Origin of the sequence: Chlorobium sp. (genome assembly GCF_021740465.1) — a bacterium.
Taxonomy (GTDB): Bacteria; Bacteroidota; Chlorobiia; order Chlorobiales; family Chlorobiaceae; genus Chlorobium.
In genome coordinates, this window is the sequence record NZ_JAIOZR010000002.1 from 1 (window position 1) to 56973 (window position 56973).

Consider the following 56973-nt stretch of genomic DNA (forward strand, 5'->3'; position numbering starts at 1 on the left):
GAACCTGCGGCCAGAATTCCGCAAGAACGGTAGAAGGGACAAGAAATTCTGCCGCTATGAGGTTGCAGGCCCGTTCGTTATCATTGTCTGCAGGCTGCAAATCCCGCAAATCGAAGGCTGCACTGACGCCAATCCAAATGTGGGCAAGCTCATGCGCAAGAGTGAACATTCGCGCAGCTTTTCCATCCACACCATTGAGGAACACAAGTGGAGCATAATCGTCAACGAGCACAAAACCGCGGAATTCCTGCGGATCGAGTTTCCGATGCGTGTTGTTCTCGACGATCCCGTTGGACATGACCAGGATACCGGCATTTTCGACTTTTCCAATCAACGCTCTCAAAGCCTCACCCCAGTTTGGCTGATTCGCTGCCCAGCTTTCGTCGATACCAAGAACAGCCCTGATATTTCGGGCAATTTCGGCAGGCTCAGTGTCAATCCGGCGGGAACCCACAAATGGCAGACGGTCATGCCCTTCAGCGATAAGATACTCTCTCATCCAGACCTGCCTGCGTTGCATTGCCTGGATGGTATCGATCAGTTCGGGACTTAACCCGGATCCGGATTCAGCCGAAACTGTCCGGAAATTGGCGACAGGCAGTTGCTCGACAGGAGGCTTCTGTAAAAGGAGATAGCCAAAAGGCACGGCAGCCGCTTTCGCAAAATCCTGCAATTGCCGGAAAGTCGGCAATGCATCCCCGTCCCGCCAGCCGGAAAGCTTCGGAAATTTCCGTTCCAGGCTTTCTCTTCGCCGGGAACGGTCTAACGCCCATTCAAGGACTTGTGCGTTAACAGCGACTTTCATTGTTCATTCATAGTGTGGTCGTCTTTATAATAACCGATTTAATGAACCAATGATATGAAGCGGAAAAAAGAAATCTCAGTCTGGCTGAACTTGCTGTAAAAATACAAAAATCCATACACAAAAAGCTATTTCATAGTTTATCGGCAGCCAACATCCGGGTAAAGATCGATGCTGTGACCACAGCATCAAAAAGCCTCAGTGATGATCAGCACTGATAAAAAAAGCCGGAGTTGCAGGGCATTCCGGCTTGAGAGAACTATGGGTGCCCGGAGCAGCTTCGTTTTCATCACGGACAATCCCTTGACCTTTCCTCCTTAATTCCCTGCAGAAGCTTTTTCAGGAGTTGCAGGGCAGCCTGAATGTTGTCACTCCGGAATGATACTCCCCTGACCATATCTGCGAGCATTCTCAAACTCCGGTCTTCGTCAGTTTCGCGTTCAAGAATCTCCTCGATCGTCCTTACGGTTTCCACTCTGCCCAACAGTGCAATCTCCCGACCGAGCAGCCGAACGGAAGCAAACCGTGGGTCAAACTCTTCCTCGGTAAGCAAGGGTATATGAAATTCGTACAATTTCGACAGAACATCCGTCGAACCATAGCTTTCAAGTATAAAGAGCAGATCGCTGGCATCCCGGTCGCGGCTCGGGTATGCATCGTTCCAGGATATGATCTTCATGATCGCCAGAGCCGGCACTGATGGCACAAGTATCCCCAGAGGCGGTTCCGTACTGAACTGCACCCTCAATGCTGATTGACAGGCCTCTTCAAACCCGAGCAAGCTCATGACCCGCTGGTGGTCAGGAGGCCAACTGATGCTCTTCGTCTGGCCGCTTATCACCCCGTATGGCACAATGTCTACAACTGCGGGAAACCTCCGTGCACTGAAGCGGTACGGTAATGTCGTCGGGTCCAGAAGATCTCGTTCGCTCATGGTGCCAGTCAGACGATGGAATTCTTCCCAGCTTGCCACCTCAACGCCGATATCGATATCTTCAGTTATTCGGGGAGCTGGAATCCTGTGGATATGTTCAAAAATCACGTCTCGAGCAAAAGCCCCAACCACAAAGAAACGTATGCCGAGTTCGTCGGCAACATCCTTGATACCCCTGAGAACAGCTATCCTTTCGGGGTCAATCCTGCCTGAAATATCGATCGAGATACTGTTCATAAATCAATGTTGCGGTTTCCATGGTTCGCTGATCGCCTGTCGCTGCAAGGTCGGCATAGATGATGACCGGATGCGCGACATCAGCTTCACCGAATCCATTCTCCGGAGGCCAGAACCGTTCGAGTATCTCTACGTTGCCATGAGGATCTTTTTTCAGCCTGTTGGCGACCACCAGCTCTGCCATGCGCATTCTGTCCGCATACAGCGTGAGCGTCCCCGGCTTAAGGTATCCGGTCAGTTTCGCTGCTGCAACCTCTCCTCCCCACTGGGCAAGGTCGGGATCAAGCCGGGCATCCTTCCACCACTCTCCATCACCCCTGAAGCGCCCGAGCAACAGTTTTGGCTTCAGGTAGTCGGGATACGCCGCGACCCAACGCTCAAAAAGCGTCTTCCTTTCCAGAAGCCGCTTCCCCTTTTTCCCCAAGTCGAGAACAAAGCCTCTCCGGATCATTTCGGTCATGGTGCCGTTTACCGTCCCCAGGGCGACGCCCGTCATCCCTGCAATCTTTCGATACGGCCAGTCAACCAGTTCCGGTCTGCACAGAAGAAGATAGACGATCTTCAGGCCGACCCCTTTGAAAAGACGAGCTGCGGTTGGTGCCGGTTCATCCTTTTCGGGCCTGTTGCCTTTGACGAAGATCAACAACGGAGGCTGATCGATGAATGCATTTCCGACCGTATCGATGAACTGAATGCCGACTTCGCGCAATCTTGCGGCTGCTTCGAAGGGGACATACCCTGTCGCCAGCAGGTGCGGATGCGGCATCTTGCCCTTTTTCATCAGAACCTGCGGCTCCTCCGCTTTGGCAAGCCGCTTCCTGACCTCGACACACCAGACGAACTCCTTTCCGTATATCTTTGCCTGAACAATGAAGTCGTATCCCCGGTCATATGGATCGTCTGCCTGTTCAAGCGCATATTCCACAGGAACAAGCGCCTGCAGGGCATCCATCGCCTTCCGCAGGACTTCAGTCTGGTTCACGGCAACCCGGTTATGTTCATTATTTTTTTTGTTCATTATTATTGAACATAAAGAATATATGAACAATAATCAACAGAAAATGCGGACAGACAGGCATCGCGAAACAGCAATAAAAAAAGCCGGAGATGCAGGGCATTCCGGCTTGAGAGAACTATGGGTGCCTGGAGCAGTTACTTCTTCATCACCGCCGCATCATCCATGAACTTTTTCAGCCCCGCGTCGGTGAGCGGGTGGTTGGCGAGCTGTTTGATGACGCTGTAGGGAAGGGTGACGATGTCGGCGCCCATCATGGCGGCGGTGACCACATGCTGCGGATGGCGCACGCTGGCCACGATCACCTCGGTCGGGTAGCCGTAGTTGTCGAATATGGTGACGATCTGCTCGACAAGCTCCATGCCGTCGGTGCTGATGTCGTCGAGCCGGCCCACGAAGGGGCTCACGTAGTCCGCGCCGGCCTTGGCGGCAAGCAGCGCCTGGTTCGGCGAGAATACCAGCGTGGCGTTGGTGCGGATGCCACAGGCGGAGAGGTGTTTGATGGCCTTCAGGCCGTCGATGGTGAGCGGGCATTTGACCACCACGTTCTCGTGGATCGCCGAGAGGTCCTCTCCCTGGGCGATCATCTCCTCGGCCTTGAGGCAGGTGACCTCGGCGCTGACCGGACCGTCGACGATGTCGCAGATGCGCCGGATGTGCGCCTTGAAGTCGCTGTAGGTGAAGTTCGACGGGTCGCCGACTATCTTCGCAATAAGCGACGGGTTGGTGGTGACGCCGTCCAGCACACCGAGTTCGGCGGCTGAACGGATTTCGTCGAGATTGGCGGTATCGATGAAGAATTTCATCAGGGCCCCCTTTACTTCGTTATGAGCGGTTATGCGCCGACGCTCTCTTTGTCGAGCATGGCGTTGAAGTTCTTTGCCGCACGCCCTTCCCAGTTGCGTTTGTGATAGGCGTAGCCTGCGATGAGCGGCATGGCGACGGTGGCTTCGGCAAACACCATCTGCTCGTAGACGGTATCGACCTTGCCCCATGAGCTGGCCTCTTTGAGGGTTGAGCCGGAAAGTGCGCCGTCGCGCTCGTCGGCAACGGTGATCTGCACGGCGTAGGTGTGCATGGAGACATCCTCGTAGCCCAGCACTTCGGCCGCCACCACGATGTCCTGCGTGAAGTTCTTCGGCACGCCGCCGCCGATCATGAATATGCCGGTCCTGTCGTTCTCGATCTTGACCTTTGTGAGTTCGCGGAAATCCTTCACGGAGTCGATGGCCACATGGTTATCGGGGTTGTGCCATTGGTGGTGCACCAGACCGAAGCCTGCCGAACAGTCGCTGAATGCCGGGCAGAAAATCGGTACGCCCTTTTCGTACGCTTTATAGACGATGGAGTTTTTGTCGAGGTTGTTCCGCTCGATATATTTTGCCATTTCGATGATGAACTCGCGCGAGGAGTATGCTCCGGGCTGCATGGAGTCGGCGATTTTGCCCGTGGTTTCGTCGCAGACGCGCAGATCGTCCTCGTCAATATAGGTGTCGTAGATGCGGTCCACGTGCAGGTCGCGCAGGATGGCGTCGTCGATGAACGGGGTGCCTTTGTAGTGTTTGAAGCCGAGCGCTTCGAAAAAGTCCTGATCGACGATGTTGGCGCCGGTGGAGACGATGGCGTCAACCATGTGGTTGTCGAGCATGTCGATGATGACCTGCTTCAGTCCGGCGCTGATGAGCGAACCGGCAAGCGTGAGAATGACGGCGCACTCCCTGTCCTGCTGCATGAGGTCGAGGATGGAGGCGGCACGGGCAAGGTTGCGGGCCTGAAAGGCGGTATCGGCCATCTGGTCTATAAGCGGTACTATATTGAGACTCTTGATATCGATATGCCTGACCGGCGCGTTGAGCAGTTCCTCTTTTCTGATCCCCGATTCCATAGTTGCCTTCCGTAGAGTTATAATTGTTCAAAAAAAAAGAGAGTAAGCTTACTATATCACACATTCGAATTGCCGGATGCTGCTTCCTTCCGGATCTGACATGGTTGGGCAACCGAATGTTGTATAGGACTTACTCTCTAAATATAGCTGTTTCAGAACTCTTTTTGTGTCAAGAAAACGAAACAAGTGGCTCAATATAGTGTAATGAAAACAAAAAACAAACAAAGGTCTTTTATCTTTCTTGCAACTGTTATAACTTCATAGGCACCCGGGCACCGTTGCAGTTCAAAGCGGTACCGGTTCACGATAACGGCAAACTACTGCGACAGCGCCGCAAGGGGCAGTTTTTTATCTACCAATACCGGCGGCGGACATCTTTTTTATGGGTACTCTTCGCATTTTAAGCGGGATGCGGCCAACCGGCAAACTGCACCTCGGACACTTCACCGGCGCACTTGAAAACTGGATTCACTACCAGAACCTGCTCGCAGAGGACGGTTCAAGAGTCTACGAAACCTGGTTTCTCATAGCGGATTACCACATCCTGACCACGTCGCTTGAAACTTCCGACGCATACCTGAACACCATCGAAATGCTGCTCGACTGGCTTGCCGCCGGCATCGATCCCGATAAAAGTCCCGTTTTCCGCCAGTCGCAGGTGAAGGAGCACGCCGAACTGTTCCTGCTTTTCGCCATGCTGATCACCTCCGCCCGGCTCGAACGCAATCCGACGCTGAAGGAGCAGGTGCGCGACCTGAACATGGAATCGCTGACCTACGGCCATCTCGGCTATCCGGTGCTGCAGGCGGCCGACATCCTGCTCTACAAGGGCAACGTGGTACCGGTAGGCGAAGACCAGATTCCTCACGTGGAAATAACCCGCGAGATCGCACGAAAATTCAACTTCCACTACCCGCATCCCGAACTCGGAGAGGTGTTCCCTGAACCGGAACCGAAAATCACCAAATTTTCGCGACTGGTGGGGCTCGACGGCAAGGCGAAGATGTCGAAGTCGCTCGGCAACACGATACTGCTGTCCGACCCGCCCGAAGAGGTCTTCAAAAAGGTCCGCAACGCGGTGACCGATACCCTGAAAGTCCGGAGAAACGATCCGGGACGTCCGGAAGTGTGCACCGTGTTCAGCTATCACCAGCGCTTCACCCCCGCGCCGGAGCTTGCGGAAATCGAAGCCGGCTGCCGTTCCGGCGCTCTGGGCTGTGTCGACTGCAAGAAACTCTGCGCAAGCGCCATATCGGCGGAGCTGGAGCCGCTGCTTGAGAAACGCCGCTACTATGAGGCCCACATAGATCTGGTAAAGGATATCCTGCTCGAAGGGGAGAAAAAAGCCAGAACCCGGGCATCGCAAACCATGCAGGAAGTCCGTGCCGCCATGGAGCTCGGCTGAACGAGACCCCCGCTTCCGGCATCAGCTAACAATCCGATCAAGAGACCCGATGACACTACCAGCAAGGAGACAGGCATTTATTTTCGACATGGACGGCGTTCTGACCGACAACATGCGCTTTCACGCCGAGTCATGGGTCGAACTGTTCCGTGACTTCGGTCTTGAAGGCCTCGACCCCGAGCGCTATCTCGTCGAAACCGCAGGCATGAAAGGAGCTGACGTACTCCGCTATTTTCTTGACCCCGACATAAGCGCTTCCGAGGCCGAGCGCCTGACGGAGCTGAAGGACTTTCTCTACCGGGTCAACTCCCGCGGCCGCATCGCGCCGGCGCCGGGACTGCTTCCGTTTCTTGAAAAAGCCAGTCAGGCGGGAATACGGCTCGGCGTGGGAACCGGCTCGGGAGCCAAAAACACGGCCTATGTGCTCGATCTTCTCGAGGCCTCACACTTTTTTCAGGCCGTGGTCGGTTCCCATCAGGTCAAAAACGGAAAACCCGCTCCCGACATCTTTCTCAGGGCAGCCGAACTGCTCGGAGCTGAACCGGCCGACTGCATCGTTTTCGAGGATGCCATGCCGGGCATAGAGGCCGCGGCAAGGGCCGGAATGAACTGCGTGGCCGTTACCACGACGAACGGCGCGGAGGCCTTCGCGCCCTGCAGCAACATAATTGCCGTCATCGACGATTTCCTGCAGGTGAATCCCGTCGCCCTGTTTGACCGGCTTCACGAATCCCGTACTGCAACCCTATAACCTATTGAGATGCAAGAGTTCCTTCTTCCTGCCATCAAGACCGCCATGCAGGCTGCAGCGATAACGACGGAAAAACCCGTTCAGCTTGAAAAGCCGGCCGATAAAAAAAACGGCGACTACTCCACCAACATTGCGCTCCTGCTCTCGAAGGAGTGCCGCAGAAATCCGAAAGATCTTGCTGCGGAGCTGATCGAACGCATGACCTTTCCGGAGGGTACCGTCGAAAAAATAACCGTTGCCGGCCCTGGATTCATCAACTTCTATCTGGAGCCCTCCTTCATCATGCAGTCGGTAGAGCATGTTCTCGTCGAAGGAAAGGGATACGGATCCTCATGCACCGGAAAGGGGCGGAACGCTATTGTCGAATATGTCAGCGCAAACCCGACCGGACCGCTCACCATCGGGAGGGGAAGAGGCGGAGTGCTGGGCGACTGCATAGCGAACCTGCTTGAAACCCAGGGGTATGCCGTTACCAGGGAGTACTATTTCAACGACGCCGGCCGTCAGATGCAGATTCTGGGCGAATCGGTACGATACCGCTATCTCGAACGGTGCGGAAAGGGCGGGAAGTTCCCCGATACGCACTACCAGGGTGACTATATCCGCGATATTGCTGAAACGCTCTTCGCAGAACACGGCTCCGCCCTCGTCGACAGCACTGATCTGGGGGTTTTCAAGGACAGCGCGGAAGCTATCATTTTCAGTTCGATCAGAAAAACCCTCGAACGGATCGATATCCGCCACGACTCGTTTTTCAACGAGCACACCCTCTACACCGTGAGGGAAAACGGAAAATCTGCCAATGACGAGGTGCTTGAGCTGCTCAACTCGAAAGGGTTCATAGGACGGTACGACGGGGCGACCTGGTTTCTTACGACAAAACTCGGACAGGAAAAAGACAAGGTTCTGGTAAAATCCTCAGGAGAACCAAGCTACCGCCTGCCGGATATCGCCTACCATCTCGACAAGTACCGCAGGAAATTCGATCTGATCGTCAACGTATTCGGCGCTGACCACATCGACGAGTATCCTGACGTTGTGGAGGCATTGCGCATCCTCGGTCACGATACCTCGAAAATGCGGGTCGCCATCAACCAGTTCGTCACCACCACGGTGAACGGCGAAACCGTGAAAATGTCCACCCGCAAAGGCAACGCCGACCTGCTCGACGAGCTGATCGACGATGTGGGCGCCGACGCCACGCGTCTGTTCTTCATCATGCGCGGCAAGGATTCCCATCTGAACTTCGACATCGAACTGGCCAAGAAACAGTCGAAGGACAACCCGGTATTCTACCTGCAGTACGCCCATGCGCGCATCTGCAGCCTCTTGAGGATGGCCGCCGAAGAAACCGGATTCAAGCCGGACGGAACCGGTCGGCACCTGATGCAGGAACTCACCTCGGAGCCTGAAGTCCAGCTCGGATTCGCTCTGCTCGATTACCCGGAAATGATCCGCTCTGCCGTCCGGCTTCTGGAACCTCAGAAAATGGTGGAATACCTGCACTCCATCGCGGAGCTCTACCATAAATTCTACCAGGAGTGTCCGATTCTGAAGGCGGAGCCTGAAATTTGCACAGCAAGGCTCTTCCTGTCGCTTGCAACCCGTCAGGTTCTGCAGAACGGCTTCAGGATTCTGGGTATATCGGCCCCGGAATCGATGTAATGATACCTGACTACGCGGTGCGGTAAAGACCGTGTTCTGCGATGTAATGCCTGATCGATGAGGGGAGGAGACCTGCGACCGGAAGACCTGCGACAACAGCCTGGCGGACTATGGTGGACGAAATCGGACAGTCGAAATCGATGAAGCGGATAGAATCCGGTGGGAAAACCTCCGGAGGAAGGGGCTCCTGTGCTGAACTTCTTCTGAATACTGCTACCCGGCAGAGCGAAAAGAGAGTCTGCCATGACTTCCATGAGGTGATTTCACGGAAGCTGTCTTCTCCGATCAGGAGAGTCAGCGAATCGAGCGGGTAAACCGAGCGAACATATCGGATAAGATCGATCGTAAATGAAGGCTGCCTTTTCTCCAGCTCCCAGCCGCTTACCTCTGCGGAAATACCCACACGACTCAGCTCGCCGGCGAGCAGCTGTGCCATTCCTTTCCGGTGCACGTCGGCGGCCAGGTATCGTCCCTTGAAGGGATTGTTGGAAACTGAAATAATCAGACGATCCACCCTGAGCAGCTCCGAGGCAAAAAGGCAGAGCGCCAGATGTCCGTTATGCGGAGGGTCAAACGAGCCTCCGTAGAGAGCCAGGTGCACCCTGAAAGTCTCAGCTGTTGCTGAAATTCTTCATGATCTCGTCGCGGGTCCCCTGCATCTGGTCGGCTTTATCCGGATAGAGCTGCAGATAGCGGTCGAGCGCCTGACCGGCATCAAACCATTTCTTTCTTTTGACCAGTACATCGATTCTGCCTTTCCACGCCTGTTCGAGGTAGATGGTATCGGGATAGCGCCTGATGACTTCGTCAAAATAAATACCTGCAGCCTTGTACTTCTTCAGCTGGATATACTGCCTGCCAATGTAGTAGGAATTTTTGGCAAGTTTTTCACGAAGAGTGGCAATGGTTTTTTCTGCATAGGCCTGCGACTGTCCGCTTTCGAGTTCAGCCTGCGCCACAGCGTACCGTTCACGGTAGGCCTCGTTGGAAGGGTTGACTTTCACCATCTCCCGATACATATCGACATCGGCAGCAATCTGTGCGGAATCCCTTCCCGGATAGAGATCCAGATAAATGGCAAACTGTTGAATGGCTTTCAGGGTATGCTCGTGATCGAGCTCAAAATGAGTGGAGAGTTGTTCATGCGATTGCGCAAGCTGAAACTGCGCCTGGCGGGCATACGCCGAAGAGGGCACCTGCTGCAGGAGACGGGTGAACATATCGACGGCAAGCAGATACTGCTTTGATTTATAATAGGACTGTCCGAGCAGAAACAGGATATCGTCTTCGAGTGCCGTTGCGCGGGAGGTGAAAATTACCGGTTCGAGCGCCAGAGCGGCATCTTCGTAATCTTCCTTGCCGTAGTAGCCGAGGGCCTTTTCATAACTGCCTTCAACGGCAGCGGACGAATCGAGCGACACCTTCGAAGAAGAGCAGGCAGAGAACAGAAGTGCAGAGACCGGAACTATCATCAGGGCTGAACGCAGGGTCAATCTGGGACGAAACATAGTTACTCCGTTAGGCCATAGGGTTTGAATTAAACAGCATAATACAAAATAAACAGAAAACAGGAAGTGCCTGTACAGGAAAGTACCCGAACATGAATTTACAACCTGCCTGCCTGATTATCAATCCGCAGCATCATTTTTCGGTAATTCCTTCAAATGCAGCACCTTGCAGATACCTGGGCGCACAGAAAATCCCGATAGTCCCTGCCTCGTGAAAATCGTAAATCGCCCGGCAATACCCCATAACAGGAGATGCGGAAAAAAGGAAAAACAAAGCGGAGTGGTGAATGCCGGGGAAGCTGGAATTGCACAGAAAAAAACGGCTATCTGCAGGAGCCGCGATAGTCGCGGCGCCTGCAGACAGAAAAACAGCTGTCAGAAGGTAAAAAGCTTGATGCCTTCAGCTCGAAGTTTCTGGGCGACAACCGGAGGTTTGGCAACACTCACTCCCTTGACGAGATCCGCTTCCGTTTTACCCTTGTTCGGCAGATAGAGCGGGCAGACTTCGACCGGTACTCCTTTGGCCATAAGATCGCCAAGCAGCATTTGAGGGGATTTGTTCTGCGGCTTCATCATAACCTCCCGGCTTTTCTGCAGCGCCAGGTCACCGGCAGGGCCGCACAGCAGAATCTGAACGCTTTTCCCCTGAAGTACGGTTTGAGTTGAAAGCACCAGCGCCATCATCTGGGTCATCGGATCGGAATCCGTGATTACAACGAAAAGGCCTTTCGTATTATCTACGACGGCCCCGGACTTTGAGTCTTTTGTGGCAGCAGGCTCCATGGCGCCCAGAGAAAGAGGGAAAAGAAATGCCGCAAGCAGTGCTAAGGCGGTAAGGTTTTTTTTCATGTGTTTCATAGAATCATCTCCTGAACGTTTTTTCTTGATCGTATTATAAAAATCCGGCATCTTGCCGGATGCGGTATAGCATTATTGCATACATGCCGTTGAATATAGCTCCGAATTACCGGGCAGGCAATGCTTAACAATTATTACGCGAATTTTTCCACAAAAAAAACCCGCAGAGGGGACAAACAGAGCCCTGCGACTCACGCTTGCGTTGTAAGATAGAAAAGGGCAGAGTGAAGGCGATACCGGGAAGAGGGGCGGACTTCGGAGAGACAAAACCCAATCGGGAGGAGGAAAACTTCGGGAACAACCGCTGTGGAGCTTAGGGGAGTCGAACCCCTGACCTTCTCATTGCGAACGAGACGCTCTACCAACTGAGCTAAAGCCCCTTTCCGGAAGCATGCAGGGAACTCCCTGCAGCTGAAAGGAATATCAAAAAAAAATACGGACAAAAAAATAGCCTGCAGTGCGTACAGGCTATTTTTCATGTTTTGGTGCAGTACACCTCTCCGGCTGGCTTACATTTTGCCGGACATCAGTGACTGTTTCATCATCTGAAGCTGATGACTGACGCTGCCGTCAACGATAGTGTCCCCGATCTTTACCGTAACGCCGCCGAGAAGGTTCTCCTGAAGCGACATTTTCGCCCGGACTTTTTTGCCGGTATAGGAGGCAAGCTTGTTTACCAGCTCTTTGGCCTGATCATCGCTCAGCTTCACGGCGCTTTTGACATCGACGTTTATGACCCCGTTTCGCTCGTCAAGCAACTTGTGAAATTCGTTGACGATCTCGGGAATCTGACCGGCTCTTTTCTTCTGAGCAAGAAGCATGAGAAAAATCATCACTTTTTCACCGGCGCTTTCACTGAAAATCGCCTCGAGAATATGCTTTTTCTTGTCTGCGTTGATCAGTGGGCTTCGAAGGGCATGAGCCAGATCACGGGAGTGATCGAGCGTTTCCTTTATGTTGTTGAGTGCCTCGGTTGCCTCTTCAAGAAACTGACCCTCTTCTGCTGCGGAAAGGAGCGCTGATGCATACCGCCTGCTTGCAATTACACTTGACATTTCGTGCGGAATTTTCAGTTACGTTTTGAGGAAAGATCCTGAATCATGCTGTCAACAATTTTTTTCTGCATGTCTGCATCGAGGCTGGATTTGATGATTTTCTCCGCACCCATGACCGCAAGATCTGCAACCTCGTTTCTCAGAACGTCAAGAGCACGAAGCTTCTCCTGCTCGATCTCCTCTTTGGCAGAGGTAATCATTTTTTTCGCTTCCTCGTGCGCTTTTTCCGTCATTTCGGAGCGAAGCTTTTCTCCGTATTCCTTGCCTTCACGAATGATCCGCTCGGCTTCGGCATCGGCTTTTGCCAGCGTCTCCCTGTTTTTGCGAAGTATCGATTCAGCTTCATCCTTTGCATTGTGAGCACGGTCGATTGCCGACTGAATTCCTTTCTCCCTCTCTTCCAGCGCAGTGATGATTGGCCCCCATGCAAGCTTTTTCAGAATAAGCAGGACGAGAACGAAGGTTACCGCAGTCCAGAAAATAAGTCCGGGGTTCGGGCTTAAAAGACCGCCGCTGAGAAGTATGATTCCCGACGTAAGCATGAACACTGTTCCTTTAACGGGTTGAATTAAATATCCGACTGCGGCCCGCCCGGAAAGAAGCAGCCGCAATCGGGATATGTTCTGATTAAAGCCTAAGACATGAATTCCCGCTTACTTGAGAGCAAGCAGAACGCAGATAACCTCACCGAACAGAGCAACACCTTCGATAAGGGCCGCCGCGATAATCATTGTTGTACGGATCTCTGAAGTTGCTTCCGGCTGACGGGCAGTACCCTCTGCAGCTGAAGCGGCAATGTTACCGATACCAAGACCTGCACCGATGACAGCAAGACCTGCGCCGATACCGGCACCTAAGAATCCCAAACCTTCCATCTTGTAATTACCTCCGTTTATTTGTTGTATGTTTTGCGAGTAAATTATGAGCAGTGTAAAAAATTTCCAATCTGCCGGAGAGTTCCCTTCAAAACAGTATCCCCGACCTGTTTCCGGTCAGTGATGCGCTACTCCCGCTTCATGCTCGTCATGTCCATCGTGTGCCGTGGCAAGGCCTATGAACAGGGCAGAAAGCATGGTAAAAATGAACGCCTGAAGAAATGCGACAAAGATTTCCAGCAGGTAGATGAATATAGAAAACGGAACCGATACGGCAACAGCCACAATATAGCTTTTCAGGATGAAGCTGATGAAAATAAGGCTGAGGATGACGATATGACCGGCGGTCATGTTTGCGAACAGTCGAACGGTAAGAGCAAACGGCTTGGTGAAAAGTCCGATAATTTCGATAGGAATCATGATAATCCAGAGCGACCAGTGCGTTCCTGCGGTAAGATGGGCGGCGTAGCCCTTAAGGCCGTGCGCCTTGAGTGATGCCACCTGGGTAATGAAGAAGGTGAAGACCGCAAGCGTAAGCGTAACGTTGACATTTCCTGTCGCTGTGGCTCCATAAGGCACCAGACCGAGAACGTTGCAGAGCAGAATGAAGAAAAATACGGTAAGCAGATAGGGCAGATGTTTTTCGTAGCCGGGGCCGATGTTCGACTTCGCCACATCGAGGCGGATGAAATCAACAAGCGCTTCCATGGCATTGGCCAGACCTTTCGGAGCATCCTTCGAGGTCATCTTTGCATACTGGCTTCCGACAGCGCCGAAGACGATCAGGACGAGAGCGGCAGCCAGCCACATCATGACGACATGCTTGGTGATCGAAATATCGAAACCTCCGACAACGATTTTCGGCAGCTCCACCTCTCCGAACGGCTCGAAAGCGAATACGTTGCTGTCGAGAATATGATGCATGATCACATCGCCCGGCTTCTCACTGTGGCCAGCCTCGGCTCCGTGAGCGGCAGCTTCGGTGTGCGCACCGGCTGCTTCAGCGGTCACCGCCGCACTGTCGTGCATAGCGGAACCGACCTCTGCAGGAGCGGCTGACGAGGGTACGCCGGCACTCATCAGAAGCGGTACGGCAAGTGCGAGAACTTTAAGAAACGCTTTGGCCTGTTTAACGATTACCGGTTTCATGCAACGTTCTTTTTCTGTTTGTTTTTCTTTTGATAGCCGAGAATTTCAACAATGACATAGATGCAGTAAAAAGCAAAAAACGACAGCACAAAATCATAGACCGCCACGAAATCTCTCGCTATGATCAGCGCAACCAGAACCATGAGCAGAAGGAGGCGGATTGCCAACCCTCCGAAAACGACCTTGGTGAATACAATCGATTCTCTGTCAAACGCATAGTCGAAAAGCACATAACCGGCAAGGGCATTGGCTGCCACCATGACCCAAGCAAGAAAGACTGCATGCAGATCGATACTTCCCGGTTCGATGCCCCAGTAGATAACCGCCCATAAAATGACGGACAAGATACATAACTTTATAAGAAAATCAAATAATGGTTTCATCCTCTTCTATCGCTTCTTTGGTTTAAAAAATACCCTCTATCCCTTTTTTTTCCTGTTCGCTATCCGAAGCGTTTTCATGAGAACGAGCACCATGCCCGCCATCCCCATAAAGACCCCGGCAAGCAGCAGCAGGGGAGATGTCCCCAGCTTTTCATCTGCCCAGTAACCGGCAAGCACAAAAAAAACAAAACTTGCGGCAATCTGAACGCCAAGTCCCATATACTCGGAGAGCGCCCTGAGCGATCGCCCGAAAGAGTCCTGGTAGCGCTCATCCTCCGGCTGTTGTTTCATAACCCCCCTCTTTCCGTTATGTTCGGACTGCAAAGACTCATGACTCATGAAGCGGTTTTGGAAAAAACGCTTCACGAAAAGCTCCTGCTTTCGAAAAAGCTGTTATTTTGACTTTGGCCGGGAGCGGACGGGCACCACGGCATAATAACGTTTTATCGGTATTCATGAAAAATAACCGGCCATGCAACCCGAATACATTGTCCCCGGAATATTCAGCGGCATCGACGATCTTGTCGCCCTGCAGACAACAAGGAAAGGCGGCGTCAGTCCGCCCCCTTTCGGAAGCCTCAATCTCGGAAGAAACACCGAAGACAGCATGGAGAACGTCAGGGAAAACACTGCCGCTTTATGCCGGGCGCTGCAGATAGCGCCTGAACGGCTTGCCGGTTCCGATCAGGTTCACGGCACCGGGGTGCTTCACGCACGGCGCCCCGGCTGCTACCGGGGCTACGATGCCCTTGTCACCGCAAGCCGCGACGTCTATCTCTGCATTTTCACCGCCGACTGCTTCCCGGTGCTGCTCTGCGATCCGGAAAACCGGGCAGTGGCGGCTATCCATGCCGGATGGAAAGGCACTGCGGGAGCGATTGTCGCGAAAACCATCGAACTCATGCAGCAGCAGTTCCATTCGAATCCAGGAAATCTCTTTGCATGGATAGGCACCGGAATTTCACAGCCCTCCTATGAGGTCGATATGGCCGTTGCCGCACAATTCCCTTCCGCTCACCACATTCCGGCTGCGCATGAGAAAAAAAAGGCGCTTCTCGATCTCGGCGGAGCCAACAGGACCCAACTGCTCGGTGCCGGAGTGCCGGAGCGGCAGATAGAGTCCTCGCCATTCTGCGCATCAGGCGACAGCGAGCTGTTTTATTCCTACCGCCGCGACGCAGGCAGGACAGGACGCATGGCAAGCATTATCGGGCTCAGGCCCCGCTGATGGACTTCGGGTCAAGCGCGATCAGCACCGTTCCGATTTTTTTCTCGAGTTCACGTACCCTGGAAAGCTCAGCTTCGGAAAGGTTTGCGGCGACTACGTCGTAACGGGAAAAAGAGAGCAGCGTTTTGCCCAGGTCAGCTTCAAGCTTGCGTACTTCGGCAATCTGGGCGTCAGTGAGTTTTGAAAGACTTGAAAGCATCTGAAACCTCCTTTGTTTTACGGTAACAGCATGGCCTTGCCAGAAACGCCTCACCTTTCAATTATAACATAATGAGATGATTCCTTTGAGTTGTTTCGTAAGTCAATTTGGGGTAAATTAAAGTTTAAGGTAAAATAATACCTGCCTTTCCGTGCCTCTCAATTTCTTAAACTCTTTAGCCTCACCTGTACCATGAACGACAATGAGTTACTGAAGCAAAACCACAGGGCAAACGAACTTATTTTCAAAGGGCTTGTGGAATTCGGCTGTTTCAAGGCAGCTCTTGAACTTGACCTCTTTACGCAACTCGGCGATGAGGCAAAAGATACCGGAACTCTTGCCGCTGCTACAGGCACCGTTCCTCCCAGGCTCGGCATGCTGCTCGAAGCTCTCCGCCAGATGGGCGTGACAAACGAGGAAAACGGAAAATGGAGCCTTACGGCGTTCGCACGGGCCATGTTTGTTCCTGATGCTTCTCAGCCGAACCTGTATATGGTTCCGGTGGCAAAAGCCATGGCTCACCTTTCCGACACCTTCTATCTGAAACTGGCCGATGCAGTGAAAGGGCAGCTCAACTTCAAGGGAGAAGTGCCCTATCCGCCGGTTACCCGCGAAGACAACTGGTATTTCGAAGATATCCACCGCAGCAATGCGCACTTCGCAATCAAGCTGCTGCTCGAAGAAGCCGACCTGTCGGCGGCAAAGACCCTGGTCGATGTGGGTGGCGGTATCGGAGACATTTCCGCAGCACTGCTGAAAAAATTCACCCAGCTGCAGTCGACGATTCTCAACCTCCCCGGCGCCATAGAGCTGGTCAATGAAAATGCCGCCGAAAAAGGTGTCGATGGCCGCCTCAGAGGTGCCGCTGTCGATATCTACAAGGACACTTATCCGGAGGCCGACGCAGTCATGTTCTGCAGGATACTCTACTCGGCCAACGAACAGCTGACCGACATGATGTGCAGAAAAGCCTATGCGGCACTTCCAGCAGGCGGCAAGCTGCTTGTTCTCGACATGATTATCGACGACAAGGAAAATCCGAACTTCGATTATCTGAGCCACTACATACTTGGCGCCGGGATGCCGTTCTCGGTTCTGGGATTCAAACCGCAGGACGCCTACAAGGAGATACTTGAAAACATCGGATTCAGCGACGTGAGAATCGTCAGAAGATACGACCACCTGCTTTGCGAAGCGGTAAAGCCGGCCTGAGAAGCTCCCGACACAGGGAGCGATAACAATAAAAAAGGGTTCGTCGTCGAAAGACGGCGAACCCTTTTTTGTTTCAGATACAACGAGGAATCTCTCAGCAGAAGCTTTTCGGACCATAAAGATCACGTGCACTGCGGCATATATCCTCGCGGAAATCCGGATGCGCTATGCTTGCCAGTGCTTCCGCCCTCTGGCGAAGATTCTTGCCGTGCAGGTTGACAATGCCGAACTCGGTGACCACATAGTGAACGTGCGCCCTCGTGGTGACGACGCCGGCCCCCGGCTTGAGATGCGCAACGATCCTGGAGCTTCCGTTTCTTGTGGTCGAAGGAATTGCAATAATCGGCTTGCCCCCTTCCGAAAGGGCCGCTCCCCTGATGAAATCCATCTGTCCGCCAACTCCTGAAAAGTATTTCTGCCCGATCGAATCGGCGCAGACCTGCCCGCTCATGTCGATTTCGATGGCGCTGTTGATAGCCGTCACTTTGGGGTTCTTGCGGATCTCCCGGGTATCGTTGACATAATCGGAAGGCAGCATCTCCACAAGAGGATTGTCGTCGACAAAATCGAACAGACGGCGGGTACCCACCAGAAAACTGGCTACGACAATCTCCTTGTGCGTTCTTTTTTTCCTTCCGGTAATGACCCCTTTTTCTATGAGCTCGACAACGCCGTCGGAGAACATTTCGGTATGAATTCCAAGATCACGGTGAGAGCCCAGCGCGGCGAGCGTCGCGTCGGGAATAGCGCCGATACCCATCTGAAGGGTTGCCCCGTCTTCCACAATAGAGGCAATATTGCGACCGATGCACTGCTCGACAACCGTCAGCTCGTGCCGCGGAGTTTCGGGAAGCGGATCGTCGACTGCGACCATGGCGTGAATCTTGCTGACGTGGAGCATCCCCTCTCCATGCGTCCGCGGCATCGCGGGGTTGACCTGGGCGATGACATGACGGGCGGTATGAACCGCGGCAAGCGAAGCGTCGACGGAAACGCCGAGCGAACAGTAGCCGTGCCTGTCGGGAGGGGAGACATGAACCAGGGCCACATCGAGGGGAAGAATCCTGTTATGGAACATCGAAGGGACATCGCTGAGAAAAATCGGCATGGCGTCACCGAGTCCCTCCTGCACGGCATGACGCACATTTTTTCCGACGAAAAAGGCATTGAGCCTGAAACTGTCCTGATACTCCGGTCTTGCATAGAGAGCATCGCCCTCGGTATGAAGGCTCACAATCTCAACGGCTCTCAACTCCTCTGCCCGCGCCACCATTGCCTCTATCAGCCGCTGCGGAGTTGCTGCCGCTGTATGAAGAAAAACCCTGTCTCCTGAACGTATAATTGCAACCGCATCTTCCGCTGAAAGCATCCGAAAACCCATCTTTCTCCTTTTTTTAATAATGTAATACTGGTCTGATGAACCATCAGACCCCGTTGTTTTTGCGGCGAAGATAGGCAGGCAGATCGGGAAGCCCTTTCTGTATCTGATCCTCCGCTTCATCCGCAACGCCCTGAGCGTGGCTGCCGCTCTCGGAGTCAGGTGCAGGGCGATTTTTCATGCCGATCTCGAGAGGATCATGTATGGAAATCTGGCGCCGGATATAGGTGGGGATTTTCAAATCCTCCTCCTGCCGCTCAGGAAGTCCCGTAACAACCGATCGAAGTGCGGGGGAAACAGGCCCCTGACGATGGTCCCTGATTCTCGATACAGGAGGCAGCCCCTTCCCGGACTCCCCGGCTCCGGCGGCGTCCTTTCGTTTGAAACCGGTAACAATGACCGTCACCCTTATCTCACCCGAAATCTGGGGCTCATCGACATAACCGTTGATGATTTTCGCTTCGCTGCCGACCTGCTCCTCGATATAGTTCATGGCGTCGGTCATATCCCGCATGGTGACTTCTCCGGTAATATTGACCAGAACCCCTTTGGCTCCCCTGACCGAAACCCCGTCGAGCAGCGGACTGTTGAGCGCATCGGAAGCAGCCTTCAGGGCCCGCCGCTCGCCGGCAGCCGCAGCCGAACCCATTACGGCATCTCCGGCTCCCGACATGATACTCTTGACATCGGCAAAGTCCACATTGACATGGCCGTGACGGGTAATGATATCTGCAATTCCCTTTGCTGCACGATAGAGCACGTCATTTGCCATGTTGAAGGCTTCCGTCGCGCTTACCCCCTCTTCAGCAATACTGAGAATGGTTTCGTTTTCGACGACAATAAGAGTGTCGATGAATTTGCGAAGCTCGTTGATTCCCCCGTCGGCAATACGAGCCTTGACCTGCCCCTCGAAATTGAACGGCCTGGTCACCACTCCTATGGTGAGAATACCCATGTTCCTTGCGATCGAAGCGATAACCGGAGCGGCACCGGTTCCGGTACCTTTTCCCATGCCTGCGGCAATGAATACCAGATCGGCACCCTTCAGCTGGGCGGCAATGATATCCCTGTCGTCTTCGGCGGCCTGGCGGCCTTTTGAAGGATCGGCGCCCGCACCGAGCCCGTTGGTGGCTTTCTTGCCGATCTGCACCCGTATCGGCGCCTGTGAATTCAGGAGCGCCTGCCGGTCGGTGTTGAAAACGATATATTCAGCGCCGCTGATCTTCCTGTCGATCATGTTGTTGACGGCATTGCCGCCGCAACCGCCTACACCCACGATCCTGATGGTAACCCCTTTTCCCTGATCACTGTCGAAGAGTCCCGGGTCAAGTTCAAATGCCATTGTTTTCTTCCCAAAAGTTTAATCAGGCGCCTGAAAATGCGCCATTACAGTTGTTCCCAGAATTTTTTCAGCCGGTCGACTATTTTATTGCCTTCAGGAGAAGTAACCACCTTGCTTTTTTCAGCGGATTTTTCCCTGTCACGCGACACCTCCCCCTCAAGGGCGACAGCCGGCTCCATGACTATCGGAGTGGCCTGCCGCTCCTCAAACATACTGTTCTGAAGGGAGTGCGCGACAAGCCCCATAACGGTCGCATACATGGGATTGTTGACCGATCCCTTGATGCCGCCGGAAACCCCTTCAGGATAACCGATGCGGACATCAAGACCGAGAACGTCCCGCGCAAGCTCCTCGGTGCCGGGCATCAGCGCTCCGCCTCCGGTAATGATGGCTCCCGCATTGAGATACTCGTAATATCCCGATCGCTTGATAGAATCCCGAACCAGCTCGAAGATCTCCATCATCCGTGCTTCGATAATCATGGTCAGGGAGCTTTTCGGAAACGATTTCTGCGGACGGCCTTCAATGCCGGGAATCAGAATGGTCTCATCCTCTCCGAGCATTTTACTGCAGGCATAGCCATGCCTGATTTTCAGCTCTTCGGCAACTTCATGCAGCGCCTTGACTCCGTGTGCTACATCATGGGTGACGTCATTGGCGGCAACCTTGATCACCTCCGAATAGCGTATGGCTCCATCGATGTAAATCGCCACCTCCGTGGTGCCACCTCCGATATCGATAACGACCACCCCGCTCTTCTTCTCGCTCTCCTTCATGACGGCAATGCCGGAAGCGACCGGTTCGAAGGTGAGTGCGCTTGCCTCAAGACCGGCTTTTTCGATACACTGCTTGATATTCTTGATTTTGGTTCGAAGGCCGACCACGATATAGGCGCTGCCGGTCATGGTTGTCCCTGCCATGCCTATCGGATCGAGCACACCGTCCTGATCGTCGACAATGAACTCCTGGGGAATGACATGGATGATCTCCTGGTCGATGTCCAGGTACTTGATGTTGGTTTTGGCTTTGTCAAGGAAACGCCGGACATCGGACTCGTTGACAATGCCCGTCTGGTTCACGCTGATTTCGGACTTGCTGTAAATACAGTTCACATGAGCACCCGAAATGCCTACATTGACCCCTTTTATGCGGATCGATGACTCCCGTTCGGCATCTGCCACTGCAGTTTTGATTGCCTCGACGGTTTTATTGATATTGACGACCGTGGCTCTCTGCAGGCCATCGGAGTTTGAACGGCCCTTACCGAGTACGTTGAGTTTTCCGATCTCATCCTTTTCGGCAACGACAACACAAACCTTGGTTGTACCGATATCGAGCCCTACAGCTATATTCCTTGTGAGCATTGTCAATTAACTTGCATGATTATCACAGGGTAGCTTTCTGCTGAACTTCCGGAGATACAGAATCCCTGGTAAATATTCTGCCCCTGAACCTCAGATCAACAGTATCAAAATTATCCAGCCCTTTTTTCGAAACAACCTTTTGCCAGAATATCTCGAATTTTTTCAACTTTTCCTTAAAGTTACCATCACTGCCGACGATAAACCTGGTCGGAGAACCGGCGACTCTGCAAAAGGTCATGCGCCGGTTTTCCAGATGTATTTCACGTATGAGCAACCCGGCATAATCCGACTTGCGCAGGGCCTCCGTCAACTCCATGACCAGAGCGCTGTCCCCCGGAGAAAGTTTCTTCAACCCGGTACCGGCGTTCCTGGTACTGTATATGCCGAAAACCTTTATCATACCGGGAAACCCGGCCCCTGCTGCCGGCGTTTCAGGCAGAAGAACCCCCTCCCGGTCTATGATCATCCGCGTATTTCTGAAAACGGTTCTGGCAAGCGGCTCCCTCTCGGCTACCCTGACCCGGATAATGCCGTTCAGTTCGCGACTGACCGAAACATCCCGGACATAGGCAATGCGCAGCAGCCGGCTGCGGATCGCATCGGCATCGACCTTCTGAAGATTTCTGCCGACGAACCCGTTGAGTACCAGAGAGAGCTCCCTTGCAGGGACGATCTGTGCTCCTTCGATAACAACCTCACGAACGACGATCTCCTTTTTCCAGTGCGCCGCGTAGTAAGCCAGACCGGCCAGACCGGCAAAAACCGCAAGCAGTACAACCAGAACGGCTTTCCAGTTCCCGCCTCCTTCAACGGGGTTCCGCCCTGCGTCGGGCCCGCTGCTGTCGGAAGAATTTGGGGTATGTTCCAACTCAGACATCGGCATAGTTGTTGTTTCTGTAACCCGTCGCCGTCAGCCTCGAAGCTCCCCGGCAAGAGCGGTCGCCATGTGCGTAATATCACCTGCACCCATGAAAAGCAGCATGCCGCCGTCACGGCAGCTCTCCCGAAGAGCATCGAAGAGCTCATTTCGAGATGCAATGAACTCCGCATGCTTTCCTCCGGCTTTACGTACCGCTTCGGCAACAAGCTCACCGCTGATACCGGGAAAATCCTCCGCCTTTTCACGCGATGGATAGATATCGGCGATGAAAATGGTATCCGCATGGGAGAGTGCCCATCCGTACTCGCCGGAGAACTCCTGCGTTCTTGAAAACAGATGGGGCTGAAAAACCGCGATGATTCGTGAATCCGGCCATCCGCTCCTTGCCGCCCTGACCGCAGCTTTCACTTCCGAAGGATGATGAGCATAATCATCAACAATCATCAGGCCCTTTCCGTTGTCATACTTTATCTGGAACCGCCTTCTCATGCCGCTGTACCTGCCCAGACCGACAATGAGTTTTTCCGGCAGGATACCAAGCTCAAGACCGGTCGAGAATGCCGCAAGCGCATTGAGCACGTTGTGCCGGCCGGGCACCTGCAGTTCGATACCCTCGTAACGACTGCCGAAGGCGTTGACGGCAAAGACCGAACGGTGCCTGTCCAGGACGATATCCGTTGCCATGACGTCGGAAGGCTCCTCGATGCCGAAGGTGAAATAGCGGCGATTGAGTCGGGGAATGATCCTCCTGATTTCCGGCCAGTCTGCACAGCAGATGACGCGGCCGTAAAACGGCACCTTGTCGGCAAAGGCCACAAAGGCGTTTTTCAGCTCATCGAGTGACCCGTAAGTATCCATGTGCTCCGACTCGAGGCTGTTGACAACGGCGATGGTCGGCGTGAGCTTCAGAAACGCCCTGTCATACTCATCCGCCTCGATAACCATGAACTTGCCGTCCCCGACAACCGTACTGCCCTTCAGATAGTCGGAAACGCCGCCTATCATGACGGTGGGAGACTCTCCCGACTCGATGAGCATGGTTGCAATCATCGCGGTCGTCGTAGTTTTGCCGTGTGTACCGGAAACACATATACCGTACTTGTAGCGCATCAGCTCCCCAAGCATCTCATCCCGCTTGATAACCGGAATACCGGCTTTTTCGGCGGCGGCTATTTCCACATTCTCCCCCTTTCTTACGGCTGAAGAGTAAACCACTACATCGCAGTGTGATACATGCCCGGCACTGTGGCCCCGATAGACAACCGCACCGTGTTCGGAAAGCTTGTCGGTCACCTCTCCGGTCTGAAGATCCGAGCCGCTAACGCTGAAACCGGACTTCAGAAGCAGCTCCGCTATGGCGCTCATGCCAGCTCCGCCGATTCCGACAATGTGCACTTTTTTCGTGTTCCCGAGCTCCATGACCATAGGGCTTACTTGTTTGCAAGTTGAATGATACGCCGTGCAAGCTGAAGGGCTGCATCGGGGTGGGCAAGACTGCCGCAGGAGACCGCCATTGATGAAAGACGCCCGGGGTCATGCAGAAGATCGAGCACGATCTGCCGGGCCTCCGGCGTTTCGAGATGGCTGTCGTCGATCAGCATTGCAGCTCCGGTGCCGACAAGCGCTTTCGCATTGTAGCGCTGATGGTCGCCTGTCGCATAGGGATAGGGAACAAGCACCGATGGTTTGGCTGCATTGGAAAGTTCCGCTATGGTGGAGGCTCCAGAACGGCAGAGCACGAGATCCGCCGCCGAATAGGCGTAGCCCATATGCTCGATATAGGGCCCTATCCACAATCTCCCGGAAGGCTTCACCTGAGCGCTGATCCGCTCATAATCGAGCGCACCGGTCTGCCAGACAAGATTTGCTTCCGAGGTGATCCCTGCCAGCCATTTCAGTACTGCATTGTTGATGGAGCGGGCTCCCCGGCTACCGCCGAAAACCAGCAGGGTCGGCAGCGGCTCCTGCAGGCCGAAACGGTGCCGTGCAGACTCCCTTCCGGAAACGGGAAACGATCGGGCCGGATTGCCCGACACAAAAACCCCTTTGCGACGCCGGATATACTGCCGAGCCTCACTGAAGGACAGATGCACTTCACCTGCAAGCAGAGAGAGCAGTTTTGTGCTTACACCTGGAAAAGCATTCTGTTCCTGGATAAGTGTTCTGCAACCCATAAGCTCAGCGGCAAGCAGAACGGGAGCGCTCACGAACCCCCCCGTGCCGACAACGACGTCCGGCTTCTCCCTGCTGATAAGCGACATGGCATTGAGAAGGGCTCCGGCAAAGTCTGCAAGCACCCTTACGTTGCCAATGATCGCCTGCAATGAGCCCCCCCTTTTCAACCCGCTGACCGGCAGAAGATGCAGCCGGTAGCCGAGCCGGGGAATCTCGGAAGCCTCGATGCCGTTTTTCGTGCCTGCAAACGATACGCCTGCATCGGGCACCAGTTTCAGCAGCTCTCCGGCCATTGCAACCCCGGGATAGAGATGGCCGCCCGTGCCTCCTCCTGCAAACAGGACTTTCACGGTTTTTCTCCTTTAGTGATCTCTGGAATGTCCTCTTGCTCCAGGATCCGCTTCCTGTATCTCGATATGCTGATCAGAATGCCAACTCCAAGTGAATTGAAAACCAGGGCGGTACCTCCATAGCTTATGAATGGAAGCGCAACTCCTGTAGTGGGAAGGAGATGCGTAGCAACCGCAATGTTGATGAACGCGAACAGAACAATCGCAATGGTAATGCCGCTGGCAACGAATTTTCCGAAATTATCAGGCGCATGCTTGGCGATGATGAGACCACACACAAAAAAAACCGTGAACAGCAGAAGCACCACCAAGGCTCCCAGAAACCCGTACTCCTCGCCGATCACCACAAAGACGAAATCGTTGTATGATAGCGGCAGGTAGAGTTCCCTCTGCTTGCTCGCTCCGATTCCAAGGCCGAACAGGCCGCCATTGCCCAACCCTATAAGCGCCTGGAGCACCTGATAGCTCATATGCTTTTCATCTCCGCTGAAAAACGAAACCAGCCTTGCTACCCGGTAGGGGGCCAGCAGCGCGAAAACCGAGGCGATCGGAATCAGGAGAGCCCCGGTAGCAAGCAGGTAACGGATCCGTACCCCGCCGATAAACATCATGATAAAACCGATAATCGCTATGAGCGAAGCCGTGCTGAAATTCGGTTCGAGTGCGATAAGGGCGACAACGGTCATAAGAATGATCACGAGTGGCAGATAGGTGTTGTGCAGATCCTTGATATAGGCCTGCTTCTCGCTGATGAGTCTCGAAAAATGAAAAATCAGGGCATATTTGGCTAAATCCGAAACCTGGAACTTCAATGGCCCGTAGCCTATCCAGCGCGCTGCGCCGGAATAGACCCCCACAACCTTCAGTACAAGAAGAAGTGAGAGCAGGGTGATGCTGGCGAAAAGAAAAATTTTGCTGACCTTGTAAAAAATATGGTAATCGAGCCCGGCAAAAAAAACGATGGTCGCAACACCGATGAACGAAAAGAAAAGCTGCCTCCAGAGAAAGTATTCGGAACTCGAATATTTGTTCTCGGCCCAGCCGGCGCCACTGCTGTATACGACCACAATACCGATACAGATCAGAAGGGCGACAACCAGAAGCATCAGTTTGCCGGCAATTATCTCCCCCAAGGGCAAATCATCGCCTGCCGCACTATTGCCTGGCAGTGCCAGGCTTCCCGTTTGCATATCCATATTCATGATTCCAGTGCACAGGTATAGTGCTTGAAGAGTCTCCCCCGTTCCTCGAAATTCTCGAACATATCGAAACTCGCGCAACCGGGCGAAAACAGCACCGTCTCGCCCGCACCAGCCCTTTTCCTTGCAAGATCGACCGCCTGTTCGAGACTTTCTGCCTGAACAGTCGGGGTTATCCCGCCAAATGCCTGCCCGATTTTCTCTCTCGACTCCCCTATGGCGATTACCGCCGCAACCTTCCGGTGTACCACCGGGACAAGAACCGAGTAATCGTTTCCCTTGTCCCGGCCGCCGGCTATCAGTACAATTCTGCCGGGAACGGCGTTGAGCGCCTGGAGCAGTGCATTGATATTGGTGGCTTTCGAATCGTTGATCCAGTCCACTCCGTCCAGAGAACGCACGAATTCCTGCCGGTGCTCGACACCGCTGAACCCCGAAAGGGCACTGCGGAGGGCATCCCTGCTGATGCCTAGCGCATCGGATGCCGCGACTGCTGCAAGAACATTGCAGATATTATGTCGGCCTCGAAAACTGCTTTTCAGGAACTCGCTCCCGGCAATGACCGGACAGGCAGTTCCGCTGTTCCATCGGGAAATCACTCCATCTTCAAAGAAGAAGGCTTCAGCAGCTCCGCTTCGGATGACCTCCTCCCCGACACCGAACGGCACGATCCGGAAAGGAAAACCGCTCCTTCCTGCCTGGAAATGCTTCCTTAGCAGGGGATCGTCATAGTTGTATACCAGCGTATCCGTCGCGCCCTGCGAGGCATATATACGGTATTTGGCTGCGGCATAGGCCCCCATGTCGCCATTGTAGCGGTCAAGATGATCAGGAGTGATATTGGTGATGATGGAAACATCAGGCCTGAAGCTCTCGCACCCTTCAAGCTGGTAACTGCTCAGCTCGACAACAGCAAGATCGTGCGGTGCCATGTCGGCCGCAAGCGAGGAAAAAGGAACGCCGATATTTCCCGCGCTGAAAGCCCTGTATCCCTTTACCGCGCCATCGGCTTCGGCTATGCGGTGCATAAGGGTCGCGGTTGTGGTCTTGCCGTCCGTCCCGGTGATCCCGACGACTCTTGCCCTGCAGAACCAGCTCGCTACCTCGATTTCACTGAAAAGAGGAATTCCCTGGCTGAGAACCTGCCGGACAACCTCTGCAGTACGGGGAATTCCAGGACTTACAACACAGAAATCGGCATCCGAGACGCGTCCTGAATGCCCCTCCTCTTCCCAGGCAATCCCCCGGGCGGCAAGCCGTTCCGCCTGCGCAGAGGAAAGCTGTCCAAGCTCGCTCACAAACACTGTCGCCCCGCCAGCGGCAAGCAGGTCCGCCACAGCAAGGCCGCTGCGTTTGGCGCCGATTACCGATACTTTTTTGCCTTTTACATCCATGCGACAGCGTGATTACCTGAGTTTCAAGGTCATAAGACTGGCCAGAAAAAACAATATGGTGACAATCCAGAACCTGATGACGATTTTCTGTTCAGGCCACCCCTTCAACTGAAAATGATGGTGGAGGGGGGCCATAAGAAAGATCCTCCGACCCTGGCCGAAGCGCATCTTCGTATACTTGAACCAGAGCACCTGCAGGGAAACTGAAAGCGTTTCAAGAAAAAAGATTCCTGCCAGCACCGGGAGCAGAAGCTCCTGCTTTATCAAAAGCGAAATGACGGCGATAGCGCTCCCGAGAGCCAGCGAACCGGTATCGCCCATGATCACTTCCGCAGGGTTGGAATTGAACCAGAGAAAACCCACACAGGCCATCACGATAGCCATACTGACCACGGCAATTTCACCACCTCCGGGAATAAAGGGAATCTTGAGATACGATGCATAGACAGTATTTCCGGCAAGGTAGGCAAACCCTCCGAGAGCAAAAACCACAATGGCCGAACTTCCGGAGGCAAGTCCGTCAAGACCGTCGGTAAGGTTCACGGCATTGGATACCGCCGTAATGATAAAAATAACAACCGGAATATAGAAGATTCCGTAATCGATGGTAAGGTTCTTGAAAAACGGCACTGTCGTGGTGGAAAGCAGCACGGAAAAAGCAGGATCAAACCATGTGTAGAGGCCGATAAACAATCCAAGTGCAATCTGGCCAATCAGCTTGTACCTTGGCGGAAGCCCACCCTTTACCTTCATGATTACTTTCATGTAATCATCAAGAAAGCCTATCAGCCCCATCCAGAATACCGCAAGCATGATAAGCCAGACATGGGGATCGTCGAACCGGGCCCAGAGAAAAACGGAAACCTCGATAGCAAAAATAATCATGATCCCGCCCATGGTGGGCAGTTCCTTTTTCTTCCGGTGTTCCGGCGGAGCCTCCTCCTTTACCGGCTCGATAATCCGCCCCTTGAGATAACGGATGAATCCCGGCCCGGCGATGAGGCAGATCAACAGGGCCGTAACAGCTGCAGCACTGGCCCTGAAGGTAATAAACTCGATAACACCGAGACCCGGAGGGTCGAACACATCGTTGAGGTATTTCAGCAGATAATACAGCATTATTGGTACCGCTACAGTTTTGTTGATTGAGATGCCCGGTCACGACAGAGGGCGTCGGCAACCTCTTCAAGCCTCATACCGCGCGAACCCTTGAAAAGCACAGCATCCCCGGAAGCCACGACTCCGGCAAGCGCCCTGTAGAGCTCGTCGCGGTTCTCGAAATGACCGCACAGACGCGAACGGTTTTCACCTCCGAACAATCTCGAAAGATTTCCGAAGGTGAAAAGCATATCGATCGCGCTTTGCTGAATATACCTGCCAGTCTTTTCATGTTCAAGCTCCGCTGATGCTCCGAGTTCCAGCATATCGCCGAGAACAGCTATTTTTCTTCCGGTGCACTGCAGTTCTCCAAGCAGATCGAGAGCAAGACGCACTGAATCCGGATTGGCGTTATAGGTATCATTGACGATCATGACCCCGCCAGCCTCCTGAAACTCCATCCGCTTCCAACCTGAAGCCGGCTGCAGTTTTTCAAGCCCCTCCTTTATGCTGCCAAGAGAAAGCCCGAAATATCTGCCGACAGCGGCTGCGGCCAGCGCATTGATGACATTATGCCTTCCGGTCAGCTTCAGGGCGATATTCTCGAAATCAGTACCCGAAAAAAGCCTGAACGAGGCACGCCCGAATGCGTCGAGCGTGACGTCACGGACATGAGGAATGCTTTCCCCTGACTCCTTCAGACCATACAGGACGGCTCGGGTAAGACCGGCGGCGGAACGCTTCAGCCAGGGATCGTCGGTATTGATAAAACAGGTGCCTCCGTGCAGGTCGAGGTAGTCGTAGAGCTTTGTCTCGGCAGCGGCAACGCCTGCAAGGTCGTTGAGAAACTCCAGATGTTCATGACCGATATTGGTCAGGAGACCATGGGTCGGCATGGCGATGGATGCCAGAAGCTCCATCTCCCCCGGATGGTTGATACCCATCTCTACAACGGCCATCTCGGTATCGCACTGCATCTGCAGGAGTGTAAGGGGAACGCCGAGGTGGTTGTTCAGGTTGCCGCGGCTCATATGCACCCTGAATCCGGTGCCGAGAACCGATCCGATCAGTTCCTTGGTGGTGGTTTTTCCATTGCTTCCCCCCACGGCAAAAAGCGGAATCGGAAATGTCCTGCGGTAAGCTGCCGCCATTTGCTGCAGCCCCGAAGTCGTATCGGAGACAACAAGATACCTGCGCTCGGCCGTACCTGAACCGGACGGACGCGAAGCGAGCCACTCCTCCGAAACAACCGCCCATGAAGCCCCCCGGGCAAACACTTCGTCTACATAACGATGACCATCGGTACGCTCGCCCCGGAGAGCAACAAAAATCTCCCCTCCCTTCACCTGGCGGGAGTCGATGACAACCCGAGGCTCAATAATCCGGTTCGGCTGGTTTTGCGTGCCTTCGGTAACGACCCTGCCGATCCGGCGCAGATCGTCGATACCTATAACTCCTTTCATAGCTGCTCCTTATGGGTTTTCATGGGAGCGTTGTCCCGAAGGCTCTCACCAAGAACTTCCTGATCGGAAAAAAAATGCTTCGTGCCTGCAATCTCCTGGTAGGTTTCATGACCTTTGCCGGCGACGAGCAGCACATCCCCCGGATGGAGCAGGGCTGCTGCCGATCTGATGGCTTCATCCCTTCCGGCTATTCGCCTGTAGCTTTTCCCCCGCATCCCGCTTTCTATCTCATCGAGAATGAGCTCGGGATCTTCATCTCTGGGGTTATCTGAAGTAAGAAAGACAAAGTCGGCATTTTCAGACGCGATTCGACCCATCTCGGGCCGCTTAAGCCGGTCGCGGTTCCCCCCGCACCCGAACACCACGACAAGACGGGCATCCCGGGCCATGATCTCCCTTAGGGCGGAAATCGCCTTTTCAAGCGCATCGGGAGTATGTGCGTAATCCACAAATGCACAGCGCATGCCGAAAGGGTCTTCGATACGCTCCATCCGTCCCGAAACCCTGAACGGCCTCTGGAGTGCAAGGGCAACCGCATCGGGCGCCAATCCCACAGCAGAACCCACGGCGGCGGCTTCGAGCAGGTTCATGACGTTGTAGCTGCCGGGAAGTTCCGTCCGCACAGTTATGACCGTATCGGGAAAACTGAGCTCCACTTCGGAGGAAGCGACAGTGCCTGCCTTCACCAAAGCCGAAAACCTTCCGGCACAGGAGAAGGAGCTCTCCTCTTCCGGATGCAGGGTACAGCAGAAGCGCATGCTCTCCGGAACACCCGACGCCATCATTGCGGCGTATGGATCGTCACGGTTCAGTACCGCAAAACCTTCCGGATCGAGCTGATCGAAGAGGAGTTTTTTTGCAGAGGCATACTCTTCCATGGTATGATGAAAATCCAGATGTTCACTGCTCAGATTGGTGAACACAGCTCCCCTGAACCTGAGAGTGTGCACCCTCTGGAGCACAAGAGCATGAGACGAAACCTCCATGACCGCGACACGGCAGCCATCCCCGACCATCAAGCGAAAAAGCGCCTGCAACTCATGGGCTTCGGGAGTGGTGCGTTCGAGCGGTATATCTCGCGTTCCTATCCTGCAGAGTCCGGTACCGATATAGCCTGCAGGAGTGCCGCAGGAGTTGAGCAGTTCCACAATCAGCCGTGCCGTAGTGGTTTTGCCGTTGGTTCCGGTCACACCGATAAGCATAAGGTGGTCTGAGGCATGCGCGTAAAATGCACGAGCTGCTTCTGCAAGCGCTCTTCGCGAATCGGTCACCCTGATAAAAAGCACCTCCTCAGGGATGTGGTCAGGAATCGTTTCGCAGATAACGGCGATAGCCCCGTTCCGCACTGCCGTATCGATATAACGGTGGCCATCGGAAGTGAACCCCCGGACAGCGACAAAGAGTGATCCTGGAACGACATCCCGTGAATCCGAGGTAATTGAAACGGCCGAGACATCCCCGTCCTGATCTCCTGCAAGCTCCCGAAAATCAATTTCACGGAGAATCCCGCTCAGAAAAACCGGTTCCTGCGGTTTCGAAAAGTGCGCTCCGTACTTCATAACAACGAGCGCTTCCGTGTAGTGGACGAGAGTTTCACCCTGATGATCCTTGATTTTTCAACTTTCGAGCCGGTTGCGACATTCTGTGCTTTCACCACTCCGTCAAAAACACCATTCGAGTCCATTTTCAGCCCGAGCCATTTCAGGAGGCGCTCGGCATCACGCGGCTTCATCCCTTTAAGTTCCGGAACCACCACCGTTGTCGTGGAGTCGAGCACACCCTGCTCGGGAGATCGGAACGCAAGGTTTTTCTGCAGCTCTTCTGAACAGGCAAGAATTCTTGACGAGATTCTGGAAAAAACAGGCGCAGCTACGGTTGCCGCATAATAGGCCGTACGGGGCTCTTCGACAAGCACAATAAGCGCATATCGGGGAGACTCTGCCGGAAAATACCCGACAAAAGATGATACATAGACCGGATTGGCATAGGACCCTCCCGATGCGCGTCTTGCCGTTCCGGTCTTGCCGGCAACACTCATACCGGGAATTGCTGCACTCCTGGCGGTTCCGCTGTCAACAACCGCCTTGAAATACTCTGTGCCCAGATACCTTGCCGTTTCGGAAGAAACCACTTTTCTCACCTCCTCGGGCCGGTTCTCCTTGAGCGTTCGCCCTTCGGCATCGACAACCCGGCGAATGATACATGGCTTCATAAGCACGCCGTCATTGGCAACGGCCGCGTAGGCCTGCAGAATCTGCAACGGGGTCACCATAACCTGGTAACCGTAGCCCATCCAAGGAAGCGTGGTCCGATCCCAGTTTTTCAGCGCCCTGACCCTTCCGGACGACTCACCGAGCAAACCTACACCGGTCTTCGAACCGAAGCCAAAACTCTTCGTATAGGAATAAAATTTCTCACGGCCGGTTTCCATGGCCGTTTTTGCCGCCACAACGTTGCTTGAATGCATGATGGCTTCACGGAAAGAGATATTACCGTACGGCTCATGGTCCCTGATTCTGAGCCCGAAAAGCGGCAGCACTCCGTTGTTGGCGAAAACCCTGTCCCCGGCCTTCCTGTTGAGAACTTCGGTCGCCGTTGCGGCCATTACGATCTTGAATGTCGATCCAGGTTCGAAACTGTCCGTAACGGCACGGTTGCGTGAGCGCGCCGGCGACCAGGTAACCCTGCGGTTGAGATCGAATGTCGGGTTGTTAGCCATGGCAAGAATCTCTCCTGTCCGCACATCCATGACGATTCCCGTCGCGGCATTCGCCTGAAAAGTTCCAACCGCTGCCGAAAGCTCGTCCTCGACGATGCTCTGGATATCGGCGTCCAGCGTCAGCTGGACCGTATGGCCTTTTCTGGGATCCTGCTGCAGGACGTCCGGCGCAGGATAACGCTTTCCTGTAGCCGAGCGCTGAAACACTCTCGAACCGTCACGACCTTTCAGATCGCGCTCGAACTGCAGTTCAAGACCGCTGATTCCGTTATTTTTGCTGTCGGTTACTCCGATAACCTGAGCGGCAACGTTGAGATAGTAGCGCTGCTGCTCGCGATCGAACCACACCCCGGGAATTTTTTTCTGCATGAGCGGCAGAGCCTGTACGGCCGGAATCTTGCGGCCAAGCACGGCAAGCCGTTTTCCCCTCCCGAGTTTTTTGAGATACTCCCGGCGACTCTTTCCAAGATGACGGGAAAAGAGTGACGCTATTTCGTACGAATTATCGAAGGTCTTCTGTTTTCGTGTTTTGCTATCGTTGACCGGCTTGCCCTTTTCATCAAAAAGTGGCGTATTCCTGACAATTTCCGGATCGGCATAAAAAGAGATCGTTTCGACCGTTTCGGCGAGCATCCTCCCGTGGCGGTCAAGAATGACCCCCCGCTGCGCCTTTTCCGTCACAAGCCGGACATACTGCTTTTCCGCCTTTTCCTTGTATTTCCGGACATTGACTATCTGGATATTCAGCAGCATGGCAATAATGCATGCAAAAAATACAAGGAAAAACAGCACCACCAGTCCGAGACGCTTTCCGAAATCGGAATCCGAAGGCTTTTCCGGAATATCACATCCACTCATCGCTCTGCATTGGTCATTGCTTGATCAGTAGGTTACGGAACAATTTCAATCGCAGGCACGCTCGATGCCTGGAGACCCAGACGCTCGGCGAGCAGGGCAATATTATGGATCCCCTGCAGTTCGTTCACCTTGAGTTCCTGGGAGGTAATAACGCTCGAACTCATTGCTATGCGCTCCCTGAGGGTTTCATTTGCAAGGGCAAGTTTTTTAATCGCAATAGTGTTGTAAGTCTGAAAAAGAAGAATCCCTGTAACCGGCAGAAGGTACAAAAAAGTCCTTAAACGCAGGAGATCCGAAAACCTGAATTCAAAGGCCCTGGCAAACAGATCGCGGAAATTTTCTCCCCCCCGCCCCGGAGAAACCGGCTCACTCTCCGAAAACGGGCCGTCCCCGCTCTCCGCAAACAGGTTTTTCTTCGCGCCAGTGCCATCCAGGCCACTCTCCGCTTCTCCGGCAGAGCCTGTATTTATGGCGCCGAACGGCTCCCGCTCGGGAACACTCATGCGGTTTTCACTCTGCAGGCTCACATCACTCTCCTTCATCAAGTTTTTCAAGAACACGAAGCCTGGCGCTTCTCGCTCTCGGGTTCAATGACACTTCCCGCTCTCCAGCAGAAACAGCCTTTCGGGTTACCACCCTGTACCCTGCCTTTACGAGAGGCTCTCTGAGTCCCACCCCTTTGGGGCCCCAGTCGCTGCGGGATTTATCCGCGAAAAAAGCCTTGACCATCCGGTCTTCAAGCGAATGATAACTGATCACTGCAAGCCGACCCTCGGGGCATAAAAGGGAAACAGCCTCATTCAGTGCCAGCCTGAGCACCTCGAGCTCATGGTTCACCTCGATTCTCAAGGCCTGAAAAACACGGGAAAGGGTTTTAATGGCCCGATCCGGACGGCGCTCACCCTTCCTGATGATACCCGCCAGCTCTTCAGTCCGGGAAAGCGGTCCGTGCTTCTCCCGATAATCGAGAATATCACGCGCAATGCTTCTGCTTCGGGGCTCCTCCCCATAACGAAAAAACAGCGAGGCAAGCTCTCTCTGGCTCATGGCATTGACAACATCGGCAGCACTTGTCGAGGAACCGGAATCCATACGCATATCGAGAGGGCCGTGGTGGCTATAGCTGAAACCTCTTTCGGGTGTATCGATCTGGGCAGATGAAACGCCCAGATCGAGCAGAATGCCCACCGCCGACGCTTCAATGCTCCTTTGGCCGCAGACCCTGCCGACAATTTCCGCTATCTGGCTGAAGTTGCCTTTCACCTCCACGACCCCCTCCCCGAAAGGGTTAAGCTTTTCTCTTGCAGCCGTAAGCGCACATTCATCCTGGTCAATACCGATAAGCAGCGAGCTGGCGCCATAACCCTTCCGCTGCAGCTCCTTGAGAATGGCAAGCGAATGACCGCCGCCCCCCAGGGTACCGTCAACATAAAGCCCCGGCATCCTCACCAGAAGCTCTTGAATTTCGGCGACAAGCACCGGCTCATGATAACCCCTCGTCATCACCGCGCTTAAAAAAATCTGCCGGCAAGCGAGGAAAATCTTCCCGCATGTTCACGAAGCAGCGCATCGAGTCGGCCGGGCTCCCATATAACCATTTTTGAATCAGCTCCTATAATAACAACATCCTTTGTGATGCCTGCATGGTCGAGAAACTCCCGCGAAAGGGAGATCCGTCCCTGACGGTCAAGTGAAACAACATCGAGGCTTTCGTAGATCAGGGTCTTCAGAAGCCGCTCGTCAGGATTGAAATCTGAAAGTCCGGCAAGCGCATGCTTCATCTTCTGCCACACATCCGGCTCGTACAGCTCAAGAGAACCGTCTGGCGCTTTCATGAGATATAGGTATATTCCGGCAGTTCCGGATGCCGGATTTACCGGAGAAAAAACCGGCACACCGCCTGAAATGACCGCGTTTCCGGAAAAAAGATCTCTGCGGAACCTGGCCGGAATCATCAGCCGTCCCTTCTCATCAAGGGCATGCAGTTCCTTGCCGATAAATCCAGCCATGATAGGGGTATCTACTGAACAGGTTATGCAGATTCAGGTGCCCGGAACCGGTACCGATCTTCCCGGAACCCTCTGAAATAGTGAAGAACGCGCAGAGCGGGGAAAAAGCTCCCACTTTTTACCATTTTTCACCACATAAAAATGTATGAAAAAGGTTACACTAAAAAAATATTTATCTCTTTTACACTGCACGGCAAATCCTCTGCCCGTAAAGGGTTCTGAGCATCACCGTACCTCGGTTTCATGAATATCCCCGAAATAGTAATCGACGGCTATAACCTGCTGCACAAACTGTTCCCTTCGCCCGGAAAAACGAGCCTTGAAAATCTTCGAGGCAGGATGGAATCGTTGCTGCTGGAGTATCAGCGAAACCGGAAATGCCACATGAGCATTGTCTATGACGGCGGCGGATTGCGCGAATCGGCTGCCGGCGGCTCTCTGTGCGTCATCTATACCGCCTCGTCAAAAAGCGCTGACGAGTGGATCATTGATTACGTAAAATCATTGAACACAAAAAGAAAAATGGTTACTATTGTAAGTTCAGACCATGAAGTATGCCTTTACGGAAAAGCCTATGGCGCTAAAATCCTCTCATCTGAGGAGTTTGCCGTCTTGCTTGAAAACAGAAGGAAACCCGGAACGGGTGTCCGTCCTGTAACTGACCGGAAGTACGGCACAGGGTTTCTCGAATCCAGCGAGGTGGCGGCATGGAAGCGCCTGTTCGAAGGCGACTGACCCTGAATCCGGCACCGGCATCTGCGTCATATGACAGATGTCGGGATAACGCTTTCATACTACCATACAAACCGTACCCTATCATAATGTCCGAACGTACTCTCAACAACACCGGCAATTGGCGGGAACTCGAAGAATGGAGAAAAAAAATTGACGGCATAGACCGCCAGCTTGCCTCACTCCTGTGCGAAAGACTGCACTGCGCCAGAAACATAAGCATTCTTAAAGCAAGAATCGGAGAAGAGGTGCTGCAGCCAGAGCGCGAAAAAGAGGTGCTCAGCAACGTAATCAGCCAGGCGGACTCGCTTCAGAAAGTCAATGCCATGGAAAGAATCTACCGATGCATCCTCGAAGAGTCCAGGCTGTTTCAGCATGAACAGAACAGCTCCACTCAGGAAGCTGGACACTGAACCCGGCTGATGAACTCATGGCACCAATCTATTCCTGTCTCCGTAAAATCCTGTCTGCCCTCATGATCCTTGCTGCGGCAGCGTTGGGCGGCATACTTTTCATTCCGGGGCTCAATACCGCGGAAAAAAGTACCGGCCTGACGGTACACAAGGGAATGGGTTTCATGGAGATCGTCGGTGAAATGAAGCGCAGCGGCACCGTGAAAAACCGCTGGCAGACCATCCTCGCAGGGAGAATTATCCCCGGATTTCACAATATCAGGCCTGGACGCTACACCGTACCGCCGGGCATGTCGAATTTCAGTCTGCTCTACTATCTGCGTATCCATCCCCAGGATGAAGTGCAGATCACCATTCCCGAAGGCCTTGAACAAAGGGAAATCGCCCGCCTCTTCTCATCGAAACTCGACATGGATTCATCCTCCTTCATGGCTGCCGTAAAAGCGCGCACCTTTCTCGACAGGAATGGCATAAAAGGCAGCAACGCCGAAGGATACCTTTTTCCCGGAACCTATCATTTCGCATGGGCGGACACCCCTGAAAAGGCAGCGGAATTTCTCGTCAGACAATTCAGATCGTTCTATAACGACAGTCTGAAAGCCGTTGCGGCTTCCAGAGGACTCGGCGAAACCTCCCTGTTGACTCTGGCCTCGATCGTCGAGGCCGAAACGCCTCTCGACAGCGAAAAACCCCTGGTTGCCAGCGTTTATCTGAACCGACTGAAAAAAAACATGCGACTCCAGGCAGACCCGACCGTACAATATGCGCTCGGAGAAGAGGCCCGGCTGCTCTACTACAAGGATCTTTCGGTAGATTCCCCCTATAACACCTACCGCCACGCAGGCCTGCCCCCGGGACCGATCTGCAATCCCGGCTCCGCGTCCATTCTGGCAGTACTCAACCCTGCCGATACCCCTTATCTCTACTTCGTGGCAACGGGCAGGGGTGGACATTATTTTGCCGAAACACTTGACGGACACACGGAAAATATCCGGAAATACCATGCCGTGCGCAACAGCAGATAGGCGCCGAAGGGTGTGTTCGTGCGATCCTGTTGCACGGAAAGAAATAAATTATATTGTATTCTGAGAGCATAGTGTTTTTCATAACCAACCTTTCAAAAACAATGCAGAAAAAGACCTTGTCCGACATAGCGATCCAGGGTAAACGGGTGTTGATGCGTGTCGACTTCAATGTTCCCCTCGACGAAGACAAAAACATTACCGACGACAAGAGAATTGTTGAAGCACTTCCCTCGATCAGAAAGGTCCTCGACAATGGCGGACGCCTTATCCTCATGTCGCACCTTGGACGGCCGAAAGGAAAACCAAATCCGGATTTCTCTCTTGCCCCTGCAGCGGCAAGACTTTCCCGCCTGCTTGAATGTCCTGTAGCGATGGCCGGAGACTGCATCGGCACAGAAGTCATGCAGGAGGTGCTCGCCCTGCAGGATGGTGAAGTGATCATGCTCGAAAACCTGCGCTTCCACCCTGAAGAGGAGGCGAACGATCCCGATTTCGCCCGCGAGCTGGCATCTCTTGGAGAAATTTACGTGAACGACGCCTTCGGAACAGCACACCGCGCCCATGCGTCAACCGAAGGCATCACCCGGTATGTCCAGACAGCCGTAGCGGGATTCCTTATAGAAAAAGAGCTGAAATATCTCGGCAAAGCCCTTCAGGAGCCCGAACGGCCTTTTGTGGCTATTCTGGGAGGATCGAAAATATCCGGCAAAATCGATGTTCTGGAAAATCTCTTCAACAAGGTCGATACCGTCCTTATCGGCGGCGCCATGATCTTCACCTTTTTCAAGGCACAGGGGCTCGACACCGGAAACTCGCTGGTCGAAGACAACAAGCTTGAACTGGCCCTCAGCCTGATCAATCAGGCCAAAGAGAAAAACATCAAGCTGCTGCTTCCCCTGGATGTCATCGTGGCTCCGGAGATTTCCGCCGATGCCGACAGCCATCCGGTATCGGTCGATGCCATTCCAGAGGGAATGATCGGTGTGGATATCGGCCCGGAAACAAGAGCGGCTTTCAGCCGTGAAATTCTCGGAGCACGCACGGTGCTCTGGAACGGCCCGATGGGGGTATTCGAGATCGACCGGTTCGCCGAAGGAACCTTCGCCATTGCCGAGGCCATGTCGCAGGCCACCGCCTCCGGAGCGACCACGATCATTGGAGGCGGTGATTCCGCGGCCGCAGTTTCAAAAGCCGGGCTTTCGGATCTTATGACCCATATCTCCACCGGAGGAGGGGCAAGTCTGGAGTTTCTTGAAGGAAAGGAGCTTCCCGGAATCGCCGCGCTGAACGATTAGCCTCCGGTACCCATTACATCACGATAACATATGCCAGTATCTGACTGAACGAAAGAGAACCGGACCGGAAGTAGAATCGAATGCCATGAGCTATCAAAATCAGCCTTACAGCCCCGGGGGATTCCAGGTTATGCCCCCGGCCATTAAAACCATCATTCTTGCCAATGTCGCGGTTTTTCTGCTGCAGGTGCTGCTGCAGAACTCCCCCCTTGGGGGCCTGATCACCGCCGCGGGAGCGCTCTGGCCCGTCGCTTCGGCAAATCAGGACGGGCTCTCGTTCCAGATCTGGCAGCCGGTCACCTACATGTTTCTGCACGGAAGCTTCGGGCATCTTTTTTTCAACATGTTCGCGCTCTGGATTTTCGGTGCCGAACTTGAAAATTACTGGGGCACCAGACAGTTCAACCTCTACTACTTCGTCTGCGGCATCGGAGCCGCATTTATCAACCTGCTGACAACCGTCGGAGACCCCTATCCCACCGTGGGTGCATCGGGTGCGATCTACGGGGTGCTCCTGGCATTCGGCATGATGTTCCCCGACCGTTACATCTTTCTGTATTTTCTCTTTCCCATCAAGGCGAAATATTTTGTGGCCGGGTACGCCTTCATCGAGTTTCTTTCGGGGCTGGGCAGCCGAACGATGGGAAGCGGCAGCAACATCGCTCACTTCGCCCATCTCGGAGGCATGCTGGTCGGCTTTGTGTATATCACCATCAGAAGGCAGGGCTGGTCGTTGCCGCAATGGCCGAAACGCCCGAAGGATTCCCGTAAACAGTCAGGCGGACAGGCAACCCTGCACCATATAGGCAAGAGCGGGGAGGGCCGTACACAGGAGGAGGAGATCGACGCCATTCTCGACAAGATCTCCAGTCAGGGCTATGAATCACTGACGGGTGAAGAAAAAAGGAAGCTGCTGAAAGCGGGAGGAAAATGAGCATGAAAGAGGGCAACCGACTGTTCGCTTCGGCCAAAAAGAAAGCCGGAACGCTGCTGAAAGACCCGGACAGAACAAAAAAGCTGCTCGACGCGGCCTTCAGCCGCACTTACTCGGCCAAAAACGCCTCACCGATCTTTTCGCTCGGCGAGAAAATACAGGCGGCTGTCCGCATGATCCGCAGCTATATGCAGAAAGAGTATGTTGACATCCCCTGGCAGACCATTGTAGCCCTGACTGCAGGCCTGATCTACTTCGTTTCTCCCTTTGACGCCCTTGCCGACTTCATACCTCTCCTGGGTTTTGCCGATGATGCCGCCGTACTTGCCACCGTTCTGGCCTCGATCAACCAGGATCTCGAGCGGTTCCTCGCATGGGAGCGCTCTAAACGGGACGATGCCGAAACCGCCCCCTATGAAATCATCGATACTGCCGACAGCTCCGCTCAGAAATGAGCGATTCTCTTGAAACATGCGACACTTTCAATATGCACGGTATGCGGGAACATATCGACCGGCTGCACTGAAACCAGCCGGTATCCGTTACGGACGATCTCCTTGCCGTCCCTGGCAAGATTAGACGGATTACAGCTCACATAGACGATCGTACGGGCTCCGAGCTTCAGCATGGTTTCAAGCGCTTTCGGGTGCATGCCTGCTCTTGGAGGATCGGTTACGATCACTCCGGGTGAGTCGTAGTTTTCGAGTTTCTGCAGCATTGCGTGAAAATCCTTGAGATCAGCCTGGAAAAACACGGCGTTGTCGATGCCGTTGAGCGATGCGTTGAGAGCGGCATCCCTGAGCGAGCTTTCGACAACCTCGATCCCTATCGCCTGCCGGCAGTGCCTGGCAAGATAGAGCGTAATGGTGCCGGTACCGCAGTAGAGATCGTACACGGTATCCTCCGGGGCAATTCCCGATACCTTGAGAATCTCGCTGTACAGCACCGCTGCCTGCGAGGAGTTGGTCTGAAAAAACGAATTCGCCGAAACCCTGAAATCCAGCTCCCCGAGCCGCTCACACAGAGAACCCTCACCCGAAACCATGAACTCCTGCTCTCCTACGGCAACGGTGTTCTTTTTCGAGGTGACATTGTTCACAATGGTCATATCCTGCCCGGGAAGGGCCCCTTCAAGGAAATCCGCATAACGCCGCATCAGCTCCCGGTCATGCCATGAGGTGACCAGATTGACCATCAGCCTGCCGTTATGCTCGCTGGATCGCAGCACAAGATTCCTCAGAAAGCCGCTATGCGCCTTGACTGCATAAGGAGTCATCCCCTGCTCGAGAGCAAAGACCCGGGTCAGGTGAAGCACCTTGTTCATCGGCTCGTTGGCAAGATAGCAGTAATCAATATCGAGCACTTTTTCGAAATTTCCTGGTGCATGAAATCCCAGGGCAAAATCTCTGGAACGTTCGAGTCGATCCTGCGAAAGCTCTTCAGGCATGAGATAGCGGATGCTCGAACAGGAAAACTCCACCTTGTTCCGGTAATGGAAGGATGACCGGGCCGGGAGTACCGGCAGGACAGGGAGATCAGCGAAACCTCCGATATGCACAAGGTCGTCGGTGACTTTCTTCTTCTTGTAACGCAACTGGGCCTCATAGGATATATGCATGAGTTTGCATCCCCCGCAAACCCCGAAATAGGGGCATGGAGGCTCAACCCGGTCAAGAGACTGCGCGGTAACCTCCAGGGCCTGCGCATCGATGTAGCGCTGCTTCATCTTTCTGACAAGCGCCCTGACCCGGTCTCCGGGTGCCAGCATACCGGTAATCATGACGCTGAGACCGCTGTCAAGACGCCCGAAACACTGATCCCTGTCGGCAAAATCGGTAACCGTCAGTTCTATGATATCGCCTTTTTTCAAGGAAGAGATCTCCATACGTTTCAATAATTAATGCTTCACGGTCAGCATCGCTGCACCGAATACCCCCGCACTGTCGCCCAGCTGCGGTTTTAATAATGGGATCATGAGACGGCTGCTGAAAAGATGCCGCTCGATCAGCGTAACGGTCTCCCGGGAATAGAGCCTTCCGATGGCGCCCACTCCTCCTCCGATAATGCAGCAGTCCGGATCGAGAATATTGAGTACCCCCGACAAAGCCCTGGAAAACTGGGCGGTCAGGCGACAGAGAGTCGCCTCGGCCGCCTCATCGCGATCGGCCATTCCGGCAATCTCCCGTAACGGCCTCGATCTGCCGGTAAGTGAACAATAGTAGCGTTCGAGAGCCGGACCTGAAATAACCGTTTCGACGCACCCCCTCTTTCCGCAGTAGCAGGGCTCGCCGTCCGGCAGAAGCTCGTTATGCCCCCATTCGCCTGCAATACCGTGCGCACCGTGCAGCACCCGGCCACCGCACACGATGCCTCCGCCAACACCGGTGCCTATAATCATGCCGAAAGCCGTACCGCCCCTTTCTCCGACGATCTCGCGGCCGGCACCGAGCAACGATTCGGCAAGTACAAAACAGTTGGCGTCGTTCTCGATCACCACGTCACACTGCAGCAGGTTCTCAAGATCGCGCTTCAGATCACGTCCGTTAAGGCAGAGCGTATTGGAGTTCCTGATAAGGCCCGGAACCGTTTCATACCTGCCGGGCGTACCTATGCCGATCACCCTGGGAACCGGAACCCCGGACTCCCTGGTCACCATCGAAACCAGGTGGGCTATCCTTCCGGCAATGTGCTCGTAGCCCCCATCCGCTTCTGTTGGAATGCGTCTCCTCACCAGCGGGCTCATCATGCTGTCGGTCAGAACGGCTTCCATCTTGGTACCGCCGAGATCGATGCCAAGGTAACGCTCCGTCATGGCTCCGCAGACCTCCGACCGGAGAGAAAACGGTGCTGAAGCACATTCTTGAACAGCCATGAAAGTGTCAGATAGACCAGCGCCGCACTCATGCATCCGATCATCATGCCGGCAAGCACATCACCCGGATAATGCACGCCTACGTAAATTCTCGAATAGCCGACAAGAAAAGCATAGATGAGCATCACAGCGGTAAAAAGCCGTTCGACAGGTTCTCCCCGGCGGAAAAAAATCCAGACCATGGAAGCAACTGCTGCGGAGTTGGCAGCATGTGACGACGCGAACGAATAGGAATGCGACTGGTCGATCAGGAGTCGGCAGCCCTCAAGGACAAAACAGGGGCGGATGCGCTGAACAAGCGGCTTGAGGATCCCGGATGCGGTGTAGTCGGCAAGACCGACGGCAAGCAGAATGAAAACGAAAACTCCGAAGGCATCGCGCTGTTTTCTGATGACTATAAACAACGCAGCCAGGAGAAAAATGTGCGCAGAGAGACGAAAGGTGGTAAGAAACACCATGAGATCGTCAAGAGCCGGATGCACCATGGTCTGGTTTATCCAGTGGAAAATCCCGGCATCAATCTCTCCGGCCAGCTCCATAGTGCCTTACTTTTTAGGGCTCCCTTTCTTCTTTTTCGGAGCTGCGGCTGCAGCGGCTGCAGCAAGTGCCGCCTGGGGCACATCGTCGGCCGAGGTGGTGGAATTGATGTAGAACTGCTGGGCAACGCTGAAAATATTGAACATCAGGTAATACAGACCAAGACCTGCGGGAAGGTTGTTGAAAAACAGGAGCATCATTACCGGAAAAATATAGAGCATCACCTTCATCTGCTCATTGCTCTGGGCGGTCGGGGTGATTTTCTGCTGTATGAACACCGTTATGCCCATGAGAATCGGAAATATAGCTATATGATCGCCATAAACAGGGATACTGAACCCGAAGTCGAGAATGGAATCGGGAACCGAAAGATCCTTCGCCCAGAGAAAACCATGGTGGCGAAGCTGAATCGAGGAGCGGAACACATAGAACATCGCAAACAGAAGCGGCATCTGAAGCACCACCGGCAGACATCCTCCGAGCGGATTGACCCCGGCCTCCTTGTAGATGCGACCAAGTTCGCTTTGCAGCTTTGCGGGATTATCCTTGTACTTCTCCTGGAGATCCTTGAGAACAGGCTGAAGGGCGGCCATTTTTTTCATGGACTTCGTCGATGCCATCGACAGCGGATAGGTAACAAGTTTGATGAGCAGGGCGAAAATAATGATGATCAGGCCGTAGTTGCTCACAAAACCGTTCATCCAGGTAAAAACCGGCAGAATGATATACTCTGCAAACGGTCTGGTAAGCCAGTCCCATCCGAAATCCATGATTTTTTCAAGACCGGCGCCAAGCTTTTTGACGGTATTGTAATCAAGAGGGCCAATATAGAGGGTGTAGTGGTCACGGGCGATGCTCCCGGTGGAAGGAACTCCCATCTTGAGCGAAGCAAGATAGTTCTCGAAATGTCCCGAGTCCCTCTTGCCCTCGAGGTAGATGCCGTCAGTTTTGCTTCCGGGAATCAGCGCTGCGGCAAAATACTTGTTGCGCACAGCAACCCATCCAGCCTCTCCGGACTGCTCCTCACGATAGGACTGGTTCTCCTTGGCAGCATCCATTTTCACCAGGCTGCCACCGAGATAGGCTCCGGCAAGCGCATTCTGCGACTCATCCTCCCGGTTTTTTTCGGAGTAGGTCAATCCTCCGTCCCACTGAAGCTGATACTCGTTACCTGCAAGGGCGTTATTGAAACCGGTAAGCTTTACATCGTAGTCAACCTTGTAGCTGTTTCCGGAAAAGCGATAAGTTATATCGATAGCCTGCTGCGGACCGACGTCGAGCCGGTATGCGATAACCGCACTCCGGGAGCCACTCAAGGTGGTACGTTTTTCCGAGAAAAGAGGCCTGAAATAAAGGTCTCTTGTATCAATTTTTATGCCCTCGTTGTTCAGAAAGAGAAGGGAGAGCGCCCCTTTTTCCGGAGCACTGACCAGATTGAAGGGCTGCATCTTGCCGTCAAGATGTTTCTTGAGTACCACCGACTTGATAGTGGCACCTTTGGAAGAGAGCGTGATTGTGAAGAGATCGTTGTCAACCCTCACCAGTTCTTCCCTGCCACTGGAAACCGCAGCGAAAGCCCCGAACGTATCGGAGGCAGGCTTCAGCGATATCGGAGCAGCCCTTTCATCACCAGGTTCGGCAAGTTCCGTTTTCGCGCCCCGAGGTGATTTATTCTCCTGAAGATCTTTTTTTTCCGGCGACATAAACTGCAGCCAGACAATCATGATCAAAGCAATCAGCGCAAGACCTGTCACTGAATTTCTATCCATTGTCGCCTTCTTTTAGGTTGTCCGGTTTTCTGCCGGATTGTAACGGCACCGGATCATATCCGCCTTTTGAAAAAGGATTACAGCGAAGAATCCTCCATATTGTCAGACATGATGCATAAAAAAAATTGTGCGCATCGTACGCTTCAAGCGCATACTGCGAACAGGTAGGGTAATATCTGCAGGATGGGCCGAGGAGGGGTGAAAGGTAGGCACGGTAAAACCTGATCAATACTATCGGCACCAGATTTACTATCCTCCTCAATGACATGCTCTCCATGATTAAATGCTTCATGACAAAACAGCTTGATACTCTGTTTTCAAGCCGGAAATCCCCTTTCGCACGCCCGAAAAACTCAGCAGCTTTTGATAGTACGCAATAATCTTCTGATTTCCCTTCGTAAAACGGCAAAGTCAGGAAACCGTTCACCGGCACCTGTGTAGATAAATGCCAGACAGAGCTGCCCACCTGGGCACTCTTTACCATCCGACTCTATATTTTCCGACAATACGCCCTTCTCCTGACGATAAGCCTCCCTCATCAGCCGCTTGATCCTGTTGCGTCTTACCGCATCATGCACGGTTTTGCGGCTCACGGCAAACAGTGCTGCCAGCTGAGCCTCACCGGAAGACCGTCCGCTTTCGGCAAATGAGTATACAACCCTGACATACTCCCCTTTCAGTTTTTTCCTGCTCCTGAAAAGTTCGGATATCTGTTGCTTTTTTCTCAGTATTTCATGCTTTCGCAGTGAATTGACATGCACTATGGTCAAGACGTAAAAGAGCGAAGTTGAGAAAAAGAAACCCCCTACAGGCTTCTGATGCGGAAATTACTTGACCGCAGTGCCCATTTCGCTGCTGACAGAAAGACGGTGACGGCCTTTCGCCCTTCTTGAGGCAAGAACCCTGCGACCGTTTTTTGTGGCCATCCTCTGCCTGAATCCGTGCTTGTTCCTTCTTTTTCTATTGCTTGGCTGAAATGTTCTTTTCATCGCTCCTTACTCCGGACGTTTTGAGATAATGTAAAAAATCTGGGCTCCCAATGTAGCACATTATACGCTTATAAGCAAATAGCTGACGAGCCGCCACAGATATCCCTCAATGCAGGAAAAAATTCGCAGCGGCAGGTTACGATGCAGGTTACCGGGAATGTTGATAACTTGTGGATAAAAAAACTTCTCCCCCCGGAAACCCAAAGAGAGCGCAGATTCGCACTTGTCAACAGGTGTGGATAAAAAATATGCTCAACTCATGTAACAACATAAATAAAAACAAGATAAGCTGTTGATAACTATCAATAACCCCCGTACCGCATACCCGTGATTTTTCAACATGCAAATTGTTTTTTATCCACCGAAAACACTAACTTATGAACATTCAATGTTGATAGATTTGTTCTTTGCCTTGTTTCCCCCCCCTACAAACTTAGCTCTGTATGCCCGAAACAATCACAAAAGTACAAACAGGAGTCCCCATCAATAAGCACCTGAAAAATGCTTTCCTGGAGCATCAGGTATGGTCGTCATGCCTTGAGACTATAAAGGACAAAATCAATCCCCTTGCGTTCAAAACCTGGTTTCTGCCCATAAAGCCCGTCGGTTTTTCCGGTAACGAGCTGACTATAGAGGTTCCGAGCCAGTTCTTTTATGAATGGATCGAAGAAAACTACTCCTCCTATCTGAAACAGACGCTGAAAGAGGTCATCGGTCCCGATGCCAAGCTCATGTACTCGATTGTCATGGATAAATCCCAGGGACAACCTGTTACCATCGAGCTGCCTCACCAGAATGCCATTTCCGACGAATGTCTTTCCGAAAAACAGGAAAAACGTTGCAATGCAGCAAACCAGCAGGATTTCCAGAGAAATCTCATGCGTTTCGAAACGCATCTGAACACGAAATACACCTTTGAGACTCTTATCAGAGGAGACTGTAACTCCCTGGCTTTTGCCGCCTCGAAATCCATAGCGCAGAATCCGGGACAAAACGCCTTCAATCCTCTGGTTATCTACGGCGGTGTCGGTCTCGGCAAAACACACATGATCCAGGCCATAGGGAACAGCGTGCGCGCAAACTGTCTTTCTGAAAAGGTGTTGTATGTTTCAAGTGAAAAATTTGCCATCGATTTCGTTAACGCCATCCAGAACGGGAAAATTCAGGAATTCTCCTCATTTTACCGCACCATCGATGTTCTGATCATTGACGACATTCAGTTTTTTGCCGGCAAGGAGAAAACCCAGGAAGAAATTTTCCATATCTTCAACACCCTGCACCAGTCCAACAAGCAGATCATTCTCTCGGCCGACCGTCCGATAAAAGAGATCAAGGGCATTGAAGATCGCCTCATATCACGTTTCAACTGGGGCCTCTCCGCCGATATTCAGCCACCGGACTACGAAACCAGAAAAGCCATCATTCTCAGCAAGCTGCATCAGAGTGGAGTCAATCTTGACGATACCGTCATTGAATTCATAGCCACCAATGTTACCGAAAATGTCAGGGAACTCGAAGGATGCATCGTCAAACTGCTTGCCGCCCAGTCGCTGGACAATCAGGAAATCGATCTGCAGTTCACCAAATCGACCCTTAAGGACATCATCAGGCATACAACCAAACAACTGACGCTCGACACCATTGAAAAAGCGGTCTGCTCTTTCTACAGCATAACCCCGAACGATCTCAAGGGAAAATCGAAGAAAAAAGAGATCGCCGCAGGCAGACAGATGGCAATGTACCTCGGAAAACTTCTCACGGACTCTTCACTTAAAACCATCGGCCTCCATTTCGGAGGCCGCGATCACTCGACGGTCATTCATGCGCTCAACACCATAGAGAAGCGTGTTGAAGGGGTTGGCGACGAAAGGAAAAAAATTGAGGAACTGAAAAAGAGGATCGAGATTCTCTCGATGTAATACAGGTTGTTGCTGTGCACTACCTGTTGATTAGGTGTTGAGGCCCTGTTGGTAACAGGAAGGTTGCTAACAGGGTGGAGTGATGAAAAAAATTCACCAACAATAAGCCAACAGTACACATCTCCGGTAGCAAACAGGTTATCAACAGGTCGCAAGTATGCTGGATATTTTTTAAACTCCTGTATAAAAAAGGGTTACTATCTTTTCGGTAGGGGATATCAAGATTTCCACACCCTCAACAATAACAACAAGTTTTTAAAACATTATTAAATAGCTAAAGAGTACGATGATGCAATTTTCTTCAACCATAAGGCAGATGCAGGATGCGGTCAGTAAAGTATCACAGGCCATTCCGGCAAAAACTATCGATCCGCGTTACGACAATGTTCATTTGAACCTCGAAAATGGTCTCCTTACCCTTTTTGCCACGGACGGGGAACTTGCCATTACTGCTAAATGTCCAGTAGAGACTTCCGATACAGGAAACATTGGCATCAAGGCTAAAACCCTTCAGGATTTTCTCCGGAGCATGTACGATACTCCGGTCAGTTTTGCCATCAACCGTCAGGAGATAAGTGACCACGGTACGGTTTCCATTTCCACCGATAAAGGGCGTTATAAAATCCCCTGTCTTTTCGAAAGTAAACCGGAGAAAACCGAGAAATCGTATGCCATCACGCTTGAACTGAAAACCGAAGAACTTCAGGATCTGATCCAGAAAACCATCTTCGCCTGCAGTGTTGACGGGATGAGACCAGCTATGATGGGTGTGCTTTTCGAGCTTGAAGAGAACAGCATTACCGGAGTTTCAACTGATGGTCACCGACTGGTGCGTTGCAGAAAGCCCATTAACGCAGAGATAGCAGAAAAGCAGAAAATCGTCGTTCCGGCTCGCGTACTCTCGATTATCCAGAAACTTGCCCAGAACGATACTGTTGTCATGTCCATCGACGAAGATCATCGTTCAGTATGTTACAGCTGCGACAACGTCGTGCTTGAAGCCGCTCTTATCGTAGAACCTTACCCCAATTATGAAGCGGTCATCCCTGTAGAGCACGATAAAAAGCTTGTTGCCCCGAGAACTGACATATATGATTCGGTACGAAGAGTAGGGCGTTTTTCCAGTATCGGCGACATCAAGATCGACGTCAGCGGTACAACGCTGAAAATAATGGCGGAAAACACCAATGAAGGGGAATCCGCACAGGAGGAACTGACCTGCAATTATAGCGGAGAACCCATTACAATCGGTTTCAATGCAAAATTTATTGAAGCCGCTCTCGCCCATATCGACCAGAGTGAAATTATCATGGAACTGAAAAGTCCCACAACGGCGGTCATTTTCAAACCCGGTACAGCAAAGGAGCAGGAAGAGTTGATCATACTTGTCATGCCTGTTCGCATCAATAATTGAGCTGAGAGGCAGGTTATTGAAACTTGAACAGATACAGTTCGTTCATTTCAGGAATCACGCTTCCCTGACCTTTGTTCCGTCTGGAGGTATAAATCTCATATACGGGCCGAACGGTTCAGGGAAAACCTCGATTCTCGAAGGAATACACTACTGTGCATTGACAAAGGGTTTCGTCAGCGCTTACGACATCGAGTGCCTGAAGGAGGGGAACCTTTTTTTTCTCGTTAAAGGGAAGTTTGCAAGTGAAAGTGGAACAGAAACTGAGGTAAAAGTCTCCTACAGCCGTCAAAACGGCAAGCAGTTGAACGTTAATTCCAGGAATATCGCTACTTTTTCATCACATATCGGCGTTATTCCCTGCATTACCTTTTCTCCCTCCGACCTCTCGATTATTGCCGGATCCCCCGCGGAGCGGAGGCGTTTTCTTGATAATGCGATCTGTCAGACCGACACCAGGTATCTGGATGCTCTTCTCAATTACCGGAGAATCCTGCAGCAGCGTAATGCCCTTCTGTTTCAGATAAGAGAACATCGCTCGGGTATGGAGATGCTCGATATTCTCACTGAACAGATTGCTGAACATGCTGCTTGCATAGTCAGCGCAAGAATACGGTTCATAAGGGAGATTCTTCCGCTTACGGAAGCAAATCTTGTAGCGGTTTCGGCCGGAGAAACACCCCACATTTCATACCGTTGTTCATTTTTTTCGCATGATAACTCTGAACTGCCCGATCAGCTTTCGCGGCTCTTCAAAGAAAGGATACGGGAAAAACGGCAGGAAGAAATTTCAAGAGCCCAGACGGCAATAGGACCGCACAGGGATGATCTGTTGTTTTTTCTGAATGAAAAAGAGATAAAGAAATATGCATCACAGGGCCAGAAAAGAAGTTTTATCATTACTCTGAAACTTGCTCTCTATCGTTACTTTCTTGACAAACTCGATGAACAGCCGATCTGTCTTTTTGACGATCTGTTCAGTGAACTCGATCACCACAGGGTGGACGCCCTTCTTCTGCTGCTTTCCGGTTTTGGACAAAGCATCATTACGACAACGGAAAAAAGAGAGATAGCAGGTGTTTCGGCACTCAATATTTGTGAAATAGCATGACAACCGGTCTCAAAAAGACAAAAAAGGCTCCCAGACGGATTTCACTGATTGTCGAGGAGGTTTTCAGCGGCCTTGGTCTGGATGATGCACGCGAGCAATACCGGGCACTTCATCTCTGGAGGGAGATTGTTGGCGAAACCATAGCGGCGGAGACTATAGTTGAAAGGCTCACGGATGGACAGCTTTTCATTCGGGTAAAAAATTCCGTGTGGAGAATGGAGCTGAACTTCCGCAAGAAGGAACTTGCCAGTAAGATCAACAGTTTTCTCGGCAAGGAGGCGGTAAGGGAGATCGTTTTCAGATAAAAAAGAGCCGCACCTGTCTGATGCGGCTCCTGAAAGAACGCTACAGATTGCAGCTCAGCTGGTACATGTCGATCATCTTTTCCGCGAATGATTTGCCGAAAGCAATGCACTCCTCGAATTCAGCTTCATGAGGCTGGAACTTGATACGGACATTTTTTTCGAAAACATGCAGTTTGAGCAGTGAAAAGTTAGTTTCGATCATTTTTACGCCCTCACCGCTCCAGCCGTATGATCCGAAAGCGGCAGCGAGCTTTCCTTTGTCGCGAATGGGATTGACGGCGGCAAAAAGCTGATAGATCTGCGTAAGGATATTCTGGTTAATGGTAGGAGAGCCGACAATGATACCCGAGCAATGGGCGATTTTATCTTCAAGCTTCGAAAAATGTATGTTTTCGACGTCGCAGATGTCGATGGTGAAATCACACGACTGCTGCAGTCCCTCGGCTATCTTGCGCGCAAGAATAGTTGTGTTTTCGTAAGCCGACACATAGGCGATAAGAATGTTTTTTTCATTGGGAAGAGCGATGGCGTTCGAGGCATAGCGATGTGAAAGATCGACATATTTTTTCCAGTTAGAACGAAGGATCGGTCCGTGTCCCGGGCAGATAACCTTTATGTCGAGAGGCTTGATCTTTTCGATGGCCTGAAGCATGTACTTGCTGAACGGCCTGAGAATCGCGTCGAAATAGTAGGTGAAGGCATCGTCAAAATCGCCGACAAGGTCATCATACATCGCTTCGTGGGAAAAATGGGACCCGAAGGAATCGCAGGTGAAGAGAACCCGGTCTTCTTCCAGCCAGGTGTAGATGGTATCGGGCCAGTGAAGGTTAGGGGCGCCGATAAAATGAAGTGTCTTGTTGCCCAGGTCCAGTGTATCGCCGTTTTTAACGACGAGATGGCGGAAATCGTGACCCGTCTGGTCCCGAAGAAATTTTATGGCGTTCCCGCTGCCTACGACTGTTGCATTGGGAGCCACGCCCAGCAGATTCGACACATTGCCCGAATGGTCCGGCTCGGTGTGGTCCACAATTATGTACTCGATTTCAGAAGGATCGGTAACCTGTTTTATTTTATCAAGATAAGTAGGCCAGAACTTTGCCTTGGAGGTCTCTACAACGGTTTTTTTGTCGGCGTTGATGAAGTATGAATTGTAGGTGGTTCCATACTTCGTCTCCATGACGATATCGAAGGTGATGAGGCCGGGATCTAGTACGCCTATCCAGGTGACGTCACCGGTAACGGGAAGGATTTTATGGTCGGTCATAGCGGAAGATGAAAAAAAGTTAAAAGGTAACGTTAAAAGCTATAATGAAATACAGAAAATGAGGGCTCATAGTTCCTGAAGCCTCCAAAAAGGGGTTTAAAAAACTGTATCGCTGCTGAAGGTTTCGGGTGACGTATTTCTGCTTTCACGTATCAGCTCGATTCCTTCCGGAGAAAAGGTGAAAAGGGTATCAGCCGAGAAAATCATGCTGAAATCCTGTGGTTTGAAAAACGGAAGGAATTTCTGGCAGTGCTCGTCAAGCCTTTTCAGGTAAAAAGCGGTGTTTTCATCGGGTTTACGAGGGTCCCAGTCGGAAGCAAGGCGTCCTTTGTCGAAAAATGATGAGGCATTTCCGGAACCAGAGATATAATAGGTTATACGGTCGCCTTTTGAAAAATTCCCACCGGATTTATTGACAAGCTCGTAGGTAACCGATCTGGAGCGTTTTCCTGAACGTACGTCTTCAAGATACTGTTCCGGAGAGGATTTCAGGGTTTCTATCCTCGAAAAATCGGCGATGTCGAGCTGATGGTCAAGAATCTTCTGCCGGTAATCCATGAAGAGATCATGAAGACCGGCAATATCTTCGGACAGCAGCTTTTCAAATCCTTTTCTGATGAAATCCCGACCGAATTTTTCTCCGCTCCTGCTCGACAGTGAAGAGCCTTTGAGGGTCATGACATTGTTGTAATCCAGGAGGGCATAGTTTTTTTTAAGGTAGGAGATCATTTTCCTGTACCTGCCGTCAAAACCGATATTGATACCTTCCGGCATCCTTGTCGATACTTCGCTTACCAGTCGTCGCTCCTCTTCTTCAGTTGTTATTGCCGGAGGAGGAATAAAAAGAATGCCGTCGGTATCCACTTCGATGACGCGGCATCCCCGCGCTTCGAATTCGGCAATCATCTTTCTGGCAATATTTTGTCCCGTCGATGTTACCCTGTCGGCTTCAGCGAAATCATTGAAAATACCACCCTGGAAACCGAGATACCCATACATGGCGTTGATGAGGATTTTGAAAGAGCCCTGCATGGCATCGAAGTTCCCGGCCAGAGCGGAGTTTTTTTTCTCTCTGTTCTCTTTGCTCAGGTCTTTTGCCTTGAAACGCAGATCCCTCAAATCATGCAGAACGCCCGGAAAAACCTTCAGGGCGTCGCTTCCCGGGCAGATATTATAAGAGAGCATGATGGAGGGATAGAGGGATTCCACATCAGCATAGACAATGGGTCCGAGTACGCCTTTCAGAAAAACTTCCGTATAGCCTCCCGTAAACTGCTGTCCGGAAGAGGGCTTGGGAAGTGAATGCTTCCTGTTAAGGTACTCGCGCACGAAAAGGGCTTCGATTTTTGCCGCCGGACCAAGGCGCGAGGTCATGGCATAGGTGTATGGAAGCATCTGCGCGGTGTAAAAGTTGCTGCCGGAGAGCATTTCCGACAGGGCTCCGGTTTCGATCACATCATCAAGCGCATAGGCCAGAAGCTTTTCATGGTCGTTATCCCATGTCGATGCGATATCCTTGTAGTCAATATATGTCCGGTCAGGATCTGCAAAACCGAAATGTCGGGCGACGGCCTTCAGTCCATAGCTCGGGAGCGAGCGCTTCGATGTGTCGTAGTTCTGGATAAGAAACAGCGTATCGACGACATGGCGCCCGGGTATGTCGAAAAACGGAAAATCAATGGAGCGTTCCGCGAAACGGATACTCGAAGGATAAGTTTTAGGTTGCAGACCGTCACGGCCTATCGTAAATGCGACGCCGTGTCGTTCGCAGCGGCGCTGGAGGTAAGGTAGATCGAAGCTGAATATGTTATGGCCTTCGATAACATCAGGATCTTTAAGGGTTATCGTTCTGACTGTACGTTCGAGCAGCTCCTTTTCAGAACTGTTTTTCGAATGCAGTACCTCTTTCCAGCCGCGGTTGTCCGAAAGTGAAACTATGATTATTTCGTCCGAAAACCGGTCGTTTTCATCTCCACCTTGTTTTTCCGGCCTGTAATATGTTTCAATATCGAGCTGAAGCCGATGGAGGTTTTCAAAAAGCATCCCCTTGAAGAGCGTTTTTCCGGTTTGCAGAAAGTACTGGGTAACGGCGTCGCCCTTGCTGTAGGTCAGTGAACTGCCCTCATCCCCGGGACTTTCGGTGCTTCCGGAAAGAAGTGAGAGTTTTTTCGAGTTTATGAAATCGAGAGCCGCCCTGAAGGTTCTCCAGCTGCCGAAAATGGCCAGATACTTATAGAAATTATTTCCCTGAAGATTGACCAGCCAGAATTTCCTTTTGTCTTCAGGAATGAAGCCGTCAAGCACTGCGCTCTCGGAAAGAAAAAAGAATGGATAGAATGGGTCGTCGCGGTAGAGAACGCTTTTTCCTTTACGGAAAAATATTCTGATATGTGTGTCGGAGAGCTGGTAGGCACCAACTATGCTCTCCTCCTTGTCTTTACCGAAAAGAAGATTGTTGTCAAGAATGTCATGAATAAATTTGTCCATGAACATGCAGGGTGAAAATGAATGAAGCATTCCGATGTTTCACGTGAAACATCGGATGACGATTACCGTCCAATTTTAATCATAAGAACGGAGATATCCGAAGGGGAAACCCCAAGGATTCTCGATGCCTGACCTATGGATTGCGGCTGGTGTTTCATGAGTTTTTCCCTTCCCTCATTTGAAAGACCCATTACCTGTGCATAAGGGAACGCCTGTGGGATCTGCAGCGATTCAAGACGGGCTATTTTTTCAGACATGAGCAGGTCCCGTTTCAGGTACCCCTCGTATTTGATATCTATTTCAACCTGCTCGAACACAAGCGGATCAGAAGTCAGACAATAGACCTGTTCGCAGAAGACAGGTGAGCACGCAAGAAGCATCCGAAAGCCTACCCCATGACGTTTAAGAATATTTGCGGCAGAAAGAGTGCCTGGAATAGTGGCAATACCATGCTCCGCGAGAACAGGATTGATCATTTCGGGCCTGAATCTGAAGCTTTCCGAAAGAGTCCTGAGTTGACGGATTGCTTCGGATTTCATTCTGCAGGCCTTCATTGAAGCTGCGGAAACAAGTCCCGATGTGAATCCGTAGTCGCACAGGCGGATATCGGCATTATCGTGACGCAGAAGGAGGCGGTGTTCTGCCGAAGAGGTGAACATGCGATAGGGTTCATCGGTATCCTTGGTAATGAGGTCATCGATGAGCACTCCGATATAGGCATCGGAACGTTTGAGGATGAGCGGGTCACGTTTTCGGATTTTGAGTGATGCGTTGATGCCCGCAATGATTCCCTGGGCCGCAGCCTCTTCATAACCGGATGTTCCGTTGATCTGCCCGGCAAAAAAAAGGTTTTCCACGATTTTCGTTTCCAGGGTGCTGCCGATCTGATAAGGGAAAAAATAATCATATTCAATGGCATAGCCAGGACGGATCATTTTAACCTGTTCAAGTCCAGGGATTGATTTCAACCCCTGGAGCTGTATGTCTTCCGGAAGCGATGTGGAAAATCCGTTCACGTACATCTCATTGGTGTCAAACCCTTCAGGTTCAAGAAAGATATGGTGGCTCTCCTTGAGGGAAAAACGGTTGATCTTGTCTTCGATTGACGGGCAGTAACGGGGGCCTGTCCCCTGGACCTTTCCGGTATAGAGGGGTGATCGGTTGAACCCCCTTCTCAGAATCTCGTGGGTAACCGCTGTCGTTTTGGTCAGATAGCAGCTCAGCTGAGGTTTTGAGGCCAGAGAGCGTGTAGAAAAGGAGAAAGGAACAGGATTGTCATCGCCTTTCTGTTCCTCTACGAGAGAATAATCCACACTCCTTTTGTCGATACGCGGCGGGGTACCTGTTTTCAGGCGCCCGTATCTGAAACCAAGTCCCGCAAGATTTTCGGTCAAACCGGTAACAGGAGGTTCGGCAATCGTTCTTCCACCGGGAAAATGATTGAGGCCGATGTGAATCAGGCCGTTCAGGAATGTTCCGCAGGTCAGAATCACCACTTTTGCCGGTATCATCGTTCCTGTTGCAACGTGAACCCCGGCAACCTTTTTCGAAAGCACATGGATTCCTGTAACCGTATCCTGCAGCAAGTCTATGTTTTCTTCTTTTTCGATGACCCGGCGCATGTACATCGTGTATTGTGTCCGGTCTGCCTGCGCTCTTGGAGAGTGCATAGCGGGTCCTTTGCTGAGGTTGAGCATGCGGAACTGAATGCCTGTGGCATCGATAGCTTTCGCCATTTCACCGCCGAGAGCATCGATTTCGCGTGTTATCTGTCCCTTTGCGACGCCTCCGATTGCCGGATTGCAGGACATTCTGGCAAGTGCCGTCAGGTCAGAGCTGATCAGCAGGCATGTTATTCCGGATCTTGCAGCCGCAAGTGCCGCCTCGCACCCGGCATGCCCGCCGCCTGCGACAATAATATCATACATGAACGGTGACGTTGTGTTTCACGTGAAACATTAAGGTTTCTTTAATGATGATTTAGAGTGATTTAAGAGTATTAAAGGGCGGTACGTAGATATCTATACGTTTTCCGGCACTATCGGCTCCAGTTTGGCCAGGTATTCGGCATTGAAATGGAATCGCTGGTTGACTGGCAATAGACAAATGTATTATAAAAAATCTCAACAGATATTCCGGATGGCAGGAGACAAGGGTTTTCGTTCAGGATAATATGTTGTTTTGCGGATGTCGAAGCCGAAAACCTGCCAAAGCATGTGAAAAGAAAGTGCATTGGAGATATAAGGGCGATGAAAAAATATTTGCATCGGGCTCTGTTTTTTTATATAATTATATAGTTATATAAAAAAACATTTTCCGCAGTTGAGCTGGTAGTGGCAGACCGCTCGTTCATTTCACCATCAATTATGAAGAGAAGAACCTTTCTGGAACGGAGTTCCATGGCAGCGGCGCTTGTTCTGTTGCGGCCATCCACGCTTGCGGCAGCCTGGAGCGAAAATCATTTTCAGCAGGTTTCCATCGAAAAGGCATTTCTTGATGTTCTCGGTACTAAAGATTTTA

General features: G+C 52.3%; 56 protein-coding genes, 1 tRNA gene and 1 other RNA gene (1 of these 58 only partly in view). 16 read left to right on the plus strand and 42 right to left on the minus strand.

Annotation, left to right across the window (positions count from 1 at the left end; translation table 11 throughout):
• The 6 genes from K9G39_RS01050 to ffs form a co-directional block, all read right to left on the minus strand.
• Window positions 1–805, minus strand: an 805-nt coding sequence (locus K9G39_RS01050) for an ImmA/IrrE family metallo-endopeptidase (RefSeq protein ID WP_292003073.1), incomplete at its 3' end; no start/stop codon positions are given.
• A 286-nt stretch (window positions 806–1091) separates the two neighbouring features.
• Complete coding sequence (locus K9G39_RS01055) at window positions 1092–1973, minus strand: nucleotidyl transferase AbiEii/AbiGii toxin family protein (RefSeq protein ID WP_292003074.1); 882 nt, start codon at window positions 1971–1973, stop codon at window positions 1092–1094.
• The gene (locus K9G39_RS01060) at window positions 1936–2955 is read right to left on the minus strand and encodes a type IV toxin-antitoxin system AbiEi family antitoxin (protein WP_292003075.1); all 1020 of its coding nucleotides are present in this window, start codon (window positions 2953–2955) and stop codon (window positions 1936–1938) included. Before K9G39_RS01060 ends, K9G39_RS01055 begins: the two co-directional genes overlap by 38 nt.
• 170 nt (window positions 2956–3125) lie before the next feature.
• Window positions 3126–3794, minus strand: coding sequence for a fructose-6-phosphate aldolase (fsa, locus tag K9G39_RS01065; protein ID WP_292003076.1), 669 nt, complete (start codon window positions 3792–3794; stop codon window positions 3126–3128).
• A gap of 29 nt (window positions 3795–3823) precedes the next feature.
• Window positions 3824–4873 (minus strand): deoxyhypusine synthase, encoded by a 1050-nt coding sequence (locus tag K9G39_RS01070; RefSeq protein WP_292003077.1) that lies wholly within the window; start codon window positions 4871–4873, stop codon window positions 3824–3826.
• 37 nt (window positions 4874–4910) lie between these two features.
• Window positions 4911–5009, minus strand: an RNA gene (gene ffs, locus K9G39_RS01075) — signal recognition particle sRNA small type.
• Window positions 5010–5255: 246 nt separating this feature from the next.
• Between ffs and trpS the strand changes: the two genes are divergently transcribed.
• From trpS to argS, 3 genes are read left to right on the plus strand one after another with little or no spacing between them, the layout of a single operon-like run.
• Complete coding sequence (gene trpS / locus K9G39_RS01080) at window positions 5256–6278, plus strand: tryptophan--tRNA ligase (RefSeq protein ID WP_292003078.1); 1023 nt, start codon at window positions 5256–5258, stop codon at window positions 6276–6278.
• A gap of 49 nt (window positions 6279–6327) precedes the next feature.
• The gene (locus tag K9G39_RS01085; protein WP_292003079.1) at window positions 6328–7029 is read left to right on the plus strand and encodes a beta-phosphoglucomutase family hydrolase; all 702 of its coding nucleotides are present in this window, start codon (window positions 6328–6330) and stop codon (window positions 7027–7029) included.
• Between the two features lie 9 nt (window positions 7030–7038).
• A complete protein-coding gene (gene argS, locus K9G39_RS01090; protein ID WP_292003080.1) occupies window positions 7039–8694 on the plus strand; it encodes an arginine--tRNA ligase in 1656 nt (551 codons plus the stop codon).
• 10 nt (window positions 8695–8704) lie between these two features.
• Here the strand turns inward: argS and nadD are convergent, their stop codons facing one another.
• The 10 genes from nadD to K9G39_RS01140 all read right to left on the minus strand — a co-directional run bounded on the left by nadD (window position 8705) and on the right by K9G39_RS01140 (window position 14813).
• On the minus strand, window positions 8705–9295 hold the full coding sequence (gene nadD / locus K9G39_RS01095; protein ID WP_292003081.1) for a nicotinate (nicotinamide) nucleotide adenylyltransferase: 591 nt from the start codon (window positions 9293–9295) through the stop codon (window positions 8705–8707).
• A 10-nt stretch (window positions 9296–9305) separates the two neighbouring features.
• On the minus strand, window positions 9306–10202 hold the full coding sequence (bamD, locus tag K9G39_RS01100) for an outer membrane protein assembly factor BamD (protein WP_292003082.1): 897 nt from the start codon (window positions 10200–10202) through the stop codon (window positions 9306–9308).
• Between the two features lie 375 nt (window positions 10203–10577).
• Window positions 10578–11060, minus strand: coding sequence for a hypothetical protein (locus K9G39_RS01105; RefSeq protein WP_292003083.1), 483 nt, complete (start codon window positions 11058–11060; stop codon window positions 10578–10580).
• 307 nt (window positions 11061–11367) lie between these two features.
• A tRNA-Ala gene (locus K9G39_RS01110) sits at window positions 11368–11440 on the minus strand.
• Between the two features lie 129 nt (window positions 11441–11569).
• Window positions 11570–12115, minus strand: a complete 546-nt coding sequence (locus K9G39_RS01115; RefSeq protein WP_292003084.1) for a F0F1 ATP synthase subunit delta — start codon at window positions 12113–12115, stop codon at window positions 11570–11572.
• Between the two features lie 14 nt (window positions 12116–12129).
• The gene (locus K9G39_RS01120; protein WP_292003085.1) at window positions 12130–12657 is read right to left on the minus strand and encodes a F0F1 ATP synthase subunit B; all 528 of its coding nucleotides are present in this window, start codon (window positions 12655–12657) and stop codon (window positions 12130–12132) included.
• Between the two features lie 111 nt (window positions 12658–12768).
• Window positions 12769–12990, minus strand: coding sequence for an ATP synthase F0 subunit C (gene atpE, locus K9G39_RS01125; protein WP_012467373.1), 222 nt, complete (start codon window positions 12988–12990; stop codon window positions 12769–12771).
• Between the two features lie 117 nt (window positions 12991–13107).
• Entirely contained in the window at window positions 13108–14139 is a 1032-nt protein-coding gene (locus K9G39_RS01130; RefSeq protein WP_292003086.1) for a F0F1 ATP synthase subunit A, read from the minus strand.
• Entirely contained in the window at window positions 14136–14522 is a 387-nt protein-coding gene (locus K9G39_RS01135; protein ID WP_292003087.1) for a hypothetical protein, read from the minus strand. The genes K9G39_RS01130 and K9G39_RS01135 overlap by 4 nt, the downstream gene beginning before the upstream one ends.
• A 36-nt stretch (window positions 14523–14558) precedes the next feature.
• Complete coding sequence (locus tag K9G39_RS01140; RefSeq protein ID WP_292003088.1) at window positions 14559–14813, minus strand: AtpZ/AtpI family protein; 255 nt, start codon at window positions 14811–14813, stop codon at window positions 14559–14561.
• Window positions 14814–14994: 181 nt separating this feature from the next.
• Between K9G39_RS01140 and pgeF the strand changes: the two genes are divergently transcribed.
• Window positions 14995–15750, plus strand: a complete 756-nt coding sequence (pgeF, locus tag K9G39_RS01145) for a peptidoglycan editing factor PgeF (protein WP_292003089.1) — start codon at window positions 14995–14997, stop codon at window positions 15748–15750.
• On the opposite strand, the gene K9G39_RS01150 is transcribed toward pgeF, so the two are convergent.
• Window positions 15737–15949: a hypothetical protein gene (locus K9G39_RS01150; protein ID WP_292003090.1), complete on the minus strand. Its 213-nt coding sequence runs from the start codon at window positions 15947–15949 to the stop codon at window positions 15737–15739. The two genes, pgeF and K9G39_RS01150, sit on opposite strands and share 14 nt — an antisense overlap.
• A 192-nt stretch (window positions 15950–16141) precedes the next feature.
• Between K9G39_RS01150 and bchU the strand changes: the two genes are divergently transcribed.
• Window positions 16142–17161, plus strand: a complete 1020-nt coding sequence (gene bchU, locus K9G39_RS01155) for a bacteriochlorophyllide d C-20 methyltransferase BchU (protein ID WP_292003091.1) — start codon at window positions 16142–16144, stop codon at window positions 17159–17161.
• Window positions 17162–17255: 94 nt separating this feature from the next.
• Here the strand turns inward: bchU and K9G39_RS01160 are convergent, their stop codons facing one another.
• The 15 genes from K9G39_RS01160 to mraZ are packed head-to-tail and all read right to left on the minus strand — an operon-like array spanning window position 17256 to window position 35390.
• Window positions 17256–18542: an acetyl-CoA hydrolase/transferase C-terminal domain-containing protein gene (locus K9G39_RS01160; RefSeq protein WP_292003092.1), complete on the minus strand. Its 1287-nt coding sequence runs from the start codon at window positions 18540–18542 to the stop codon at window positions 17256–17258.
• A gap of 43 nt (window positions 18543–18585) precedes the next feature.
• Window positions 18586–19881, minus strand: coding sequence for a cell division protein FtsZ (ftsZ, locus tag K9G39_RS01165; protein WP_292003093.1), 1296 nt, complete (start codon window positions 19879–19881; stop codon window positions 18586–18588).
• Window positions 19882–19925: 44 nt separating this feature from the next.
• Window positions 19926–21245, minus strand: a complete 1320-nt coding sequence (gene ftsA, locus K9G39_RS01170) for a cell division protein FtsA (protein WP_292003094.1) — start codon at window positions 21243–21245, stop codon at window positions 19926–19928.
• 22 nt (window positions 21246–21267) lie between these two features.
• Window positions 21268–22122: an FtsQ-type POTRA domain-containing protein gene (locus K9G39_RS01175; RefSeq protein WP_292003095.1), complete on the minus strand. Its 855-nt coding sequence runs from the start codon at window positions 22120–22122 to the stop codon at window positions 21268–21270.
• Window positions 22123–22155: 33 nt separating this feature from the next.
• Window positions 22156–23544, minus strand: coding sequence for a UDP-N-acetylmuramate--L-alanine ligase (murC, locus tag K9G39_RS01180; protein ID WP_292003211.1), 1389 nt, complete (start codon window positions 23542–23544; stop codon window positions 22156–22158).
• A gap of 11 nt (window positions 23545–23555) precedes the next feature.
• Window positions 23556–24650 (minus strand): undecaprenyldiphospho-muramoylpentapeptide beta-N-acetylglucosaminyltransferase, encoded by a 1095-nt coding sequence (murG, locus tag K9G39_RS01185; protein ID WP_292003096.1) that lies wholly within the window; start codon window positions 24648–24650, stop codon window positions 23556–23558.
• The gene (locus K9G39_RS01190; RefSeq protein ID WP_292003097.1) at window positions 24647–25840 is read right to left on the minus strand and encodes a putative peptidoglycan glycosyltransferase FtsW; all 1194 of its coding nucleotides are present in this window, start codon (window positions 25838–25840) and stop codon (window positions 24647–24649) included. The genes murG and K9G39_RS01190 overlap by 4 nt, the downstream gene beginning before the upstream one ends.
• 8 nt (window positions 25841–25848) lie before the next feature.
• Entirely contained in the window at window positions 25849–27243 is a 1395-nt protein-coding gene (murD, locus tag K9G39_RS01195) for a UDP-N-acetylmuramoyl-L-alanine--D-glutamate ligase (RefSeq protein ID WP_292003098.1), read from the minus strand.
• Between the two features lie 12 nt (window positions 27244–27255).
• Entirely contained in the window at window positions 27256–28362 is a 1107-nt protein-coding gene (mraY, locus tag K9G39_RS01200; protein ID WP_292003099.1) for a phospho-N-acetylmuramoyl-pentapeptide-transferase, read from the minus strand.
• Window positions 28363–28373: 11 nt separating this feature from the next.
• Window positions 28374–29804: a UDP-N-acetylmuramoyl-tripeptide--D-alanyl-D-alanine ligase gene (gene murF, locus K9G39_RS01205; protein ID WP_292003100.1), complete on the minus strand. Its 1431-nt coding sequence runs from the start codon at window positions 29802–29804 to the stop codon at window positions 28374–28376.
• Window positions 29801–31363 (minus strand): UDP-N-acetylmuramoyl-L-alanyl-D-glutamate--2,6-diaminopimelate ligase, encoded by a 1563-nt coding sequence (locus K9G39_RS01210; protein WP_292003101.1) that lies wholly within the window; start codon window positions 31361–31363, stop codon window positions 29801–29803. The genes murF and K9G39_RS01210 overlap by 4 nt, the downstream gene beginning before the upstream one ends.
• Window positions 31360–33381, minus strand: a complete 2022-nt coding sequence (locus K9G39_RS01215) for a penicillin-binding protein (protein ID WP_292003102.1) — start codon at window positions 33379–33381, stop codon at window positions 31360–31362. The genes K9G39_RS01210 and K9G39_RS01215 overlap by 4 nt, the downstream gene beginning before the upstream one ends.
• A 32-nt stretch (window positions 33382–33413) precedes the next feature.
• Complete coding sequence (locus K9G39_RS01220; protein ID WP_292003103.1) at window positions 33414–33923, minus strand: hypothetical protein; 510 nt, start codon at window positions 33921–33923, stop codon at window positions 33414–33416.
• Window positions 33910–34884, minus strand: a complete 975-nt coding sequence (gene rsmH / locus K9G39_RS01225; RefSeq protein WP_292003104.1) for a 16S rRNA (cytosine(1402)-N(4))-methyltransferase RsmH — start codon at window positions 34882–34884, stop codon at window positions 33910–33912. Before rsmH ends, K9G39_RS01220 begins: the two co-directional genes overlap by 14 nt.
• Before the next feature lie 8 nt (window positions 34885–34892).
• Entirely contained in the window at window positions 34893–35390 is a 498-nt protein-coding gene (gene mraZ, locus K9G39_RS01230) for a division/cell wall cluster transcriptional repressor MraZ (RefSeq protein WP_292003105.1), read from the minus strand.
• A 243-nt stretch (window positions 35391–35633) separates the two neighbouring features.
• On the opposite strand from mraZ, the gene K9G39_RS01235 reads away from it, so the two are divergent.
• The 6 genes from K9G39_RS01235 to K9G39_RS01260 all read left to right on the plus strand — a co-directional run bounded on the left by K9G39_RS01235 (window position 35634) and on the right by K9G39_RS01260 (window position 40244).
• Window positions 35634–36125, plus strand: coding sequence for an NYN domain-containing protein (locus K9G39_RS01235; protein ID WP_292003106.1), 492 nt, complete (start codon window positions 35634–35636; stop codon window positions 36123–36125).
• 86 nt (window positions 36126–36211) lie between these two features.
• Window positions 36212–36535: a chorismate mutase gene (locus K9G39_RS01240; protein ID WP_292003107.1), complete on the plus strand. Its 324-nt coding sequence runs from the start codon at window positions 36212–36214 to the stop codon at window positions 36533–36535.
• 17 nt (window positions 36536–36552) lie between these two features.
• Window positions 36553–37560, plus strand: a complete 1008-nt coding sequence (mltG, locus tag K9G39_RS01245) for an endolytic transglycosylase MltG (RefSeq protein ID WP_292003108.1) — start codon at window positions 36553–36555, stop codon at window positions 37558–37560.
• A gap of 101 nt (window positions 37561–37661) precedes the next feature.
• Window positions 37662–38855, plus strand: coding sequence for a phosphoglycerate kinase (locus K9G39_RS01250; protein ID WP_292003109.1), 1194 nt, complete (start codon window positions 37662–37664; stop codon window positions 38853–38855).
• An 85-nt stretch (window positions 38856–38940) separates the two neighbouring features.
• Window positions 38941–39789 carry a rhomboid family intramembrane serine protease gene (locus K9G39_RS01255; protein WP_292003110.1) on the plus strand — a complete coding sequence of 283 codons (849 nt, stop codon included), beginning with the start codon at window positions 38941–38943 and terminating at the stop codon, window positions 39787–39789.
• Window positions 39786–40244, plus strand: coding sequence for a DUF1232 domain-containing protein (locus K9G39_RS01260; protein ID WP_363319349.1), 459 nt, complete (start codon window positions 39786–39788; stop codon window positions 40242–40244). The genes K9G39_RS01255 and K9G39_RS01260 overlap by 4 nt, the downstream gene beginning before the upstream one ends.
• On the opposite strand, the gene rlmD is transcribed toward K9G39_RS01260, so the two are convergent.
• The 7 genes from rlmD to rpmH all read right to left on the minus strand — a co-directional run bounded on the left by rlmD (window position 40235) and on the right by rpmH (window position 45956).
• Window positions 40235–41674 (minus strand): 23S rRNA (uracil(1939)-C(5))-methyltransferase RlmD, encoded by a 1440-nt coding sequence (gene rlmD / locus K9G39_RS01265; RefSeq protein WP_292003111.1) that lies wholly within the window; start codon window positions 41672–41674, stop codon window positions 40235–40237. The genes K9G39_RS01260 and rlmD overlap by 10 nt on opposite strands.
• A 12-nt stretch (window positions 41675–41686) precedes the next feature.
• On the minus strand, window positions 41687–42601 hold the full coding sequence (locus tag K9G39_RS01270; protein ID WP_292003213.1) for an ROK family protein: 915 nt from the start codon (window positions 42599–42601) through the stop codon (window positions 41687–41689).
• Window positions 42598–43200, minus strand: coding sequence for a phosphatase PAP2 family protein (locus tag K9G39_RS01275; RefSeq protein ID WP_292003112.1), 603 nt, complete (start codon window positions 43198–43200; stop codon window positions 42598–42600). The genes K9G39_RS01270 and K9G39_RS01275 overlap by 4 nt, the downstream gene beginning before the upstream one ends.
• Window positions 43201–43206: 6 nt before the next feature.
• Entirely contained in the window at window positions 43207–44967 is a 1761-nt protein-coding gene (gene yidC / locus K9G39_RS01280) for a membrane protein insertase YidC (RefSeq protein ID WP_292003113.1), read from the minus strand.
• Entirely contained in the window at window positions 44960–45235 is a 276-nt protein-coding gene (gene yidD / locus K9G39_RS01285) for a membrane protein insertion efficiency factor YidD (protein WP_292003214.1), read from the minus strand. Before yidD ends, yidC begins: the two co-directional genes overlap by 8 nt.
• 85 nt (window positions 45236–45320) lie before the next feature.
• Window positions 45321–45728 carry a ribonuclease P protein component gene (locus K9G39_RS01290; RefSeq protein WP_292003215.1) on the minus strand — a complete coding sequence of 136 codons (408 nt, stop codon included), beginning with the start codon at window positions 45726–45728 and terminating at the stop codon, window positions 45321–45323.
• A 66-nt stretch (window positions 45729–45794) separates the two neighbouring features.
• The gene (gene rpmH, locus K9G39_RS01295; protein WP_292003114.1) at window positions 45795–45956 is read right to left on the minus strand and encodes a 50S ribosomal protein L34; all 162 of its coding nucleotides are present in this window, start codon (window positions 45954–45956) and stop codon (window positions 45795–45797) included.
• Between the two features lie 443 nt (window positions 45957–46399).
• On the opposite strand from rpmH, the gene dnaA reads away from it, so the two are divergent.
• The 4 genes from dnaA (at window position 46400) to K9G39_RS01315 (ending at window position 50702) form a co-directional block, all read left to right on the plus strand.
• A complete protein-coding gene (dnaA, locus tag K9G39_RS01300) occupies window positions 46400–47875 on the plus strand; it encodes a chromosomal replication initiator protein DnaA (RefSeq protein WP_292003115.1) in 1476 nt (491 codons plus the stop codon).
• A 289-nt stretch (window positions 47876–48164) separates the two neighbouring features.
• Window positions 48165–49289, plus strand: a complete 1125-nt coding sequence (dnaN, locus tag K9G39_RS01305; RefSeq protein ID WP_292003216.1) for a DNA polymerase III subunit beta — start codon at window positions 48165–48167, stop codon at window positions 49287–49289.
• A 16-nt stretch (window positions 49290–49305) separates the two neighbouring features.
• On the plus strand, window positions 49306–50397 hold the full coding sequence (recF, locus tag K9G39_RS01310) for a DNA replication and repair protein RecF (protein ID WP_292003116.1): 1092 nt from the start codon (window positions 49306–49308) through the stop codon (window positions 50395–50397).
• The gene (locus K9G39_RS01315) at window positions 50394–50702 is read left to right on the plus strand and encodes a DUF721 domain-containing protein (protein WP_292003117.1); all 309 of its coding nucleotides are present in this window, start codon (window positions 50394–50396) and stop codon (window positions 50700–50702) included. Before recF ends, K9G39_RS01315 begins: the two co-directional genes overlap by 4 nt.
• A gap of 40 nt (window positions 50703–50742) precedes the next feature.
• Here K9G39_RS01315 and K9G39_RS01320 read toward each other — a convergent pair whose 3' ends face one another.
• The 3 genes from K9G39_RS01320 to mnmG form a co-directional block, all read right to left on the minus strand.
• Complete coding sequence (locus K9G39_RS01320) at window positions 50743–51966, minus strand: FprA family A-type flavoprotein (protein WP_292003118.1); 1224 nt, start codon at window positions 51964–51966, stop codon at window positions 50743–50745.
• Between the two features lie 96 nt (window positions 51967–52062).
• Complete coding sequence (locus tag K9G39_RS01325) at window positions 52063–54453, minus strand: DNA polymerase domain-containing protein (RefSeq protein ID WP_292003119.1); 2391 nt, start codon at window positions 54451–54453, stop codon at window positions 52063–52065.
• A 62-nt stretch (window positions 54454–54515) separates the two neighbouring features.
• Window positions 54516–56381 carry a tRNA uridine-5-carboxymethylaminomethyl(34) synthesis enzyme MnmG gene (gene mnmG, locus K9G39_RS01330; RefSeq protein WP_292003120.1) on the minus strand — a complete coding sequence of 622 codons (1866 nt, stop codon included), beginning with the start codon at window positions 56379–56381 and terminating at the stop codon, window positions 54516–54518.
• A gap of 438 nt (window positions 56382–56819) precedes the next feature.
• Here mnmG and K9G39_RS01335 point away from each other — a divergent pair, with 438 nt between their 5' ends.
• A protein-coding gene (locus K9G39_RS01335) for a thiosulfate oxidation carrier protein SoxY (protein WP_292003121.1) crosses the window boundary here: on the plus strand, window positions 56820–56973 show its beginning. 284 nt of this gene lie beyond the right edge of the window; only the first 154 of its 438 coding nucleotides appear in the window; the start codon lies at window positions 56820–56822; its stop codon lies beyond the right edge, outside the window.

Excerpts from the sequence above, each read along its gene's own strand:
- K9G39_RS01055 (WP_292003074.1), bottom strand. The coding sequence starts at position 1,973 with ATGAACAGTATCTCGATCGATATTTCAGGCAGGATTGACCCCGAAAGG.
- fsa (WP_292003076.1), bottom strand. The coding sequence starts at position 3,794 with ATGAAATTCTTCATCGATACCGCCAATCTCGACGAAATCCGTTCAGCC.
- K9G39_RS01070 (WP_292003077.1), bottom strand. The coding sequence starts at position 4,873 with ATGGAATCGGGGATCAGAAAAGAGGAACTGCTCAACGCGCCGGTCAGG.
- trpS (WP_292003078.1), top strand. The coding sequence starts at position 5,256 with ATGGGTACTCTTCGCATTTTAAGCGGGATGCGGCCAACCGGCAAACTG.
- K9G39_RS01085 (WP_292003079.1), top strand. The coding sequence starts at position 6,328 with ATGACACTACCAGCAAGGAGACAGGCATTTATTTTCGACATGGACGGC.
- argS (WP_292003080.1), top strand. The coding sequence starts at position 7,039 with ATGCAAGAGTTCCTTCTTCCTGCCATCAAGACCGCCATGCAGGCTGCA.
- bamD (WP_292003082.1), bottom strand. The coding sequence starts at position 10,202 with ATGTTTCGTCCCAGATTGACCCTGCGTTCAGCCCTGATGATAGTTCCG.
- K9G39_RS01105 (WP_292003083.1), bottom strand. The coding sequence starts at position 11,060 with ATGAAACACATGAAAAAAAACCTTACCGCCTTAGCACTGCTTGCGGCA.
- K9G39_RS01115 (WP_292003084.1), bottom strand. The coding sequence starts at position 12,115 with ATGTCAAGTGTAATTGCAAGCAGGCGGTATGCATCAGCGCTCCTTTCC.
- K9G39_RS01120 (WP_292003085.1), bottom strand. The coding sequence starts at position 12,657 with ATGCTTACGTCGGGAATCATACTTCTCAGCGGCGGTCTTTTAAGCCCG.
- atpE (WP_012467373.1), bottom strand. The coding sequence starts at position 12,990 with ATGGAAGGTTTGGGATTCTTAGGTGCCGGTATCGGCGCAGGTCTTGCT.
- K9G39_RS01130 (WP_292003086.1), bottom strand. The coding sequence starts at position 14,139 with ATGAAACCGGTAATCGTTAAACAGGCCAAAGCGTTTCTTAAAGTTCTC.
- K9G39_RS01135 (WP_292003087.1), bottom strand. The coding sequence starts at position 14,522 with ATGAAACCATTATTTGATTTTCTTATAAAGTTATGTATCTTGTCCGTC.
- K9G39_RS01140 (WP_292003088.1), bottom strand. The coding sequence starts at position 14,813 with ATGAAACAACAGCCGGAGGATGAGCGCTACCAGGACTCTTTCGGGCGA.
- pgeF (WP_292003089.1), top strand. The coding sequence starts at position 14,995 with ATGCAACCCGAATACATTGTCCCCGGAATATTCAGCGGCATCGACGAT.
- K9G39_RS01150 (WP_292003090.1), bottom strand. The coding sequence starts at position 15,949 with ATGCTTTCAAGTCTTTCAAAACTCACTGACGCCCAGATTGCCGAAGTA.
- bchU (WP_292003091.1), top strand. The coding sequence starts at position 16,142 with ATGAACGACAATGAGTTACTGAAGCAAAACCACAGGGCAAACGAACTT.
- K9G39_RS01160 (WP_292003092.1), bottom strand. The coding sequence starts at position 18,542 with ATGGGTTTTCGGATGCTTTCAGCGGAAGATGCGGTTGCAATTATACGT.
- ftsZ (WP_292003093.1), bottom strand. The coding sequence starts at position 19,881 with ATGGCATTTGAACTTGACCCGGGACTCTTCGACAGTGATCAGGGAAAA.
- ftsA (WP_292003094.1), bottom strand. The coding sequence starts at position 21,245 with ATGCTCACAAGGAATATAGCTGTAGGGCTCGATATCGGTACAACCAAG.
- K9G39_RS01175 (WP_292003095.1), bottom strand. The coding sequence starts at position 22,122 with ATGTCTGAGTTGGAACATACCCCAAATTCTTCCGACAGCAGCGGGCCC.
- murC (WP_292003211.1), bottom strand. The coding sequence starts at position 23,544 with ATGGAGCTCGGGAACACGAAAAAAGTGCACATTGTCGGAATCGGCGGA.
- K9G39_RS01190 (WP_292003097.1), bottom strand. The coding sequence starts at position 25,840 with ATGCAAACGGGAAGCCTGGCACTGCCAGGCAATAGTGCGGCAGGCGAT.
- murD (WP_292003098.1), bottom strand. The coding sequence starts at position 27,243 with ATGGATGTAAAAGGCAAAAAAGTATCGGTAATCGGCGCCAAACGCAGC.
- mraY (WP_292003099.1), bottom strand. The coding sequence starts at position 28,362 with ATGCTGTATTATCTGCTGAAATACCTCAACGATGTGTTCGACCCTCCG.
- murF (WP_292003100.1), bottom strand. The coding sequence starts at position 29,804 with ATGAAAGGAGTTATAGGTATCGACGATCTGCGCCGGATCGGCAGGGTC.
- K9G39_RS01210 (WP_292003101.1), bottom strand. The coding sequence starts at position 31,363 with ATGAAGTACGGAGCGCACTTTTCGAAACCGCAGGAACCGGTTTTTCTG.
- K9G39_RS01215 (WP_292003102.1), bottom strand. The coding sequence starts at position 33,381 with ATGAGTGGATGTGATATTCCGGAAAAGCCTTCGGATTCCGATTTCGGA.
- K9G39_RS01220 (WP_292003103.1), bottom strand. The coding sequence starts at position 33,923 with ATGAAGGAGAGTGATGTGAGCCTGCAGAGTGAAAACCGCATGAGTGTT.
- rsmH (WP_292003104.1), bottom strand. The coding sequence starts at position 34,884 with ATGACGAGGGGTTATCATGAGCCGGTGCTTGTCGCCGAAATTCAAGAG.
- mraZ (WP_292003105.1), bottom strand. The coding sequence starts at position 35,390 with ATGGCTGGATTTATCGGCAAGGAACTGCATGCCCTTGATGAGAAGGGA.
- K9G39_RS01235 (WP_292003106.1), top strand. The coding sequence starts at position 35,634 with ATGAATATCCCCGAAATAGTAATCGACGGCTATAACCTGCTGCACAAA.
- K9G39_RS01240 (WP_292003107.1), top strand. The coding sequence starts at position 36,212 with ATGTCCGAACGTACTCTCAACAACACCGGCAATTGGCGGGAACTCGAA.
- mltG (WP_292003108.1), top strand. The coding sequence starts at position 36,553 with ATGGCACCAATCTATTCCTGTCTCCGTAAAATCCTGTCTGCCCTCATG.
- K9G39_RS01250 (WP_292003109.1), top strand. The coding sequence starts at position 37,662 with ATGCAGAAAAAGACCTTGTCCGACATAGCGATCCAGGGTAAACGGGTG.
- K9G39_RS01255 (WP_292003110.1), top strand. The coding sequence starts at position 38,941 with ATGAGCTATCAAAATCAGCCTTACAGCCCCGGGGGATTCCAGGTTATG.
- K9G39_RS01260 (WP_363319349.1), top strand. The coding sequence starts at position 39,786 with ATGAGCATGAAAGAGGGCAACCGACTGTTCGCTTCGGCCAAAAAGAAA.
- rlmD (WP_292003111.1), bottom strand. The coding sequence starts at position 41,674 with ATGGAGATCTCTTCCTTGAAAAAAGGCGATATCATAGAACTGACGGTT.
- K9G39_RS01270 (WP_292003213.1), bottom strand. The coding sequence starts at position 42,601 with ATGACGGAGCGTTACCTTGGCATCGATCTCGGCGGTACCAAGATGGAA.
- K9G39_RS01275 (WP_292003112.1), bottom strand. The coding sequence starts at position 43,200 with ATGGAGCTGGCCGGAGAGATTGATGCCGGGATTTTCCACTGGATAAAC.
- yidC (WP_292003113.1), bottom strand. The coding sequence starts at position 44,967 with ATGGATAGAAATTCAGTGACAGGTCTTGCGCTGATTGCTTTGATCATG.
- yidD (WP_292003214.1), bottom strand. The coding sequence starts at position 45,235 with ATGTCATTGAGGAGGATAGTAAATCTGGTGCCGATAGTATTGATCAGG.
- rpmH (WP_292003114.1), bottom strand. The coding sequence starts at position 45,956 with ATGAAAAGAACATTTCAGCCAAGCAATAGAAAAAGAAGGAACAAGCAC.
- dnaA (WP_292003115.1), top strand. The coding sequence starts at position 46,400 with ATGCCCGAAACAATCACAAAAGTACAAACAGGAGTCCCCATCAATAAG.
- dnaN (WP_292003216.1), top strand. The coding sequence starts at position 48,165 with ATGCAATTTTCTTCAACCATAAGGCAGATGCAGGATGCGGTCAGTAAA.
- K9G39_RS01315 (WP_292003117.1), top strand. The coding sequence starts at position 50,394 with ATGACAACCGGTCTCAAAAAGACAAAAAAGGCTCCCAGACGGATTTCA.
- K9G39_RS01320 (WP_292003118.1), bottom strand. The coding sequence starts at position 51,966 with ATGACCGACCATAAAATCCTTCCCGTTACCGGTGACGTCACCTGGATA.
- K9G39_RS01325 (WP_292003119.1), bottom strand. The coding sequence starts at position 54,453 with ATGGACAAATTTATTCATGACATTCTTGACAACAATCTTCTTTTCGGT.
- mnmG (WP_292003120.1), bottom strand. The coding sequence starts at position 56,381 with ATGTATGATATTATTGTCGCAGGCGGCGGGCATGCCGGGTGCGAGGCG.